This window comes from Arcicella lustrica (genome assembly GCF_034930985.1).
Lineage (GTDB): Bacteria > Bacteroidota > Bacteroidia > Cytophagales > Spirosomataceae > Arcicella > Arcicella lustrica.
In genome coordinates this window covers 230,686-278,065 of record NZ_JAYGIM010000011.1, presented here as the reverse complement: position 1 = coordinate 278,065, position 47,380 = coordinate 230,686, and the positions used below count along the sequence as shown (strand labels likewise).

Annotated in this window: 31 protein-coding genes (1 of these 31 cut by a window edge); 12 read left to right on the top strand and 19 right to left on the bottom strand. The window is 35.7% G+C overall.

The features are described 5' to 3' along the window. The first annotated feature begins 391 nt into the window (after positions 1-391). Positions 392-643 (top strand): helix-turn-helix domain-containing protein, encoded by a 252-nt coding sequence (locus tag VB798_RS15530; RefSeq protein WP_323259918.1) that lies wholly within the window; start codon positions 392-394, stop codon positions 641-643. Between the two features lie 702 nt (positions 644-1,345). Here the strand turns inward: VB798_RS15530 and VB798_RS15525 are convergent. The 8 genes from VB798_RS15525 to rbsK all read right to left on the bottom strand — a co-directional run bounded on the left by VB798_RS15525 (position 1,346) and on the right by rbsK (position 19,350). Further along, positions 1,346-3,301, bottom strand: coding sequence for a glycoside hydrolase family 97 protein (locus VB798_RS15525; protein WP_323259916.1), 1,956 nt, complete (start codon positions 3,299-3,301; stop codon positions 1,346-1,348). Between the two features lie 315 nt (positions 3,302-3,616). Next, positions 3,617-5,293 carry a glycoside hydrolase family 43 protein gene (locus VB798_RS15520; protein WP_323259915.1) on the bottom strand — a complete coding sequence of 559 codons (1,677 nt, stop codon included), beginning with the start codon at positions 5,291-5,293 and terminating at the stop codon, positions 3,617-3,619. A 519-nt stretch (positions 5,294-5,812) separates the two neighbouring features. After that, on the bottom strand, positions 5,813-7,624 hold the full coding sequence (locus VB798_RS15515) for a RagB/SusD family nutrient uptake outer membrane protein (RefSeq protein WP_323259913.1): 1,812 nt from the start codon (positions 7,622-7,624) through the stop codon (positions 5,813-5,815). Positions 7,625-7,638: 14 nt separating this feature from the next. Continuing rightward, a complete protein-coding gene (locus tag VB798_RS15510; protein ID WP_323259911.1) occupies positions 7,639-10,788 on the bottom strand; it encodes a SusC/RagA family TonB-linked outer membrane protein in 3,150 nt (1,049 codons plus the stop codon). A 475-nt stretch (positions 10,789-11,263) separates the two neighbouring features. Further along, positions 11,264-15,394 (bottom strand): hybrid sensor histidine kinase/response regulator transcription factor, encoded by a 4,131-nt coding sequence (locus VB798_RS15505; RefSeq protein WP_323259909.1) that lies wholly within the window; start codon positions 15,392-15,394, stop codon positions 11,264-11,266. A gap of 405 nt (positions 15,395-15,799) precedes the next feature. Further along, positions 15,800-16,792, bottom strand: a complete 993-nt coding sequence (locus tag VB798_RS15500) for a GRP family sugar transporter (protein WP_323259907.1) — start codon at positions 16,790-16,792, stop codon at positions 15,800-15,802. A 20-nt stretch (positions 16,793-16,812) separates the two neighbouring features. Further along, positions 16,813-18,378, bottom strand: coding sequence for an ADP-ribosylglycohydrolase family protein (locus VB798_RS15495; RefSeq protein WP_323259905.1), 1,566 nt, complete (start codon positions 18,376-18,378; stop codon positions 16,813-16,815). 66 nt (positions 18,379-18,444) lie between these two features. Then, positions 18,445-19,350: a ribokinase gene (gene rbsK / locus VB798_RS15490; protein WP_323259903.1), complete on the bottom strand. Its 906-nt coding sequence runs from the start codon at positions 19,348-19,350 to the stop codon at positions 18,445-18,447. 150 nt (positions 19,351-19,500) lie between these two features. Between rbsK and VB798_RS15485 the strand changes: the two genes are divergently transcribed. Continuing rightward, complete coding sequence (locus VB798_RS15485) at positions 19,501-20,985, top strand: hypothetical protein (RefSeq protein WP_323259901.1); 1,485 nt, start codon at positions 19,501-19,503, stop codon at positions 20,983-20,985. 12 nt (positions 20,986-20,997) lie between these two features. Here the strand turns inward: VB798_RS15485 and VB798_RS15480 are convergent, their stop codons facing one another. Genes VB798_RS15480 through VB798_RS15470 form a run of 3 tightly spaced genes read right to left on the bottom strand, consistent with a single transcriptional unit; the run spans position 20,998 to position 24,792 of the window. After that, on the bottom strand, positions 20,998-21,807 hold the full coding sequence (locus VB798_RS15480; RefSeq protein ID WP_323259899.1) for a sugar phosphate isomerase/epimerase family protein: 810 nt from the start codon (positions 21,805-21,807) through the stop codon (positions 20,998-21,000). 43 nt (positions 21,808-21,850) lie between these two features. Beyond that, entirely contained in the window at positions 21,851-22,687 is an 837-nt protein-coding gene (locus VB798_RS15475; protein WP_323259897.1) for a phytanoyl-CoA dioxygenase family protein, read from the bottom strand. Between the two features lie 23 nt (positions 22,688-22,710). Beyond that, a complete protein-coding gene (locus VB798_RS15470; RefSeq protein WP_323259895.1) occupies positions 22,711-24,792 on the bottom strand; it encodes a glycoside hydrolase family 36 protein in 2,082 nt (693 codons plus the stop codon). Between the two features lie 241 nt (positions 24,793-25,033). Here VB798_RS15470 and VB798_RS15465 point away from each other — a divergent pair, with 241 nt between their 5' ends. Next, the gene (locus VB798_RS15465) at positions 25,034-25,915 is read left to right on the top strand and encodes an AraC family transcriptional regulator (protein WP_323259894.1); all 882 of its coding nucleotides are present in this window, start codon (positions 25,034-25,036) and stop codon (positions 25,913-25,915) included. A gap of 7 nt (positions 25,916-25,922) precedes the next feature. Here VB798_RS15465 and VB798_RS15460 read toward each other — a convergent pair whose 3' ends face one another. Genes VB798_RS15460 through VB798_RS15450 form a run of 3 tightly spaced genes read right to left on the bottom strand, consistent with a single transcriptional unit; the run spans position 25,923 to position 29,486 of the window. Further along, positions 25,923-27,116 carry a Gfo/Idh/MocA family protein gene (locus VB798_RS15460; protein ID WP_323259892.1) on the bottom strand — a complete coding sequence of 398 codons (1,194 nt, stop codon included), beginning with the start codon at positions 27,114-27,116 and terminating at the stop codon, positions 25,923-25,925. Positions 27,117-27,131: 15 nt separating this feature from the next. Further along, positions 27,132-28,520, bottom strand: a complete 1,389-nt coding sequence (locus tag VB798_RS15455; RefSeq protein WP_323259890.1) for a Gfo/Idh/MocA family protein — start codon at positions 28,518-28,520, stop codon at positions 27,132-27,134. Between the two features lie 42 nt (positions 28,521-28,562). Further along, on the bottom strand, positions 28,563-29,486 hold the full coding sequence (locus tag VB798_RS15450) for a sugar phosphate isomerase/epimerase family protein (RefSeq protein ID WP_323259889.1): 924 nt from the start codon (positions 29,484-29,486) through the stop codon (positions 28,563-28,565). Positions 29,487-29,605: 119 nt separating this feature from the next. On the opposite strand from VB798_RS15450, the gene VB798_RS15445 reads away from it, so the two are divergent. Next, positions 29,606-30,481: an AraC family transcriptional regulator gene (locus tag VB798_RS15445; RefSeq protein ID WP_323259887.1), complete on the top strand. Its 876-nt coding sequence runs from the start codon at positions 29,606-29,608 to the stop codon at positions 30,479-30,481. Between the two features lie 38 nt (positions 30,482-30,519). Here VB798_RS15445 and VB798_RS15440 read toward each other — a convergent pair whose 3' ends face one another. Further along, positions 30,520-31,959: a GH39 family glycosyl hydrolase gene (locus VB798_RS15440; RefSeq protein ID WP_323259885.1), complete on the bottom strand. Its 1,440-nt coding sequence runs from the start codon at positions 31,957-31,959 to the stop codon at positions 30,520-30,522. A gap of 167 nt (positions 31,960-32,126) precedes the next feature. Next, entirely contained in the window at positions 32,127-33,425 is a 1,299-nt protein-coding gene (locus tag VB798_RS15435) for an acetylxylan esterase (RefSeq protein WP_323259883.1), read from the bottom strand. A 1,391-nt stretch (positions 33,426-34,816) separates the two neighbouring features. On the opposite strand from VB798_RS15435, the gene VB798_RS15430 reads away from it, so the two are divergent. Next, positions 34,817-34,984, top strand: coding sequence for a hypothetical protein (locus tag VB798_RS15430; RefSeq protein WP_323259881.1), 168 nt, complete (start codon positions 34,817-34,819; stop codon positions 34,982-34,984). Here VB798_RS15430 and VB798_RS15425 read toward each other — a convergent pair. Genes VB798_RS15425 through VB798_RS15415 form a run of 3 tightly spaced genes read right to left on the bottom strand, consistent with a single transcriptional unit; the run spans position 34,950 to position 40,933 of the window. Then, entirely contained in the window at positions 34,950-36,314 is a 1,365-nt protein-coding gene (locus VB798_RS15425; protein WP_323259879.1) for a RagB/SusD family nutrient uptake outer membrane protein, read from the bottom strand. The genes VB798_RS15430 and VB798_RS15425 overlap by 35 nt on opposite strands. A gap of 22 nt (positions 36,315-36,336) precedes the next feature. Then, on the bottom strand, positions 36,337-39,555 hold the full coding sequence (locus VB798_RS15420) for a SusC/RagA family TonB-linked outer membrane protein (protein ID WP_323259877.1): 3,219 nt from the start codon (positions 39,553-39,555) through the stop codon (positions 36,337-36,339). A gap of 13 nt (positions 39,556-39,568) precedes the next feature. Next, positions 39,569-40,933, bottom strand: coding sequence for a TlpA family protein disulfide reductase (locus VB798_RS15415; RefSeq protein WP_323259875.1), 1,365 nt, complete (start codon positions 40,931-40,933; stop codon positions 39,569-39,571). 503 nt (positions 40,934-41,436) lie between these two features. Here VB798_RS15415 and VB798_RS15410 point away from each other — a divergent pair. From VB798_RS15410 to VB798_RS15380, 7 genes are all read left to right on the top strand, one after another. Further along, positions 41,437-41,991 carry a helix-turn-helix transcriptional regulator gene (locus VB798_RS15410; protein WP_323259873.1) on the top strand — a complete coding sequence of 185 codons (555 nt, stop codon included), beginning with the start codon at positions 41,437-41,439 and terminating at the stop codon, positions 41,989-41,991. 165 nt (positions 41,992-42,156) lie between these two features. After that, positions 42,157-42,933 carry a DUF2321 domain-containing protein gene (locus VB798_RS15405; RefSeq protein ID WP_323259871.1) on the top strand — a complete coding sequence of 259 codons (777 nt, stop codon included), beginning with the start codon at positions 42,157-42,159 and terminating at the stop codon, positions 42,931-42,933. A 411-nt stretch (positions 42,934-43,344) separates the two neighbouring features. Next, a complete protein-coding gene (locus tag VB798_RS15400) occupies positions 43,345-44,028 on the top strand; it encodes a macro domain-containing protein (protein ID WP_323259869.1) in 684 nt (227 codons plus the stop codon). A 2-nt stretch (positions 44,029-44,030) separates the two neighbouring features. After that, positions 44,031-44,726: a hypothetical protein gene (locus VB798_RS15395; protein WP_323259868.1), complete on the top strand. Its 696-nt coding sequence runs from the start codon at positions 44,031-44,033 to the stop codon at positions 44,724-44,726. Continuing rightward, entirely contained in the window at positions 44,719-45,843 is a 1,125-nt protein-coding gene (locus tag VB798_RS15390) for a DUF4433 domain-containing protein (protein ID WP_323259866.1), read from the top strand. Before VB798_RS15395 ends, VB798_RS15390 begins: the two co-directional genes overlap by 8 nt. Before the next feature lie 431 nt (positions 45,844-46,274). Further along, positions 46,275-47,147, top strand: coding sequence for a helix-turn-helix domain-containing protein (locus VB798_RS15385; protein ID WP_323259864.1), 873 nt, complete (start codon positions 46,275-46,277; stop codon positions 47,145-47,147). Between the two features lie 85 nt (positions 47,148-47,232). Next, on the top strand, positions 47,233-47,380 hold the 5' end (the start) of the coding sequence (locus VB798_RS15380; protein ID WP_323259862.1) for a nuclear transport factor 2 family protein. The gene runs 617 nt beyond the window's last position; 148 of the gene's 765 nt are visible here — the first part of the coding sequence; the start codon lies at positions 47,233-47,235; the stop codon falls past the right edge of the window.

Sequence of the window (47,380 nt, the reverse complement as noted above, 5' to 3'; positions counted from 1 at the left end):
CCTTAACCTTTGATTGAGGCAAATGAAAAACAAAATGTGTAAAACAGACACAAATGTAAGAATACATATCAAAACACTCACAATATTGTTTAAAATAATATTATAAAAATATAATTTTTACTCCGATTTCTACAAAACTTGCTAAAGCTAATATTTAAGGAAGAAAAGGTAGTCGCAAGCGAGATATGACCAAAGAAGGAAAACACAAAGTAATATTAATTACAAAAAAGGCAAAATGGTGTGAACCAAATTGCCCTATAAATCGAGTATCAAAAAACGACGTATTGGAAGTTTAAGACATCAGTGTATTTCACCTAGCCAAAATAATTATTCCTAATCCTAAGTACTCGTTTAAAATTAGTTGATGTCATTTTAGTATTAACTTTGTTTTATGGGACGATTCAATACACCAATATTAAGTGAATCGGCTAAATTAGCCTTAGAACAAGACTTTAAAACAAGTCAAGTACATTGCTATCATATGCGATGTCAAGTAATTTTACTAAAATCAACAGGACGTAAATCCGAAGAAGTGGGTGAAATTACTGGTATGACTTATGTAAGTGTCAATGCTTGGGTCAAAAGATACAAAGACTTGGGTATTGAAGGTTTAATTAACAGATCTGTCAAGGATGTAATGTAAGCGAATTCTTAATAAAGAAACCGATAAGGAATCTATATTACAAAGTGTTAAAACTCACCGCCAGCGAATCCAAACCGCTAAAGCTGAATGGGAAGAAAAGTCTGGCAAATCCTTAAGTGTTAGCACGTTAAAACTTTTTTAAAAGCCTTGACGGACGATACAAACGAGTAAGACTTCGTTGTAAAGGTAAAGTCCGTCCCCAATTTTTATGCTCTCAAAATAGAGTTAATTGCTGACTTAGAGCAACTTGCCCAGCAAGGACGCATTGATTTATTTTACGGTGATGAGAGCCATGTGTGTAGTGAAGATTAAGGTTATGTGCCCTATGGTTGGCATTCCATGCTGGGCAATTTCCTGATGAAGATATTTCTATACCCGTTGAAAAAGGCTATAAAATTAATCTTGGGGACTCATTAGCCGATGTAATAAAAGTCATTGGGTTACCTCAGGAGGGTTGTATATTGGCTACCTTCCTCCATATTAACCACACTTAAATATTGCTGAAACACCTTGGCATAAAATTAAAAAAGAACAAATTGACCCAATAGATTACCTTAATAAGGAAACGCTTTTCTATGCGGTTAATCGTTGCTTAGCTAATTTAGGAAAATCTTGGAAAATTAATTTCTCCGTTTTTAATATAACCTAATATATAACGGGCACTTATTAAAAAAGCTTTTCCATAATGATAGTTTTTAAAGCTTATTTTACAATCAAAACTGCACCATTAAACGGCACTGTTAGTTCTACTTCCTGAGTTGTTGGCACTTTAATTTTGCTAAGTTTTCCGTTTAATTGCTCATCATCCGCATAAATCCTGTACTCGGAATTTGCATTCAACATCGGGAGTTTTATAGTCTTTTTTAACGTTTCTTTTTCGGCATTGATAGCCACCACATACCAATTTGCGCCATGACGACGAGCTAAAATCACGTATTTACCCGGGTAGCCATCAATAAATTTTACTTCGTCCCAAGTTGTCGGAACTTCTTTCATAAAGTTGATTGCCCAAGTAGGAGCATCAGTCAAATTATTAGGGGCTAAAGCAAAATGCTGTACGGGACTTTGGAACAAAACGGCCGTTGCTAACGCATAAACATCGGAGGTCATACGTTTGGAACCACGATTAGGCGTATTATTTCCGTTGTAAAATTTATTCAAGGCACTGCCGCCGTAGTCCATGCTTCCTACAGCGTTTCTGATAAACGGATGAAGGGTAGCGTTGAATGATTCTTTATTACAGAATTGCTGTGAAAATGCTAAGTTCTCACTGGCCAAAACAGCTTCACTCGAAGCAAAATTTGGGTACATTCGCTCCCAACCACGAGGCAAGGTTGCTCCATGAAAAATACAGAGGATTCCGAAGTCGTTAGCATCGTAAAGAATATCTTCGTAAAGTTTGAGCGTTACTTGTTTATCTCCACCAAAGAAATCGACCTTAATTCCTTTCACCCCGATTGATTTCAACCAAGCCATTTCTTTGCGTCGAGCAATTGTATTGTTCATAATTCCTTTTGGCCCTTGCGGAGCATCATTCCAATATCCATTTGAGTTATACCATAAATACAAACTCACACCTTTCTTCTTAGCATATTTACACAATTCTACAATTTTTTCACGCCCGATTTGTGTATCCCAGAGAGCATCAACCAAAACGGTTTTGTAACCCATAGCCGCACTAAAATCTATGTAATTGATCTGTTCTTCAAAAATGGTTCGGCTATCCATTTTTATAATCCAACTCCAGCTACCTTTGGTATATTCAAATTTTTGACTGGCTTCATATAAAGGTTTTACGACATCAAAAGCTACGGTAGTTTCCACAATTGGTGAGAGGGTTTCACCCACTGTGATTGTTCGCCACGGCGTTTCGCCTGGAAGCATGATGCCAGGTGTGGTGGTGCCGTTGCCATTATTTTCGCCCATCATTGGGTAACCAATCGTGTAAAGGCCCTCTTTTTGTCCCATGAGTCGGCTGCCGCAGTAGTTAGCTCCTACACCTGTTTCGGAAATCAGAACCCAGCCATTTTCATTGACCTTAAAAAGACATGGAAAGGTATAGCCGTTATTATCTCGACCGTTTTGACCCATTGCATCGTCCACTGTATAGGGGATTTCGTAGCTGGGCATAGTGCGAGCAAAACCTACCATTGACCTGCTTTGCGACGACAAAAAAGTAGTACTTCCCGTGGGAAAACTAAACCCTGTGGCTTCTTCATTCACTACGCACGACAGAGCTTTTTTATAGGGGTATAATTTGTATTTGAACGCCAAATCGTTATTACTTACTCTAAAAACTACATCGAAAACAGTGTTAGTGTCTTTTTTGAAAGTAAAAACAGCTTCATTGGCTACATAATGAACTTTCGATTTTTTTATGGTCGCTAAACTGTAATTTTCGTCGATTCTCGACTCCTTTACCTTAGCATTCATGCTTAATCCTTCCCTAAGGTCTGCCACATTGGTTTGCAATCCAAGTGGTGACTTTGTAAGAAATTGCTTCCCATCCAACCTTACTTCATAGCTTATTTTGCCATTTTCGGTCGTTACCAAAACCACTAATTTTCCATCAGGGCTACTTACCCTTGCACTATTTTGGGCATTCACACCAAAGTTTAGTACAAAAATTAGGCAAATAAGATTTTTTACTATTTTCATCGGATTTATTCTAGTTTTCTGAAATTGTATCTTCGATTCTGAAATAGTCAAAATCGACAAAAAACTTGGAGTTTTCATAGTTCTTTGATTTATTTGCTTGTGCTGAGATTCCAATTATTTAGCTTCAATAGGTTTATCGTTTTAAATAATGGGATGTGGGTTTGTTTCACTTGAGCTTGTATATTTTGACTATGTATAAGCAGGAATAAAAACTGCTGTACCATACCGTTTTGTTCACATTTTTAATCAGTTATTAAGTACGCAACATAAAATCAAATGTTTTGATTTTCACCAGTATCAATCGTTTTTAGTTGTTTACTTAAACGTTGGGTCATTGCCTTTGTATTTCAGGTATTTAAAAGAGGCTGAATTATTGCTACTCTCGCCTGATGAGGTTGCATACATTCCATAAATACACCCAATAAAGCCTCCTGCTGTTTTGGTACTCAAGAATTTTCCATCTACATTATCTTTGATGACTTGCCAATTCTCTTTGGCAGTAGCATAATAAAAATTGTACTTATCCCCTGCTGAACTAATACGCAATTTTACTTGATTTTGCGTTGAACTTACAGGTACTTCGGCCAATAAATTCATGGTTTTTTCTTTTGGATTACTTTGGAAAAGTTGCAATACAGGCTTACCTCCAGCAATTGATTTTCCTATGAAATAGAAATGTCTTTCATCTTGAAAAATCATCAAACCTGCTTTTTCATTTTCCTTTGTGGCAGTAAAATTTAGAGCGGTTTCGGTAGTGCTGTAAAGATGTTGCTGACGTTTCCCTATGAAAGAAGGATTTGCAAAATCCATGACAGTTTCCGATTTTAGTTTCAAGGTTAAGCCTTTTTTCGGTGAAAGGCTAAAAGAACTTGAATCAACCGTTCTCATAAATAAAAGCGATGGGTCAAGCTTTTTGTCGAAATTGAGGTTATAGGCAAAATTTCCCGATTGTGGTAAAGCTCCTTTTTGCTTTACTTCCTTAAAATCAGTCGCATAGCTATATTTAATTTCCTTGCTATATGGGTTAATAATTGGCCATTCATCTTTCCATTCTACAGGAGCAATAAATGTTTCACGTCCTGTATTATAATAATCACCTTCGTAAGGACGAACCGCAAGGAAAATAGCATAAGTTTTGCCATCAGGACCATCGACAAACTGAGCATGTCCAGCCGAAGTAACGGGATCTTTGCGGTTTGCTGGTAAATCTCTTTGTGTTAAAATCGGGTTATTTTCATAAGGAACGTAAGGTCCCCAAACAGATTTACTTCTAAGAATTACCTCTGAGTGATTGACAGAAGTACCTCCTTCCGCAGCATATAAGTAATACCAACCAAAACGTTTCATAATGTGTGGGCCTTCAATCCATACAGGTTTTTTACTGATGTCAACCCCACCATTTACCAATTGCTGTTCTTCACCTACAACTTTTAAGTTTTTGTAGTCGAATTCGTATATACGAATAGTACGGTGTCCAGAATAAAGCGGTTTATTGTTCGGTGCGTCACTATTGTAAATGATATAGGCTTTGTCAGTTTCTTCATCAAAGTAAAGCGAAGGGTCAATTCCTCTTACTTGTGGTAGCTTTATAGGGTTACTCCATGGGCCAGCAGGGTTTGTAGCAGTTACTACAAAGTTTCCATCGTGGTCAATGTCGGTACAGGTTACGTAGAAAATACCATTATAATAACTAATAGCAGGAGCAAAAAGCCCACGAGTCATACGCTCTCCCATAAAATCCATTTGAGATGGACGATCAATTACATTACCTATTTGTTTCCAATTTTTGAGGTCACGACTGTGCATAACTGGAATCCCTGGAAAATATGAAAAGGTAGAATTGATAAGGTAATAGTCTTTCCCTACTTGTACAATACTTGGGTCAGGATAAAAACCCGTCATAATGGGGTTTTTCAAAGTAGTATTTTGGGCATTTGTAATATTGACTGTAATCAAATATGTTAATATCAAAACGAAAGCTTTTATTTTCATAGTACTAAAATTTCAATTTAAAGACTTATTTTGTTGAAATGTATAGATTTTACTTTTTACTTATTAATACATCAAAAAGTACCATTTCTTTCGATTCAAGAAGTTTTATAGTCGATTTTCCTCGCACAAAACTGTAGCTTGTCATCAAGCGTAAAAGCACTATAAAATTTATAATTTTTGATTTTTTATAAACAACTTCTTATGTTCTATTATAAATATACGTACTATATGAGGATCGCATATTTATCGTTGTCAAACATATTCAAGAAGACTTTTGATGTTGCAAAGTAAGTGAATAGATAAAAAATTGAGTAGCACAAATAAGTAAATATGAGCACCTAATGTTCAATAAACATGAAATTGTCAAATAAATATAAATAATATTACAAAAACGAGTTCAAAATCTGGGAAGCATAATCATTATCCATAAAATTTTAAAGTTGTTTAGAAATGAATCTATCAAGTAAAAAGCTGCCCCAAATATAAAATTTGGAGCAGCTTTTTTTTATCTAATCAATATTAATAACCCGGATTTTGTGTAAATGCAGGGCCTTCAACAGTACGGTCTATCTCAGACTGTGGGATTGGTCTTAAAAGATGGAAGTCTTTTACATAAGGAGCGGCTTCATTGTTCCAAAGTTTAATACGTTTAACCAAAGTTTTGGTACGAACTAAGTCTTGGTATCTCATCCACTCTCCAAATAATTCACGACTTCTCTCATCGAGAATAAAGTCAACAGTTACATCTGCTTCTTTGATTAACATAGCTTCTGCAGCCGCAGTATTTTGTGCAGCAGTATTGGTCTTACGATAAGCCGCTCTTTGGCGTATTACATTCAACAATTCAGCAGCTTTTGCTTTATTCCCTGCCTGAAGGTAAGCTTCTGCACCTACAAGATATACTTCTGCAAAACGTGTAATTACTACTGGACGAGTTGAAGGGTCATTAAAATTACTTCCACGACTTGGGTCCATGTGTTTTTTGATGGCAGGGTAAACATCAGCTTTCCAAAGACTTGGTGGAACAACAATTCCTTTAAATGGTCTCGTTCCAATGAATTGTGGAGCTCCAGCAACTTCAAAATCAGGAAGCCAAACAGCAGTATCAACACCTATTTGGGTGGTATAACTAATTCCTCTTTTGTTATTAGCCGCCGTTGCAGTATTTGTAATTGATTGATTGGCGATATACACGGTATAAAATGTATTGGCAAATCTTGAATCAATATCTCTTTTTACAAAAGCTTGGTCAAGGAAATAGTTCATTCCTGCGGTTTCACCAGCAGTTTGCTTTACGCTATTTGGGCGAATACGTTGGTATGGACGACCATAATATGAATCACGAACCATTAATGAAGTACCTGAATTCACCAAAATGCCACTTGCATTTACCGTTGAGTTAACACCACTATTATTTGGGTAATTCCAGTTAGTAAACCAAGGCGTAAGATTTTGTGCGGCACCACCACTAGAACCACCACCCACAGAATAATATCCGAATTTTGCATCATTTGAGTGGTCGCTGACAAACATTGTTTCTTTACCATAATCATTGGCAGGTACGAAAGCATCACCGAAATCTTGCCATAAATCCAACCCATAAGTTGCCTTATTAGCAATGATGTCACTTGAAATTTTTGCAGCTTCGGCAAAGTCTGTTTGTGAATTAGTCAACCAACCACGTGTAAGGTAAGCTTTTGCCAAAAAGAACAAAGCAACAGGTTTAGTGGCAGCTTTTCCTAAAAATGGAGCCGTTGGTTTGTCTGGTAAATCGGCCGCTGCTTCAGTTAAATCCTTAATGATTAGTTTGTAAACTTCGGCTGCTGGGTCTCTTTTGGCTGCTTGAGACGGCACTGTTATAAACTCAGTATGCAAAGGCACATCTCCCCAAGTCTGAACCAAATAAAAATACCAATATGCTCTTAAAAACTTCGCTTGGGCTAAATATTGTTTTTTAGTTGCTTCTGGTAGGCTTATACTTTGTCCAAACTTCAATACACCATTTAATGTATTGATACTGGTAAATGATGTTCCCCATGCTGAACCAAAGTTAGTACTGTTAAGTCCATTAAAAGTATGAATAGGACCACCACCACTACTTGCTCCTTGAATAAATTCATCTGTTCCTGCTTGCATTTCAGAAGAAAAACCTTCGGTACCCCATTGGTTACGAATTTCGTTATATACCCCTGCAATACCTCCAAGTACTCCCGCTGGACTATTGAAATATGAAGGTACGATTTGAGATTGAGGGTGTTCTTCAAGTATTTTTTCACAACCTAAACTTAATAATAAAGTACAGGCAAGTATGGATATTTTTATTTTTTTCATGTCGTTATCAATCATTAAAATTTAAGATTTACACCTAAAGTAAACTGGCGCACAGGCGGATTATTTAGGTTTACACTAATTACACGGTTGAAATTACCGCCTTGGATTGTATTACCATATCCATTTCCTTCTGGGTCAATCGCAAGTTTATCTTTCACTAATGGCGAATAAAGGATGAATGGATTCGTAGTATTCACATAAATACGAGCAGAAGTAATGCCGAGTTTGCTCAGTACTTTTGTTGATACAGTATAACCGAAATTAATACTTCTTACTTTTATAAATGAGCCATCTTGGTATTGTGTTGTCGATGTAAAATCTCTTACACCACCACCAGCATTTGGTCTAGGGAAAGCATTTGTTGGATTTTCGGTTGTCCAATAATCCATCACTAATTGATTAGAACGACCTTGGTTAAGAAACCCAAATCCAGAGCCACCACCCGATGTTCCAGCCAAATAAGGAACTAACACTTTCATTCCCATACGGGCATAAGTAACGATAGATAAATCAAAACCTTTAAAAGTAATTCTATTGGTAAAACCACCTTCCCATTTTGGTTGGAAGTTTCCAATTACCTTGCGGTCGGCAGCATCAATTTTGCCATTACCATCTACGTCTTCAACTCTGATTTCCCCCGGTACTTGTACAGGCGAAGTTTGTTTTGCTAAAGTACCATCGTCTTTATCAGATTGTTGCCAAATTCCGATTTTATTGTAATCATAAATAACTGTTAGAGGCTGTCCTACAAACCAGAAATTTCCCTTATTATCTAATTCAGAAGGAGTAGTAAGTTGTGTGATTTTTTCACGATTAAAGAAATAAGTTAAGTCGGTACTCCAATTAAAACCGTTTTTATTTCTGACAATATCAAACGTTAAAGATGATTCAAAACCACTACCTTCTGTTTTTCCTAAGTTTTTCAAAGCAGAACCTGCTCCATTACTCTGAGGAAGATTTACAGAAAGTAAAATATCTTTCGTATTTTGTTTGTAAACATCAAATGAACCCGTGATTCTGTTATTGAATAGACCAATCTCCAAACCAAAATCAGATTGTGCTGTTGATTGCCATCCTAAATTACTGGCAGGTAAACTTGTTACTGTGTAAGCAAGTGCTTGCCCAGCAGTTGTCGTTCCGAAATTATAATATCCCGAAGATAATGCCCCTAAAGTTGCATAAGCACCTACGTTACGGTTACCCGAAATACCCCAACCACCTCTTAATTTTAAATTAGATAAGAAAGTAAGGTCTTTCATGAATGGTTCGTCAATAATATTCCAACTCAAACCAATGGCAGGATAGTTGAAATACTGATTTCCTGGCGATAATGTAGAAGATCCGTCTCTACGGAAAGTAGCAGTAAGCGTATATTTATCATTGAAGGTATAGTTCAAACGTGCCATGTACGATAATAAACCTGTTTCTCCGAAAGAATTACCAAAAGCAGTGTTAGCAGTCACTACTCCAGATGCCAAAGCAAAGTTTGCTGTTTGAATATAATCGGCTGGTACACCTTTTACATTAAAATTGCTTCCTAAATTATGGTTTTTGGTAATTTCATATAATGCCGTCAAACCTACTTTATGTTTTGCTGCAAATACTTTATCATAGTATAGTAAGTGTTGTAAGTTCAAATCCCAATATTCTGTATTTCTAATATCTGCACTTGATACACTTTGGTCAGTTCCTGTATTGACAAATGTATTTGGTGGACTATAACCATTGAAATGTACTTGGCTAAAGTTAAGACCAGCGTTGAAACGATATTTAAGACCATCCGCAATATTTACTTCTGCATACAAGCTATTGAAAGTTCTTATCGAACGCTCATTAGAAAGTATATCATCTCCACGAGAGATAAGTGTCAACGGACTGACAGCTTGAGCTTCAATTGTACCTTTTTTAGGATTCAAGTTTACTGTTCCATCAGCGTTATACGGCATTACCAATGGAGAAAGACGAACCAATTCTGTTGGGATACCCCCTCCCGCAGGGTCGTTTCTGTGTGTTAAAGTATTAATGGTGTTCAAGCCAATTTTTACACGTTTTCCGATTTTTTGGTCTAACGTTGCACGGATAGTCATACGGTCGAAATTTTGGTTTGGCAAAATCCCTGTTTCGTTGAAATAACCAATTCCCATACCATATTGCGTATTTTCTAAACCACCTTGTAAACCAAGTTGATGGCTTGTATTAAACCCTTGTTTGTACAATAAATCTTGCCAGTCAGTCGAAACTCCAGCAGCTAAATTTGCTTTTTCCTCTTCAGTTAAAGGATAAGCTGTTGTTCCTGCACCTTGAGTATTATAAGTCGCTGATAAATCTTTGAACTTAGCATATTGTTCTCCGTTCATTACGTTGTACTTGCCCATCATGTTTGTTATACCATGATAGCCGTCATAAGTAAATACAGGTTTGCCGATTTTTCCTCTTTTAGTCGTCACTAAAATAACCCCACCAGCACCACGAGAACCATAAATAGCCGTTGCTGAAGCATCTTTAAGAATTTCAATATTTGAAATATCATCTGGGTTGATGTCATTCAGCCCACCAAAAGGAATACCATCAACTACCACTAAAGGGCCATCAAGTCCGTCACCGTTTCCAGTTGTCAATGAACGATTACCACGAATACGAATAGACGCTTGACTACCCGGAGTAGAACCATTACTTACAATTGATACACCTGCTGCTCTACCTTTTAAAGTATTCAAAAGGTCTGGTGCTGGTACTTCTTTCAGGGTTGCCTCTGTAACCGATACAACCGAACCTGTTATATCTCTTTTCTTTTGAGTACCATAACCTACCACTATCACTTCGCCTAATTCTCTAGTATCAGTAAGTAAAGTAACGTCTATAACAGTTTTTGTACCAACGCTAATTTCTTGTTTGATATAACCGATACTTGTAATAACAATTGTTGCATTTTTAGGTAAATTGTTAAAACTATACTCTCCGCTACTATTAGCAACCGTACCGATATTTGTACCTTTAACTAAAATTGAAGCTCCGGGTATTTCTTTCCCTGCGTCCGTAGTAATACGACCTTTTAGTGTTTGGGCTCTTGCGGTAAAGCTGGAAATAGATAAAAATAGAATAAACCATACCAGAAAATATGGAATACTCTTCCGCTGAAAAATAAGATAGTCGAATTTTTTCATAAGAAATGTTAAATATGATTGTTTTGATAAATTATTTAATCTTCTTGAGATAGAAGACTTTTTTGACGTCGTAAAGTAAGTAGATGAGAAAAAAAATGTACGGCACATATTACCAAACTTGATTCACATATGTTCAAAATGACACGAAATTGTTAAATTATAACAATTAATATTACAAAAAATGGCTATTTATGCATCCAACCTCAATAAAATGGAGGCTTTTATCAATGAAGGCATCAAGAAGTAGCATCTAAACATTGATGCTATTTTAATAGGTAATTTATTTCTAATGTAAGGAATAGGAAGATAATTGGTAAGACGATGAATGATGGGGAAAATATAAATCGCTTAGGGTATTCAGTTCTTTACTACAAGTTTTGAATACCCTAAGCTGTTTAAAGTTGATAATTTAAGAAACCCAAAGTAAATACGCTTTACTAACGTTTAATTATATACTTTCTTTACGATGGCTAGGCTAAGAGTGCATGATTTCTTCTAAAGTGTACATTTTTTTGGTAACGTCTCTTTTCAGCAAAATGTATTGCGAAGGCGAAACATTATATTTTGCTTTGAAGGCTCTTGTAAAATAATTTGGATTAGAAAAACCTACTTCATAACCAATATGAGAAATTTTCATATCGCTTTTCTCTAAAAGCATTGCGGCTCTTTTAAGTTTGATAGAACGGATAAATTCAACAGGGGTTTCGCCTGTCAAACTCAGAATTCTATTATACAGCGTTCCTCTACTAGTATTCATTTTTTTACTCAATTCTGTAATTGATAAATCAGGATTGCTAATATGGTCTTCTACATATTGAGAGATTTTTAACAAGTATTTTTCATCTTCAGAAATAAACTCTTGGTCAGGTACTTCAAGATTGATGTGCTTGCCATAAATATCTTTGAAAGTACTTTTCAAATTCAAAAGGTTATTGATTTTCATGTTTAATACCTGAAAGCTAAATGGCTTGGTCAGATAATCATTTGCACCCGTTTCTAAACCTTTTAATTGATTAATTTCTTCAGACTGAACCGTCAATAATATTACTGGAATATGTTTTGTTCTATTATCTTTCTTTAATTTTTTCACCAAAGCAATACCATCCATATTGGGCATATTTACATCACTCACGATGATTTCAGGATGAGCTGAAAGTGCCTTTTGCCAGCCTTCATTACCGTCAGCAGCTTCAATTATTTTGTATTTTCCTCTCAGACTATCTCGGAGATACGTTCTAATATCTTCACTATCATCAACCAAAAGCAGTACAGGTTTATCAATTTCTGACAGCTCCGAAACTTCTTCATCTTTCGTTTCGTAAATGTCTATTGCTTCTTCAACAACAAATGGGATATTGCTACTTTCTGTCTGTTTTGTTTCAAACAAAGGTAAATAAACAGTAAAAACACTTCCTTTACCTTCTTCACTTTCAACTTTGATATTTCCACCGTGAAGTTTGACAAATTCTTGTGTAATCGAAAGCCCGATACCACTTCCTTGATTAAGGATATTGGCATTGTTGTTTACTTGGTAAAATCTATCAAATATTTTTTCTATGGTATCATCAGCCAAACCAATGCCATCATCTCCAATAATTATCTTAATCCCATTCCCAGCATCAGTTTCAATATGGAAATAAACGTTTCCATATTCATTGGTAAATTTTATTGCATTTGAAAGCAAGTTGAGGAAAATACGTTCCACCTTATCTTTATCAAAAATAGTATAATACGAACTGATGGCACTTTTAAAGTCGAGATGAATATTTTTGCGTTCGGAAATGTATTTAAAGGAATCAAAAATCTCTTTAGCTACCGTAATTAAATCACTTTCATTCGGATTTATCTTTAGTTCATTGTCTTCTATCTTACGGAAATCCATAAGTTGGTTCACAAGATTCAATAACCTTTTGGCATTTCTGTTAATCAGGTTTAAGGTATCAAGTTTTTCAAAACTTTTTTCCTTTAATAAGAGATTTTCAATAGGATTTAAAACAAGAGTTAGCGGTGTTTTTAATTCATGACTTAGATTAGTTAAAAACTTAATCTTCAACTGTTCCAATTCCATTTTTCGTTCGGCTTCGGTTCTTTCTTTTTCGATTAAATGTTTTACATCACGGCGTTCTTGTTCCAAAGCGAATTCATACCTCAATTTCTGAATAGCACTTCTTCTCAGCGTCCAAAAAGTAATTACCAAAATCAATAAATACGCAAAATAAGCATAATAAGTACGCCAAAAAGGTGGATTAACAATAATTTCAATCACTTTTTCGGGAGTATGCCAAGAGCCATCGTCACTTTTAGCTTTCAACCTAAATTTGTATTCCCCAGGGTCTAAGTTGGTGTAAACGGCTGTTGTGACAGATCCAACATGATTCCATTCTTTATCAAAACCCTCCAACATATAAGTGTATTGGCTTTCTTGAGGAGCAGTATAATTCAAGGCTACAAAATCTAGTGAGAAGTTCTGTTTGTAACTTAACTCAATTTTTTTAGCAGTGGTAATGGGTTCAGTAATTTCTGCATTTTCAATCGGTTTAACACTTTTATTCCCAATTTTTAAATCTGTGATGATGAGTGATGGAATATTCCGATTCTTATATAAGTATTTCGGGTTAAAAAAGTTAAATCCTTCATTTCCACCAAAATACATTTCTCCTGTACTCGTTTTTATCCCAGCGCCAATATTAAAATTACTTTGCTGAATACCGTTATGATAAGTATAGTTTTTGAATATCTTTTTTTGAGGGTCGAAAACGCTAATTCCTTTGTTGGTACTTACCCATAATTTTCCAAAATCATCTTCTAATATCTTGTATATCACATCATTGGCAAGTAATTGTTTTACACTGTATTGATGGAATTTTTTACTTTTTTCAACATACAGACATAATCCACCTCCCAAAACACCAACCCATATTTGTCCAAATTTATCGCAATGAACAGCCTGTACAATGTCTAATGGAAGGTTGCTATTATCATGTCTAAAAAAGTTAATTTTGTTTAATGTTGGATTGTACATCGCCAAGCCACTGCCTGTTGCTCCAATCCATATATTCCCCTTTTTATCTTCATCAATAGCAGTAATATAGCCATTCGTTGATATGTTTCGGACATTCTTTTGATTCAATATTTCATTAAAATGAAGTAAAACACCCGTTTGTGTATGATACTTATAAAACCCATTTCCATTAGTACCAATCCAAACATTTCCGAGTTTATCTACTTTCAAACAATTGATAGGAATATTGGCATTGTCTGTTTTACTTTTCGGAATATTAATATTCTTTATAGTGTTGTTTGATAGATTCATCACATAGATTCCATAAAGTGCAGTTCCTATCCATAATTTGTTAGCCGAATATGCCAGAGATAAAATAGCATCTTTTTTTCTCTCTTTTCCAAACAGTGGAATTTCTTTGATAAGCTTCGTATTTCTATTGAAAAGATTGAGTCCATTCTCATCTGTACCGATAAAAATATCTCCATCAGGGCCTTCTGCAAAGGACGAAACAGCGCCAGCACTAAAGCCATTTACATCCAGCGGATTAAACCTTAAATGGTTGAAAAATGCTAGGTTGGTATCATATTTGTTTACTCCACCCTGAATTGTACCAATCCAATAAATGCCTCTATCATCTAAGTAAATATCTTTTACTGAACGCCCAACGAAACTTCCTACGCCACTATACTTTTTTGACGTCAACTTATCTACTCGAAACGTTTTACCAGTGTTTGGGTTAAAAATGTTTAGTCCATCTTCTGTTCCTACCCATAATTTCCCATCTTTATCGAAAGCAATTTTATAAATGCTATTATTGCTGAGTGTTTGAACATCAGAATCAATACCTTTAAAATGTTTAAAAGTCTTGTTTGCTACATCCATTTTATTCAGCCCTTCACCTGTACCAACCCAAATATTCCCAACCTTGTCTTCTACCAAAGAACGTACAATATCATTTGAAATAGTTAATGGATTTTCTCTACTATGTACAAAACGAGTGAAATTCCCATTTTGGGGATTAAGCAAATGTAAACCAGCATTAGTACCAACCCAAATCCTATTTTTACTGTCTTCAAATACAGATAAAATTACATTAGAGTTTAACTGATCTTTTCTCTGCGGATTGGCTTTATAAGTAATTATTTTTTTTGTCTTGGGATTAAAATAATACAAACCAGCGTATGTACCAACCCAAATATTTCCGAGATCATCTGCTTGTAAACTTCTAATCCAGCCTAATTTACTAAAATCATAATTGATAAAATTGTTTAAACTTCTATTGTATAACGACAGCGTAATGTTCGTTCCAATCCATAGATTTCCCTCTTTGTCTTCTTGCATAGCCGTAACGACCCCTCTCCCAATAGTAGAGGAATCTGTTTCGCTATGGCGATACACTACAAAATTTTGCCCATCAAATTTATTTAAGCCATCATCGGTTCCAAACCACATAAACCCATACTTATCTTTTAAGATAGTATTTACAGTATTGGAAGAAAGCCCAGTTTTGCTATTGAGATTGATAAAATTATAGTTTTTTACTTGTCCAAAAGATTGTTCGAACAACAAAAGTAAAAATACTAGGAGGTATTTATTTGTCATGATTAATCAAGTTATTTACTTACACAATAGAAACAATATCTATTCGAAAAGCAAGTATTTAAAAGAGGCTATATAAAACAAAAATAATTATCACCCTTAACCTTTGATTGAGGCAAATGAAAAACAAAATGTGTAAAACAGACACAAATGTAAGAATACATATCAAAACACTCACAATATTGTTTAAAATAATATTATAAAAATATAATTTTTACTCCGATTTCTACAAAACTTGCTAAAGCTAATATTTAAGGAAGAAAAGGTAGTCGCAAGCGAGATATGACCAAAGAAGGAAAACACAAAGTAATATTAATTACAAAAAAAGGCAAAATGGTGTGAACCAAATTGCCTTATAAATCGAGTATCAAAAAACGACGTATTGGAAGTTTAAGACATCAGTGTATTTCACCTAGCCAAAATAATCATCCCTAATCCTAAAAGGTAGAAAAGTAACATTATATTCAATAGAACATTCGTGCTTTTACTAGCATTTTTGAATTCCTTCCAAACATAAATTCCCCAAATAGCTGCTACAATGGTCGCTCCTTGGCCAAGTCCATACGAAATGGCAGGCCCAGCTTTTCCACTAGCAATAATATTGAATGCCATACCCAAACACCAAATCGTTCCGCCCAAAATTCCCATACTATGACTTTTGAAACTTCCTTGCCAATATGCCTTATAATTGAGCGAATCGCCTACAAACGGACGATAAATCAATATAGTGTTGAATATAAAGTTGCTTAATAATATGCCGATGGCAAAAAAGAAAATAGCCGTATAGGGACTCAATTTACCAACTTCTGGTACTTCAAAATCTGGAAACATGGCATTGGCTACGTATTTATAAAACAAGCCCATCAACAAACCACTTATTACTGACAGTGCCAATCCCTTCGTTGAAACTTTATTACTTGCCGAAGAGGTACGATATACCTTTGCATTGAGTAAAATTGCCAGCGTGATAAGCCCAACTCCTATCGTCAAAAGTATTCCATTGCCTAGTGGATGGTCTAAATAATTAACAATTACCCCAATGACTAATGCTAAACCAATACCTACAGGAAATGCTACCGACATCCCTGCAATTGCCATTGCAGCAGTTAGTAAGATATTGGCAGCGTTGAAAATAATGCCACCAATAATGGCAGAACCCATATTCTCATTAGAAGCCTGCTGGAAATCACTAAAGAAATCCCTTCCTTTTTCACCATGACTCCCAAGTGTAATTGCCAAAATAAAAGCGGTTAGTAGGATACCTACTACATAATCCCAATAAAAAAGCTCGAAACGCCAGTTGTTTGCTGTGAGTTTTTGAGTATTTGCCCAAGACCCCCAGCAGAGCATCGTAATTAGACAGAAGAATACAGCCGTAGAGTAATTTTCAATGATAAACATATTTTCTACTATTGAGTGGTTTATTGTTTTGGTTTGATAGGCTGACCAAATCTAAATACATTTTCATTGGCTATACTATTGGGTTGGTCACTATAAATTAAAATATCTGTTATTCTACAATCGTGTTCAGCAGAAGGGTTCAATAATTTTAAGGATACAGTATGTTTTCCTTTTGGGAGCTTGTACTTCCATGTCAACTCATGTCTTCTGGTAGTAAATGAAGTGGGTAATTTTGCTGTTTCGAACAGTTTGCCGTCTATATATACTTCCATCTCAAAAACATAATTACTAGTTGATGCCCATTTTGCTGTTTCGCCTTTTACAACAAAGCCTGTTCCTTCAAAATCAAAGGAATATTCATCTTTCAAAGATTTGTACACATACTTTCTATCGATAGGATAAGTGTTGTCAAAACTTTTTTCAAAAGGTACTGCTACTGGTATTTGTATTGGAATCGTTACAGATTCTTTGAGAACCTTCCCTCCATTACGTTCTATATTTAAAAGAGCATGTTTGTAACCAACTTCATAAACCTTGTTCAAAGACGTAGAAGTATATTTAAAGTCGATGTCTTCCGCTTCTTTCAAGCCCATTTTCCAATAAGCTGGAATGGCATCATAGCCCAAGATTGTTCCTAAAATTCCTCCTGCCGAAGACGGATTGCAATCAGCGTCTTGTCCACAACGTGTAGTGATTTCCATCGTTTTGGTAAAATCACCATTGCCATACAATAGTCCTACTACAACATAGGCAGAATTAATAGTAGCATCAATATTAAAAGGGGCAAAAACGCCATCTGGACAACCTACATCTTGCGACCATTTATTTTGAATTTCATACCAAGTTCTTTTCCAGTCGTTCGGATACATTTTATGCCATTTAATCACATCCGCAATGCATTTATAATAATTGCTTTCTTTAGGAACAGTTTTTAACGCTTCCTGAACCACATAACGAACATCTTTTGAGACAAAAGCCAAAGCATAACAAGCCCCTAAATAAACACCGCCGTAATAGCCATCACCATAATTCATAATATGCCCGATTTTATCAGAAATTTTAGAAGCAGTATTTGGCATGGCAGGAGACATTAAACCTGCAAAATCGCATTCAATTTGATAATCAATACAGTCAGCATGTGGATTGTTTTCCCAATAACCTGATTGCGGGGGCATGATTCCGTTCAAAATATTACTTCGCCCTACTTGATTAGCATGCCAAAGCGCATAGCCTGCGTTGGCATAAGCCTTCGCATGAGAATTCACTGGGGCATCGAGTCCTTCTTTTTCAAAAACTTCTACAAAGGTCAAATCCATGTATAAATCATCGTAAAGTCCGGGATTTTCTAGCATCATTTTTTTGAGATAACCATCATACCAAGGTACAGGTTGGTATTCGTTGATGATTGTCCCATTGTATTTGAATTCCATCGGCCCTCCGAAGGTTACGCCAATGGTTTGTCCAGCCCAACCGCCCTTTATTTTATTTTTAAGGTCTTTCTGAGAAATGGTAATTGTTTTTGCCATCTGAGCAATGCTACAGCATGCTGTAGAAAGTAAAGCAATCAATAATAGTATTTTCTTCATGTGTATCAATCTGATTTTCAATAGTTTTTGTTTAAAATAATGACAAAAAAGTCAACAGTAATAACGTTAACTCACCATTAATTCCTTGCGATATGGAATAGAAGACTGTGCTCCCATCTTTTTGACCGAGGCTGCTGCTGCTTTGCAAGCAAACTGTACGGCTTCTTTCAACGACATTTTTTCAAATAAGCCTACTGCCAAAGCACCATTAAAACAATCTCCAGCGGCAGTTGTGTCAACAGCTTCTACTTTTACCGAAGCGACCATTCCTTCAAACTCATCAGATAAAATATATGCTCCTTTTGAGCCACGTGTAATCACTACATTCTTCACTCCTTTTTCTCTGAGAATATTAGCGGCTTTTCGGAGTCCATCCTCATTGACCACAGATATTCCCGTAAGGATTTCTGCCTCCGTTTCGTTGGGGGTAATTACTGTTAAGTATTTTAAAATCTCCTCTTTGAGCGGAGTTGCTGGAGCAGGGTTCAGAATGATAGTCGCTTCGGTTTGATGAAATTTATTAACCACATATTCCACCGTTTCAAGGGGTGTTTCTAGCTGCATCAATATTAAATCATCCTTTTCAAATATTGCACTGGCTTTGTCTATGTTGGCGGGTGATAGAAAAGCATTTGCCCCAGGAGCAACCGTAATGCAATTTTCTCCTTGCATATCTACGTTAATTAAGGCAACACCCGAAGGTTGTTCTGCATCTGTAAACACAAAATCTGTTTGAATCCCTTCTTTTTCAAATTGTTGTAAAGCCATTTTCCCAAAAACATCATTGCCAACTTTACAGATAAAAACCGTCGGACAGCCTAATCTAGCAGATGTAACGGCTTGATTTGCTCCTTTCCCTCCCGGGTTCATCAAAAATTTCCCACCCATTACTGTTTCACCGGGCAAGGGTAATTTTGGTGCTTTTATCACCATATCTGTATTTGAACTACCAATTATAATAATCTTACCCATTTGTATTCTTTTTTTTATACAAAAATACCTTTTATTAATTCAATTAAAAGTAGAATTTATATTATTTTTAGTTATGGCTAAAAATGATATTATTAACCTTTATTTGTATTTTTAGTGATTTAAATCGACTAATAATTATATAATATAAATATGGCTAAGTCTGAACTCTTACTTTTATATAAATTAATACAATCTTTATCAAAAGCAGAGAAAAGGTATTTCAGGTTAACGACGCAAATGCAAGAAGGGGCTAAAACTTTTATGCAACTTTATGATATTCTGGATAGTTGTTCAAATTTTGACGAAGAGGTAACTCAACGAGTAGCCAATGAACTCATGTCAAAATCTATAGAACCAGCAAGAAAGTATTTGTATGCCAATATTTTAAAAAGTCTACGATTATTTGAAGAGGAAAATTCGCTTGAAAGTCAGCTTTTGAATATGATTCAGGAATGTAAAATTCTATTCAACAAAGGACATATTGATTTGTATAACAAGCGATTAGCCAAAGCCATTCAGCTTGCTATTAAACATGATAAACATCTTTTTTACTTACTACTTAGCAAATTAGAACTACAAAACTTGGTGAGTTTACAGTTTTCAGACATCACGGAGACGGAACTTATACGTAAGCAAGAACAATTCAAAACCTTGTTAAAACAGGAAAATATCCATCATGAGCAAGCAATGCTTTATGAAATACTATGGTTTAGGTATCTTAAAAACGGGATGGTCAGAAGTTCGGCGGATATTGAAAAGCTCAATGATTTATTGTTGGAAGAAAGTCAGATTTTACAGCAATCAAGACAAAAAACATTTGAGTCAAAACGATTGCACTTACAGTTTCAATCTACTTACTTTTTGGCTGTAGGTAATTCAAAAGGAAGCATTGCTATTTTTTATGAGTTGATAGCTTTATTTGAGCAACATCAAACGCTTTGGATAGACAACCCAATGTATTATATCTATTGCATTGAAGGTATTTTAACCGATTTAAGAGCCATGGAAAAATGGGAAGAGATGGCTTTTTTCATAGCGAAACTCCAAAACATTCCTGCGCTTAACGAAAGTACCAGATACTATTTACATGTGCTTATTTTTTCATATCAAGTTAACCTTTATAACGATTTAGAGCAAACCCATCAAGCACTTGCATGGGTAAACAGCCAGCTAAACGAAATACAAAAAAGCATAGGGCAGGTACCCGCCAAGCTTCAAATAAAAGCTTATTATACCTTGGCGAGGCTTTATTATTTCACAAAAGATTATACAGTAGCACTGCAATATGTCAATGAGATTCTAGCTGTTTTTCAAGAAGACCTCGGTACATCATTATATGCTGAAATCAGGATATTGAATTTATTGATTCATCATCGTTTGGGTAATTTTGATTACTTGAGTTATGATTTGGTATCGCTAGAACGAAAATTGAAAATCGAAAAGAAATACCATGCCCTTGAAAAAGTAATCATTCAAGTATTCAGAAATGTATTTACATTGAATAGTCGTTCTCAAAAACTATGGAACACGTTTAATGACCTCTCACAAATGCCCTATCATCAACCCATTATCAAAAACCTAAAATTAGATAAATGGGTATATTGTCAATTGTTTGAGAAGCATCGAAATGAATAAATCTATCCTCAATTAAGCATTATATCTCTTTTTCAATAAATTCATCATAAATACATTAATCTCCCATTGGTTAGCTACAGGCATTTGAGTATAAGGCAATACGGGCATGTAAGTAGCTGGGCCAAATTCTGTAGTGACAGTCAGCTGTGTACCTTGTTGTCGATGCGTTGCTACAACTTTGTCCCACCAAGATAAATGTGTTTGTAGTACTTCTTCCCATTCTGGAGCACGTGGGTCATTTACCTGTGGCCCTTCTGGGTGGCCGACTCTACTATGAATATGATTAGCATGAGCAATTGCCTTAGTTACAGCGTCCTGCTGATCAGCTAATAATGACTCGTGAACGTTGCACCAATGAGAAATATCTAAACAAATCCGCAAAGCTGGGATTTGATTTAGATATTCCTGCGTAATGTGGGCAGCAAAAAGACTTTTGCCTCGATGAGTTTCATGAATAATTTTAATGCCTGTTTCCTCAGAAATCCTACTGGCTAGCTCAAATAACTGCTTGTTTTGTTCAAAAGTAAAGTAGTCTTTTCCAGTTTGACAATTAATGAAAATAGGCTTAGCCGAAATAAGGTTTCTCAAATACTTTTCATAGTTATCAGCATGTTCGCCTAAATCTTTTTCATGAGATTGCCAATATTGACCGATAAGCTCAAGATCAAAATCATTTAAGGTAGCCAGTATTTCAGCTTTTTCTTTTTCGTCAAAAGGTAAAGCCATTTCTACACCATCGTATCCTGCTGTCTTTACATTTTGACAAAAAGTTTCAAAAGGAAGCAAATTGCCCCACTGAGGAGCATAAAATTTAATATTCATGAGTTAGAGTTTACAAGTTACTGCCATTAATTTAGTATTATATTTACTTCAAAGCAACATCTGCTTCTTTTACTAAAAATTCAGCTTCGTCTTCTCTTAATCCTGAAGTTTTCCAAGTTAGCAATGCTTCATCTGGCACAATATCAATCGGTGTAATACTAGAATTAGAAGAAGCCGAATCGTTATAAGGAATATTAGAAGCACGATTGTAGCAAGAAATCATCGACCAACGAGGTTTATCAGAAAGGTTAGCTTCTGAGCGGTGTAAAAGATTGCTATGGAAAAGCAACACATCTCCTCCTTGTAACTCCACATAGATTAATTCCATCGTTTTTAGGGCTAAATCCACATATCTCTGTGATGCACCTACTTGCTCACCCGAAAAACCATGTTCTACTCTCCCCATTTTATGCGAGCCTTTGATAACTTGTAAACAACCATTTTCTTGATTTGCATCTGTAATAGCAACCATTACCGACATCATTTGGTCGGGCAATAAAAACTCATTTTTATACCAATAACCATAGTCTTGGTGCCATTCCCAAGCCCCGCCTACTCGTGGCTCTTTTTGCATCAACTTAGAATGAAAATGACAAACCGATGCGTCTCCATCAAGTAATTTATCTACTGTACTAACTAAACTTTGGCTTCTAGTTAGTAATCCATACACATCGTCGCCAGGCTTATACCACAACGAAAGCTTACTTCTTTTACCCGAGCTATCGTTTACATTAATAGCATTTTTACTCATGATACTATCGTCTATTGCAATTTGGTATAATTTTGAAACTTCCTCTTGGTTAAAGAAACCTTTTAGAATCAAGTATCCATCTTGATTGTATTGCTCTATCTGAGCAGCTGTTAATGATTGTTTTCCCATGTTCTTATTTTTTTAATGTTCCTTTATTGCTTAATTACTTCAAATAGTTCTCCGTTATATTTTTCATTGATTTTTACTTTAAATCCAATAGACGATAATTGGCTCCCTGTCATCTGAATGATTTTCTTGCCAGAAATTGCTTGTTTGACAAGGTAGGTTTTGTCAGGCTGTAAGGATGTGATGAATATTTGTCTTTCACTTTCCAAACTTCCATGCTTAAATATGCCTATTATTCCTCCAGATTTTGTTTCTGTATTAATGCGCTGAAATCCATCCCATTGTCCTTCTTTAGGCTCACCCAAACCTGCTAAATCTTGCCTGTAGCTCATGATTTGATGTTTGTTTTCCATTAATTGCAACCAATCTGCATAGGTTCTATACTTCTTAAAATCTGGAGCTGATAGTTTTCTTGGGTCACCCAACATGATAGGCAAAGCACCTGCAAGCGATTTTATGTGCATTTCCCAACCTGTATCTTGCATCTCAGGGTTTCCAATAACTAATGCTGTTGCTGGAATAGCAGGCGAACGCCACCATGCCATATTTCTTACTCTTAAATCGACATTTTCTTGAGGCGGACCGTAAAAATTAGATAGCCAATTTCCTTCTGCATGTTTCAGCATGGCATAATCTATCAATTGTAAACCACCCATGGTTTCAAAGGTACAGTCGATAAATAGGGTTGGCTTGGTCGCATGCAATTCGTCAAAAAGCTTCCATACACGTTCATAGTTTACATAAAATGACTCGTGTTGATCTTTATGATTAGCATGATTGGTAGCGTAACAGCCTGTATTTTTATGACCAAATCTGTAAGGACTTGTAACAACCGTAAAGTCGAGTTTTAAATATTCTAGTCCATATTCTAAAGACAATTTCATCAAAACATTTTTAATATAATCGTACCAACCTGTACTAAAGCAAGCCGTTCGCATTTTTAAATCATTCTCATGCAAATTGGCAGGCTGTTGATTTTCATCTAATACAAACCATTCTGGATGCTCTTGATACACTTTGCTATCTGGTGAAGCACTACCGACACTTACCCATAAACCGGGTTTCATCCCTAACGATTTGATATAATCGAACACAGGTTTTAAACCATTAGGAAATTTCTTCTTATCAATAATCCAATCTCCATAGTTATCATTCCAGCCATCGTCTATTACAAACTCTTTCATACTAGCATCTGCGGCCGCCTTTGCTAATTCCATGACCAATTTTTCATTAATATCTTTGCGAAAAGGTATCCATGTATTATACACAAAAGTTGGTTTTTGTGATAATTCAGAGAGACGTGTGCCTAAATGTTTTCGCACAAAGTCTGGTACAGCCGTATTAAGTATCTCGTCGGGGTCTTTATGATTATTATAAACCATCGTAAAAACTTGTGGTGACTCAAAGCTTTCGCCTTGCTGAAGGTATTTTCTGAAAGGAAACTGAGCATCTTTATGGGTTAAACCACTACAAATAGTAGGTTCTTGCCAAAAGACAGATGTATGTTTAATTACACCAGCAGCTTCATTACCAATGACCACCCCCTGTTGCCAATCGCTATTATGTACTGTCAGCAATGCATCTTGCATATTTCCATCATAAGGACCAATAGAACGTCTTCTTCCATAATCATGGCAAATCCAACTAAAGGTTGTGGCAAAATATCCTGTAATATTAAACTTCTCAACATCTACAGATTCTAAAGAAACGCTTTTGTTTGATAAATTCTTAATGACCAAATTTTTACGAATCACAGGTAAGTTAGGGTACAACAGATATTTAATGGTAAGTTCAATTTGTTTATCTTCACTTAATAACTTGACTGCCACTCCATCGCCTTGCTTAGTATCTGTAATTTTTTGGATACCTGTTAAAGTCCAATTATTTGTTCCTGCATAAACTTTGTCATTAACCTCAAATTGAAATTCTGGATTAACCTTTTCAAAGTACTTGAACTCTCCTACTACGGGTTTATAAGTAGTAGTCCCAAAACTGCCTGATAATACAGGTAATTTTATATTTCTCTGGACAAATCCATTGTTTAATACCAATTCATCAGTAGTCCACTTTGCATAAGATTGTTGTGCTTTTACAAAGCTTGTGCTCAAAACATTAAATAGTATAATTACTATCAAGATAGTATTTTTAAGTACGTCGTAATGAACACAATAAGTGTTTTTGATTCGCTGAAAGCTGTATTTACTTAAATCCATTTTGTATTTTTGTATGTAATATTTTTTATATTTTATTGATACAAAATTCGTTTTTTCAAAGAAATAATAACTAAACAATTTTATTAATTACATGGATTATTTTACTTTTATAAAAATTGAATAATACAATATATTTATGCAAAAAAGTAGAGGCTTTGAGGGAGAATTAATTATAGAAATTCCTACCCTAGCAATTAATAAAAGTAGAGCATTGCCCTTAATTCATTCCCTTTATATTACCCGTATGGGATTTTATCCCAAAGCGCTACACCATTACTACCAACGTCCGCTCGGTATTTCAAAAGTCATTTTGATTTACTGTACGCATGGAAAAGGACGGATTCAGATTCAGAACAAAATAATCAGTATTTCGGCTGGAGAAATATTTGTTATTCCTAAAAATGTACCTCATTCTTATGTGGCTGATGCTCAGAATCCTTGGACAATTTATTGGTTTCATCTCGACGGAAATAATGTCAATGATGTTGTAAAGGCTATTATGAATGATAGTGTCGAAAGCGTTCAAGTTGGTTTTTCCAATGAGCGTAATCAATTATTCAAACAGATTTCAAATACATTATTAAAAGGTTATAGTGCTAATAATTTGCTGTTTGCCAACCTTTCGCTATCTTATTATTTATCTACTTTTATTACGACAGAACATTTTCAGCGAGTAAATGACACTCACCCCGTAATTAGTTCTACCGATAAAGCCATCAAGTTTATGCAAGAAAATCTTGCTAATACGCTTACTCTTGAAGAGATTGCTCAATCGGCACATCTTTCTATCTCCTTTTTCTCTAAAAAATTCAAAGAAGATACTGGCTATGCACCCATTGAGTATTTCAATCATTTAAGGATTCAGAAAGCTTGTCAATTACTTCATTTCACTGCTTTGCGTATCAATGAAGTAGCCTCAGCAATTGGTATCGATGACCCTTTTTATTTTTCAAGATTATTCAAACAACAAATGGGTGTTTCGCCTGTTTTGTACCGCAAAGGCGAAACCAATAGTTGACTACCATTTAAACCAATGTTGATACTTCTACAATATCGCCCGTCGTTTTTTTCTTTAGAATCACTTTTTTATCTCCATTAGGAAGCAGTTCTTCTTTTACCAACCAATGGTCATTATCATATTCTTTGTAAACAGAAGGTTTCGTTTGTCCAGTCAATCCTCTCCAGATAGGTAGTTGCACAGTTTCCCATTGTTTGCTTTTTGCAGAGACAAAAGCCGCATCTAAAATGGCATTTACTACATATCCATCATAAAATGTTTCCTGAGGTTCTCGATGGTTTTCAATGGCATCAAACATATCGGTAAACATATTTGGGTATCCCAACTCGTGAGCTTCGTCACCTACAGGAAATAACCAACCATTATTTACTTCGGCTTTTTCAGCAACATAACCTGCTCCTTTGCCTGTACTAAAAACTTCAAAACCTGTGCGTAAAAAACTATTGAGCCAAATAGAACCTTCTGTACCGACTACCTCGTCTCGTAAATCCATGCCCCCTCTGAAAGTCCAGCTTACTTCAAACTGACCAATCGCTCCGTTTTCAAATTTCACTAACCCAATAGCATGGTCTTCCGCTTCAATTGGGTGTACCTGAGTATCAGCCCAACACATTACTTCAATGGGTTTTATATCTTTCCCAATAAAATTTCGACTGATTTCTACACAGTGACAAGCTAAATCGATGATAGCTCCGCCACCAGATTTTTCTTTGTCCCAGAACCAATCACTATGTGGACCAGGGTGTGCTTCCCTTGATTTTGTCCAGAGTACTCTACCAATACTACCTTGTTGTATGCTAGCTACTGATTTTAAGAATTTGGGCGTATAGCATAAATCTTCAAGATAACCTGCAAAAATACCTGCGTCTTCTACTAAATGTAACATTCGTTCAGCTTCGGCTGCTGTTCTGCCTAAAGGTTTGGTACATAATACATGTTTTTTAGCTTTAGCACAGGCACTTACCGCTATTTCATGCAAATGATTAGGCAATGAAATTAGCACAACATCTACTTCTGGATGGTTGATGGCTTCTTCCATATTATCAGTAAAATGCTGTAAATGATAATCTTCTGCAAAGCGTTTTGCTTTGTCGATATTACGAGAATACACCGTATAAATAAAGTCTTTTCTTCTTTGGGCATGCAGTGAAGTAGCATAAAAGCGAGCGATAAAACCCGACCCCAACATGGCAATTTTCATGAGCTAAATAGTTATTTAAGATAATTTCATTTTCTCGGCATCCCAATTCAATGCTTTGTTTTTTTCAGCACTAATATTACAAGCGATAGATGGCCCCGCTGTTCTTAGTCCAAAAGTGGCATCCTCCAAAACAGGTGTATTCGAGCGTATTCCATTAAAAAAGCAAATCATATGGTCTACTCTGTCATCATAATTAGCAGGTGCTGTAAATTCTATGGTTTTTCCCATGTCAAAACCTCCCATGGTATTGCCATATTTTTCTTTGTACCATTTTTTATAGTCTTCTTTTTGTTGAGCTGAAAAACTATCGAAAGAATCATACCCTCCGAAACCAGGGGCTGCACTTCTTTTCAATGTTCTAACTTTAAAGTCGTTCCAACCAACTTCTATTGAACCTTCTGTTCCAATGAGTTTTATGCCAAAACCATTTTTCCCTTCACCACTTGCCAAATTAATACGGGTGTATAATTGAAAAGAAGATAATGTGGGCGTTTGAGGATAAGCCATAAATGAGTTGATTAAATCATAGGCATCTCTTCCATCTTTCCAATAGTTTACTTCTCCTAATGCAAATATCTTATTTGGACCTATCGAACCTGTGATGGTGTGTAAGCCTGTCAGTAAATGAACCACTAAATCGCCAGCAGAGCCAGTACCATAATCTTTAAAATTTCGCCATCTGAAAAAACGCTCTGCACTGAAAGGAACCTTAGGGGCATTGCCTAGAAATTTATCAAAATCAATGGTTTCTGGCGAAGCATCTGTTGGTATAGAATATTGCCACGCTCCTTTGGCATCGGTTCTATCACAATAGGCCTCTACATAACTCAACTCGCCAATTACTCCTTTTTCAAAGTGTTTTTTGGCTTCTAGAACAGCTAAACTACTTGCTCGTTGACTCCCGACTAAAAAGACCTTCCCTGTTTTCTTTTGAGTTTCAATAATAGCATGCCCATCTTCTATTTTCTGAATCATTGGCTTTTCACAGTATACATGTTTACCTGCATTCATGGCATCAATCGCCATTTTTTGGTGCCAATGGTCTGGTGTACAAATCAATACGGCATCTATATCTTTTCTGGCTAATATTTCTCTGTAATCTTTGGTGGTGAAAATGCCATTACCCCATTTTTCCTTGGCTCTATCTAAACGACCAGTGTATAAATCACAAACAGCTAGTAATTCTACTCCATCAACTTTAAGAGCGGCATCCGTATCGTAATGTCCAATAATCCCCGCACCAATTAATCCAATTCTGATTTTATCATTAGCACTAATTTTAGTAGTAGGAATCTGTTTTCTGTGTAGCACTTCTTCATGAGCATTTACACCAGTAGTGCCAATGGATATTGCGGCTACTGAGCCACCCATGTTCTTTAAAAATTTTCTTCTTGAATTTTCCATTTTGTTAAATAAAAGGTTTTCTAAATTGAATAATGTTAAACCCTATCCTAAGAATGTTTCTTTAACAGCCGAAAGTCCTTTAATATGAGCACTGACGACATCCATAGTATTGGGCGAGTTGGGTTCTAAACATTGTTCTATCACAATGTGTGGATGGATATTCATTTTCGTGAGTTCTTTGGCTAATCTGGTATAATCTATATCACCTTGAGCGGTAAATGTTTCTGCCCATACACCCCCAATCGATTGCCGAACATGCAACTCAGCTATTCTTTTTCCATATAGCTTCAATACATCAAATACGGCTACTTCTGAGTTGTCGGAACCTCTGTAAACCCAGTGTACATCAAAACAAAAAGAAACATTTTGAGGAGTGGTATTTAGCAGTATATGATGAAATTCTCTTGCACCTGCTTTTAGCTCGACGTCATGGGTGTGATAAGCCAATGTTAAACCTCTTTGTCTCAGTTCTTTGCCCAATGTTTCCATCGCCTGTGCTTGAAGGTTCAACTGTGTATCATTTTTCAATTCGTTTGAACCCCATTTTATCGGACTTGGGTTGGTTACAATAATTTTTGTTCCATAGTTTTTAACTACATCTGCAATGGCTATTATCGCATTGATAGAGGTTTTGATTGCCTCTTTTTCATGTAAAACACTATTGACATAAATAGAAGGCAATGCGATACCATATTTATTAAGTACAGGAATTAATTGTTGAGCCATTGCTGGACTTTCAATATTTGGCTCATACGCTTTTATGCCTGTTTTGACAAACTCAGAAAAATTTTGTTCTAGAGTATCACCCCATTTTTTATGAGCTCTATTATAGAAAGTAATCCAATTATAGCTGTTACAGGAGATAGGTAAATGATGATAGCTACGCTTTGCCAAAGCCGTTGATGCTATGGAAATAGCGGGTATAAAAGCTAAAAAATTACGCCTATTTAATACATTTTTTTTCATACTTAATAAGTAGGATAATACCGTTTTAGGTTATTAACATAAATTAATACACAAAAAAACAATGAATAATATTATATTGCCACCATAAAATAACTTTTACCGATACTATTTTGACCCATTTGAAAATATCTAAGCATGCAGTCTTCCAAAAGCTTCCTTTAGCCACAGGAAGTTCGTTTATTATTGGCCGTTATGAGTCGCCAAACTTTGAAACGCCTTGGCATTTTCATAAAGAGTATGAACTGGTTTATTGCGAAAAAGGCTTTGGAAAGAAATTTATTGGAGATAATTTCTCTTCTTATCAAGAAGGAGAAGTGGCATTTATTGGTAAAAACGTACCTCATTTATTCAAGGCTGACGATTCTTTTTATCAGGAGGACAATCCTATAAAACCGTGCTCAATAGTAATTCAATTTTCAGAAGATTTTTTGGGAAGTGACTTTTTTAATAGTCCTGAAATGACAAACATGAAAAAGGTATTGCTATTATCAATGAATGGTTTGCTTGTGTTGGGAGGAGCTAAGGAAAAAATCAAGCAAATCATGATAGAGATGCTTAACCTAGGGAATGTCGGGCGACTTAGTAAGCTTATCGAAATCTTTGCTATCCTTTCAAATGGACAAGAATTACAGCCTATTTCGGTAAATACCATTAGTGGTATCAATATCAATGATAGCTTAAAAATGAATAAAGTATTGGAATATGCTTTGTTACATTTTAAAGATGACATCTCTATTACAGAAGTTGCTGGGATAAGTAATCTTTCAGAATCAGCTTTTTGTAGGTATTTTAAATCTCGTACACAAAAAACTTTTTTGAGTTTTGTCATCGAAATGCGCCTCGCTGAAAGTTGTACACTCTTGCAAGAAACCAATAAGTCTATCCTTGAAATTTGCTATGAATGTGGATTTAAAAATCTGTCTAATTTCAATCGCCTATTTCGAAAGCAATTCAAACAAAATCCGATGGAGTATAGAAGACAAACTGGAAGATGATTAGAATCTATCATTCATAAAAGGTTCTAATCAATAAACTATTTTTTAAGGCTAATCAAGGATTTATCGGCAATCAATATCGGAGCATCATACACTGGAATATCATTAAAAATGTATTTGGCTCCTACCTTTTTCCATTGATTATCAGGTATTTCATAAACCAATCCTGTAAGAATATCTACATAAACAGGTTTGTCAAAATTACCATTGAGGATAGTGAAATTTACATTTTTTGTCAAATTGGTATTAGTTGGAATAGCTTCATCCAACCAAATGGTAAATACTTGCTTTTTAGATTGCGTATGTTCGTAGCCATATACTGCCAAACTCCTGTCGGTTTCCTTATTATACTTTACTTCATCTGCTTTTAATGGAGTTTCGACATTATGAGTAGGTTCTATATTTTTAATTCGTTGGAGGGTATTATCAAAAACAGAAGCAACATTTTGCATCGCATAATAGGCTATTTTAGGACGAATAACCCTGTTTAGAGAATCTGCTTCTAAAATACCTTTCACATTCTTTTTATTAATAGGCCCGTTCATTACTCCGTAATTCATCTCGACAATACCAAGAATGCTCGATTCTATATCATGTCCTAAATCTCCTAACATTCTACGTACATTCCATTTGGCTTGTGAAACTTCAGTCCAATCATAGTCTCCCAATGCCCCACGTCCATATCCACTTGACGAAGGAGCGCCATTTTCGCCTTGACGCAATTTTATAGTTGGGGCATATTTATCTAAAATCTGTTTCAAGGCTGCTACATGAGCATAATTAGCGTCAGGATTATAGACATAATCATGGTAAGTCATATTATCAAAAAGACTCATCTTCCCTTTTTCATAGATTGTTTTGAAAAATAAATCAGCATATTTTAAATCAATATGCCCCATTGCCAAGCCTGATATTTTAGCCTTGGGCTGATGCTTTTTGATAATCTCTGCCGTTCTAATATTCAATTCGGCTACTTTCTCAGGAAGGTTGATTTCATTATCTCCAAAATTTGGCTCATTCCAAATTTCCCAGTCGCTTACTTTTCCTTTATAACGTATAACCAAGGCTTCAACCCATTTGTCCCATGCTTCTAGTGCTTCAGGCGAAGTAGGTATTCCTGCACTTAAATTAATGCCACCGCCACCTTGATATATTGGGTTACCATATGATGTCTCTAACCACGGTTGAAATCCCTGTTGGTGGGCATCGTCAATAATTTTATCTAGCCATTGCCAATCATATTTACCTTTTACTTTTTCGGTTTTCGCCCAACCAGCTTGCATTCTTAATCGTTTGATACCCAAAGGAGCGATATATGTCTTGTATTGATCATAGTCAGCCATATCTCGATCAAGGGTTTCACAGCCAATAATCCAATTTGAAGAGGCAATTTCCTGTGTACTCCTAGGTCTTAATACTCCCTTTTTTATGAATGATATTTTCAACTCAGGCATGATGTTATGCTTAGATGTCTCCATGTTCTGAGCATCTACAGCAACCACATTAAGCACCAAATAACATACTATCAGCAAACGATGAAGGTATTCATAAAAGTTTTTACTTTATTAAACATGAATGTATGGAAGTCAGTATTATGAGAGAATACTGACTTCATCACACTATTGAAAATCCTAGAAGTTATATTTTACTTTCCTTTTAGCTTTTCCTGTAACCAATTATTCATTTTTTCTCCCTGTTCTGGATAAGTCCAGTGACCAGTATCAAGGGCTAAGAATAACTCTTTGGGTGCAGTAATTACATTGTAGGCTGCATACATAGATGTAGGCGGACAGGTTTCATCATTAAATCCCCATGAATACATCCCAGGCACTTTTACCCTGCGTGCAAAATTCACTACATCATAATACCCGACTGTCGCTATCTTTTCTTTAGTTTCATTATAGGCTCTACTCCATTTATCAAAATAGTGTGGCCAGCCCCCAGCTCTGCCTTTTAAATAACCTGTTACATCTGCCAAGGCTGGATAAAATGCTCCTAGCCATTTTACTCTGCTATCTAATGCTGCCGTTACGATGGATAAAGCTCCCCCTTGACTACCGCCTGTAACTGCTAAGTTTGAACCATCATATTGTGGAAGACTCGTTAAAAAATCGTTGGCTCTTACACAACCCAAATAAACCCTTTTATAGAAAAAACGATTTTTGTCGTCAAGGTTATAATTAGGATAACCATTCAAAATACCAGCACCTAAATCGGTATAAACAGATGGATCCATCGTTACAGGAATACCATGAATCCCTATTTGAAAAGTAATGATTCCCTTTTCTGCATTATTAATATCACCTCCATAAGGACGGACACCTGCCCCAGGCACTTGCAACAAAGCAGGATATTTTCCTTCTTTTTTAGGAACACACAATATCCCGTAAAGTCTTGCCCCTATTTTGAAGTTTTGAAGATTAACATGATATACATTTACTTTTTCTGTACATCGTTCTGGTAACAATGTCATTTTAGCATCTATCGGAATTTTCGCTAGTTCATCTTTCGCTTCTCGCCAGAAAGTATCAAAATCAGCAGGATTTTCAACGGTTGGACTGATAGTCAAGGGTTCAAAAGCGGCTGTACTTAGATTTCTGTATTCTTTTCCATCAATTTCTGCAATAGCAACACAACGTAGAAAGCCTGAGGTTGTCATCGTTCCTCCATCGATAATTTGTGAGCCTGTGGCTAAACTAATGGCTTCTTTCTTAGAAGGTTCTTGCTTTTCGGGTCCTATTTCATACCTTACTTTTGCATCTTTTACCAAATTCCCGTTTTTAAAAACAGCAATGGTAAATTTTACTTTTTCTCCTAACTTATAGGTCCAATCGGCATGGTCGGCAGCCACTAAAACTTTTACAAACTTCTCTGTAGGTTGCGAGAAAGCTATGGGTAAACGCAAAGCCCAAATAAGGCCTAATAAAGCGAGTTTTTTGAACATAGGAATTGTTTCTTTTTTAGAGCTAAAGATATATTTCATTGAAATATACTTGTTATTTCAATGTATACCGATACAGCGCAAAGCTATTTATCTCAGGCAAGTTGAAAACAATATTTCCTTCTTCAAGCACCTGACTTTCAAATGATTTTCCTTGTCCTGCTAGCTATTGCGACCTAGACCTACTCTATCTCCTACTCCGAATTATCAGAAAACTAATGATTTCAGTGCATTTATTGACAGCCCCTTTATTTTTTAATCTCCCTTCAAATGATTTTCCTTTTCGCTGACTACTACTATCACGATTGTACTTATCTAAGATTTAATCAATACTTCCTAACTGTAGATTTACTTGTCTCTTCATTTTTTCTATCCATGAATATGAGTAAGTTTTAAGCGTTGATTAAGGTTATTAATAATACGAATCAATTGTTTTTGGGGAGGTTGCTCTTCTTTTGTAAACAGATTTTGAACCTTCCACTAGAGTATTATCTAACAAATGTAGGCTGCTCTTGATATTTTTAAGCCTTCTCTTTATGTTTAATCTCTTCAAATTATGTCTGGGAGAGTTTCGATGGAATAACACCTGCTAAGGCGTCTTCTAATCTAAATCGTCCTGATTGTTTTGGTTTCTTTACTTCCATAGGTTTTGATTTTCTAGCTTGATGTGTAAAATTATTTTTTCTGCAAAAGTGCTTGCACGGCAGTTTATGTATACATAATCTCCATCTTGCTTCACTACTCAAGTAGTGAAAAATTATTTAACCCTTTACTAAATCAATACTCCTATCTCAATTCCTTAATCTTACACTAATTTTATACTAATTGTTCATAAATTTTACATTAACTCCCTTGTTTACACTAATTTGATAATAGTCTTATACTAATCTTACACTATTTTGACATAAATTTTACATTATGAATCTTTTTGCTCGAATTCGTATAAATATCATACAATCATCTCAATTTTAGGGGATAAAGCACGTAAATTAGCTGTTAATAAAACAATTATCCAAGCCCTTTATTCTAGCTTAGTAGCTACAAGGTTTACACATACTACCAACTATATTCTCTAAGTATTTACGCTATTCTTATTTAATTAAAATAAAAAATCTTCCTCTCAATTACTGGTTGTTACTTCCAAGTATTTCTTTGATGCCTTAGGTATTTTCTGAGTAAGCATTCTTTCTTTTTATGTAGAATATATGTTCTAATTTTACAGTGATGATAAGCTTATACGGCTGTATATTAGTACATAATATTTTGTACTTTTCCGATACTGCTAAAAATTATTAAACCATATCAATAACCTTAAATATATCCATTATTCTACAAGGTAAAACAGTAGAGTCAGAACGATTAGCATTTTAAAAATTTGGAATCCAACTGCTATCATGCGAACTGTTGGAGCATTTGCTAATGATTTTGAAAATTTAGGAAGTGGATATATTATTGTAGGTGTTGAAGAAGATAAGGGTCGGTGCTTCTATATCGGTGCTTTTATAATTGAAGCACCGGGTATCATATTTATCTTACATTTTGAGCAATACCCCCCAGATTAATCACATTATCAGGGATTGGCCAAGTGTACAGTTTTTCATCCTCAGGCGCTAAGGCATATTTTTTAGTTCCTAGCGAACGAACAAGGGTATAACCTATTTCTTTTCGCAGTCGCCTCAAATCACTCCACCTTACCCCTCTGAATAGTAAGCTTTTTCTTCTTTGATTCAGGATTTCAGCTAGGATATTCTTGGTATTAGCCACCGTCATGGCTTGATAAGTACCTGTTTTGTATCTCTTGATTAAAAGCGTATTAAGCGCCTGCAAGGCATCCTCATGATTCCCCAGCCTCTCACTACATTCCGCCCTGATAAGCATTAGCTCATCAAGTGCAGGAAAAGGATTAAACGTATCATAACCATTATAAGAACCTTTAAAAGTATAGTCGTTGTTAGCTTTTAAAAAATACACCGGGAATCTTAAGTCATTAGCCTCGTAAGAAGCCAGCAAGGTTGGATTCACTTTCAAGTAGGAAAAGAAAACCTGAATTTCCAGCATGACATTAAACAGAGGCTGTTCAACATTCCCCAAAGAATAAAGAGGAAAAGGGAAACTTAACCTGCTGTCCACTTTATTATAATCTATTAATTCGTCAGCAATCGCTAGACACTGATCAGCATATTGCTTAGCAAGGCCATACTCCTTCATTTGTAAATAGATACGAGCTAAAAGCGCCAGCGTAGCCTGCTTAGAAGGACGAGTCTTTTCTTTGGGTAATACAGGAAGAAAAGTCAGAGCCTCAGTAAGGTCATTGACTATTTGTTGGTAAGTAGCCTCTATACTTACTCTAGCATTAGATTGATTAATGTCAGAAGACAGCCTAATCGGAATCCCCATTTTTTGACTAGCAGTCTCCTTTTCATAATCATCACAGAAAATCTGAGCCAGTTGAAAGAACTGCCATGCCCTCCAGAACAAGGCAGTCCCCCTAATCCTGTTGTACTGTTCCATATTCTTGTCGTTTGCTTGTATTTTGCCAAGCCCCTCCAGTACTATATTGCTGTACAAGACCTTCGTATAAGCATTATTCCACCCCGGACACTGCTGCCCTTCATAAATATCGACAGCCCATACATAGCCATTTTTTTGATAGGGGTTAGTCAGAGAATTCCATTCAGTCTCATTCAGGTAATAATCATCCGTGCCAATTTCCCCCATGATGAGCACAGATGTAGTATTCATGACAGTCATGTTATCCATTAAGGCATCCATATCCTTTAAGGAAGAAGGAACCGCCAGCCTGCTATCAGGTTTAAGCTCCAAAAAATCAGTATGGCAGGAAACCGATACCAAGCATAGTAAGCCAGCGATGATTGTATAAAGACTTTTCATATTTGTATGCGTTTTAGTATAGTTAAAGGTCAATTTTAAAGCCCAAAGAATAAGTTCTGATAGGAGGGTAGTCTGAGGTAGGGTAATCTGGATCCAACCCTTGTTTATTGGCACGCCACAGAATCCCTACATTATTTACATACATAAAAACCGAAACATTGCTGAGTCCTAGTTGAGGAGCAGACAACTTGTAACTAAGATTGATGTCTTTCAACCTAAGATGCGCTCCGTTTTCAATAAGCGTTTCATTATTAAGATAGATATTCTCTCTTGTGGTATTTGCTCGCATAGTGAGCGCTGGGACAATAGTATGTAATTCATCTCCTAGAGCCTTCCACCTTAACAAGTAATCCTTGTGCCCATTCCCATAGTTAATTAAGTTAGTATAATTGATACTGCTTCTTCTAAAATTGTATCCAGCCTTGTAAACAACATTGAAGCTAAGGCTTAGCCCCTTCCAAGTCAGCGTATTTCTAAAACTCCCAAAATGCTGAGGCACTGTTACCCCCATTTCTTGAAGACTAGCCGTTTGCAATGACGACCAGTACGCAGCATAATTCTCATTCAATTCGTTATTGGAATACACTAGCATTGCCCCTGTGGCAGGATTTAAGCCATACCAAGGCAAGGCATATAGCACATCAGCAGACTTACCTTCTCTGGCTGGAGCCCTTGCAGCATTCGACACAGGGAAAAAAGACTGAATAGCAGGTGATTCTGTACCACTATACTTGGTAATCCTGTTTTTAGTCCAGCTCGCCAGTAATACAGCAGACCATTTGAGCTTACCATTACTAATGAGCCCACTGATTTCCAAATCCATTCCCTTGGTAAGCATGTTGGCAGCATTAATCCGACTATCAATATTGGTGATTCCACCCAGCCCTATTGAAAAGATTCCAGTGGTCGGGTCTAGATAATCATAGCCAATCAGGTTACTACCCGCTTTTTGATAGTATTCCAAACTGCCCCGAATGCTGCCATTCAAGCAAGCAACGTCAAGGGCAGTATTCCAGACAGTTACCTTCTCCCACCTTAAAGAGGGATTCCCTGTGCTTAAGAGCTGGGCAGCGGGTAAGTTGGTCACCGTACCAATACTGCTAGTAATACTTGGCATGGAACTTACCTGCTTATTAACATTACCATTAACCCCGTAAGTCGCTCTAAGCTTTAGCACGTCAATCGTATTACTTGAGGCTGAGGCCAAGTACTCCTGCTTGAGGTTCCATAATCCACCCACAGACCAGAGCGGAACCCCTTTTTGATTCGTGGCTACCCCAAATATATTGGAAGCATCCCATCTGCTACTGAGTGTAAGAGTATACTTTTGATCAAAAGTATAGGCGGCATTAGCAAAATAAGAGATAAATCGGTCAGTGAAATGCTGGACATCCGCAATGGTATTAGGGATTCTGCTGGCAGACCTCGGTCGTAAAGGATAGCTGGTTTCATAATTGATATAAGGTGAACTAGTCAGTGTCTGATTGTCATAGCCGTATAATAAATAGCCAGGTCCCGCTGTTGATTGATCTTCCCTGATTTCAGCCCCTGCTAGGGCATCCAGTTGATGTTGTTGGAGCGATTTATGATAGTTAAGTTGCAGACGACCATAATGACTCTTGCCAGAAGACCTTGAACCCGATAAGATTCCCCCGAGAGGAATGACACTAACGCCATTAGGCTGAGTGAAGCGGTTAATAAGGTCTCTAACATAGTACGTTTCAGGCGCATAATAACTACGGACTTCCCCACTAGCACTTCTGAATTGGTATTTAAGGTCAAGGGCTAAATCAGGTAACAAGGAGTATTGCAAGCCAGTGTTGATTCTTATCTCGTTATTGTTGGAGGTATTATCAGCTAAGTTAATTTCCTCCAAGGGTTTAAAAGCCCAGTTTAACAAGCCAGTAGCGGTTGCCGCATCAATGTAGGTTTGACGGTATTTGTAGGGGATGGCTGCTGGCAATCCATTATCATCTATCAAAGAAGTATAAGATTGCAATGCCCCACCTTCTCTAGGAATAAGGGCTGATGGCTGGAGTCCATTGTTTTTGTAATCCTGAAGGGCATAGTACAAGCTACTAAATACCTCCAGTTTTTTACCCAATCTATAGTTTAGTTGATTATTGAGTGTTAGCCTTGAGGAATTAAACCCGACGTTTGCGGAAAGGTTTTTATCAAATCCAACCGATGTGACATATTTCAGGTCATTATTTCCCCCTGAAATATTCAGCGCATACTGTTGATTGAGAGAAGTCTGATACAAGTATTTGAGCATGTCTTTTCTGATATCTTTGGTGGCCAAAAGTTTCAGTTGTCGTTCCATCTCCACATTACTAATCCTTCCTTGCTGACCAGCAATTTGAAGTTCAACAGCAGGAGGGAGCAGCGTCCAGTTATTTTGTTGGAAGCCACCATTTTGAAAACGTAAGCGTTGAAAGTCAATCAGGTCTTGAGCATTCAAAAAGGCAGGATTGTAGAATAGGTCAGGTTTATCTGCTGAAGTAAAGTTAGACTGGAAACTGACCGCTGTTTTTTTATTGTACTTGCCTTGCTTAGTGGTAATGACGATTACGCCATTGCCAGCCCTAACACCCCAGATAGAAGTAGCGGCTGCATCTTTCAAGATGGTGATGTCTTCTACATCATTGGGATTGATGGTATTAATATCACCCTCATAAGGAAAGTTATCGATTACGATTAAAGGAGCACTTGAAGCATGAATGGTGCTAAGCCCCCTGACTCTTAAGTCTGAGGTATTTCCGTGAGGAGATATATTGGTTCTGTAAAATTGCAGACCAGCACTTACTCCCTCTAAACGGCTCAAAATATCCGTACTGACACTTCGGTTTATCAGGTCATTATTAAGATGGGTAAAAGACCCTGTGGCTCTTTCACTGCTGATTTTAGTGTATCCCGTAGAAACGATTACCTCCTGAAGTTCACTGTTTTGTATCTCCATGCTGAGAGAGGCAGGCAATGCTTTTAGGGAAACAGCAAGAGGTATTTTGAGGGACTTAAAACCAATACTGCTGATTACAAGCGTATCACTGGGAAGAGTAGAACTGATTTCAAAGAAACCATTCTTATCTGTAAGCGTCCCAGTCCCTTGTTTAATGAGTCTTACGGATGCACCGGGAAGCTCGATTCCCTCTGAGGCAGTAATCACCCTGCTTTTTAACAGCTGGGCATATAGTGGCGAACAGTATGCCATTAAGATACTTAAAAAATAGATCTTTCTCATGTTGTTTAGGGGTTTAAGGGTTTGAAGTATTAGCATATTTTACAACGATTACATCCATTTCCTGTGCTGTCAGGGTCAAATCAAAACCGATTTTATTGAGGGCTCTTTTAATCGTCGGAATGCTAAGATGCCTTTTGTCCAGCTGAATGGAGACCTTAGTATCCTCAAGAATCCTATCCAAGACAGGGTAAGGTTGGCTTGATAGTACCGCACTAACGTAGCTGGTTAAACGTCTGATGGATTGATTATTGAGGGTGAAGAAGTCAGCATTACCCAATTTAGTATTACTAGATTCAGTAGATTCAACATTAGCAGTATCAACATTCAAGGAAGGAAGGGTAGAGGTATGTTCCAGCCGAACAATAGCATAACAAGGTATTGTTCTTTTCTCAACGACGGCTTTCACGCCTTTTTCTAGTGTTAGATAGCGGTTAACATCATCACTCATAAACTTCCGAAGTGCTTTGCGGGAGATGTTCAGTGAAGTATCCAGACTTAACTCATAGCAATACATGTATTGGTTCTGCCATCGCTGGTAGTCTTTGTCTTGCTCGTAAATACCCGTTTCTTTTCTGTAGGTACCTAGCAACTCATGTTTAAGCGAGTCACCTACTTCCCAGACAAAGCGGTTGGTTCTACCGACAAAGGGGATGTAGGCACTGTACATCTCATAGATGAGGGTGATAAAATAAGCATTGTAAAGCATGATGCTGTTTTTACCTAGGCGGATTCCTCCCACATCAACATTAATGCGTTTAGAAAAGACAGACCTCATTCGGGGATGCTCCAAGGTACCTCCGTTGCCGTTATAGAACAGCGGAAGATTAAAATCAAAGCTAACGGGAGGAGTGGTATGAGAAAGGACGAAAACATCTCCTTTTAAAGCACGGTTAATGTTGGTGACATTGGCATAAGCAGAGGAAGCAGACTCCCCAAAAAATACCCCATTCCTAATCCATACTTGGTGAGGGAGACCGTAGTAAGGAAAGTATTGCCTTACCATGGTATCTTCCAGCACGCTGGGTAGCTGCCAGCCTCGCTTCTTGAATAAAGGAAGAACTTTACCAGCAGTTTCATTGGTGATTGGTATAACGACTATTGCTGAGCCAAACTTCCGCTGAAGGGTATCTAGCTTACTGAGTGATTTAATACAGGGTGCGCACCAAGTAGCCCAGAAGTCTAGGATGATTAGTTTATGCTTATAGTCACTGAGTGTCAAGGTTTGTTTGCCTTGTGGGTGGTTAGCCACTTTTAGGGACAAGTTCCAAAGCTCAGGTGGGATGTTGTCTCCCACCTTAAGTGCTTGGGCGGTTAGATAATATACAGATATGCTCAAGTAAAGGCATAGCAATGCCCTTACGCAGGTTTTTGCGTTCATAAGTTTTTTTTTAAGATGAATGTATTAAAACATTAAAACAAAAGAGTGAAAGCTACCTTATACAGGCGCTTTGATGATGTTTTTGTAGCGCTGTTTAGGGCATGCGCAGACATCAAGGCATAACACAGCCTTAACATGATTGGGATAAAAAAAGGAATGTTTCATAACTCGCACCTATTTTACGAGTCTCTTGCAGAAGGCTATAAAAGCAATGTAGCACAGGGAGCTACCCACCGCTTAGCAAGGTTCCGACGCCTTCAGGAACGGTTGAGGGTAGCAGCCCAGATGCTACAATGCCTACAAAAATAGACAAAATATCATTCTGGGCGTCAAATCTACCTCTCTCGTCCTAGTTCAAATTGTCGGAATTTGCTAACGAGACTTTTAGTTCGACACCTATTTTTCGTTGATTACGAGAAATAACGAATTAAATTTATAAAACAATTTCTAAAAAAGCAAATATTTGCACGTTTTGAAATCATTTACTTGTTCAAATTAGCCACATGGCTAATTACAGTAAAGAAATATTACAAAATAACGTCTTTAATCTTCTTCGTTATTCAGGTATTACATATGAACAATTTGCTAATATTCTTGAAATATCACTGCGAAAATTGAAATATGTAAAGAATGGGGAATCTGAATTTTCTATAGCGGATGTTAGTAAAATTGCTATATTCTTTGATAAGAGTTTTGCAGAAATTACAACAAAAAAAATTGAAGTTGATAGAAATTTCAGGAATGAACTTCTAAATATTCATCGCAAAAATGTTGAGTATCGTAAAATATTGGAAGACCGCCCTTCAATACCCTATGCTATTGAGTTCATACTTGTTTTTGACCCAGAATTTGAAAATTCAGAACTTGAGGTAAAACAGATTTTGCAAGTCTTTAGAAAATATGGTTGGGAATATAGAAGCCCTTCGGTTTCAAAAGAATTGAAAAAGATGAAAAGTTTAATCTTATCGAAACCTCACCATCAAAAGAAGGGTACAAATTTATACTCAAAAGCTATCTTACAACAGAATGTTTTAAATATTACAGCCAGTTCAAAGTAAAAATAGGTTTATTTGTAGCAATCATCTATTTTAGATTTAGAGAAAAAAAGTAAACATTCGTATATTTACGATTTGTACGCAATGCGTGGGACAAATTGTTAAAAACTTGCTTCAATACCATCATTACCAGAAATTTTAAACGACACTCAAAATGATAAATAAATTATGAAAGGAAGTTGGTACGAGAATCACTATGACACAATGCAAGTATGCTTGAATGGGCATTTAATTACAGACAACTACCACTCAAGTCCAGAATTTAGAAAAAGTTTTTGTACTGAATGTGGTGAAAAGACAATAATAAATTGCCCAAATCCACAATGTAATAATGAAATTAAGGGAGATTATCACGTTCCAGGTATTGTCGTCCTTTCAGGTGAATCGACTCCAGTTCCGGACATTTGCGAATATTGCGGTCAAGATTTTCCTTGGAAGAGTAAAAAGGCTAAACTGACAAAGACAATTAGTAGCATAAAACGAGATGATATATTTTTATTAAATCAAATTTGTGAAAGATTTCATTTAGTTGCAAAGCAAATAAGACAAAGGTATAATAATAGAGAAACTATTGATATAACAGATGAATATGATGTACAAGACCTTTTACATTCATTACTTGTAATTTATTTCGATGATATAAGACCAGAAGAATGGATACCTAGTTATGCAGGCTCAAGTAAAAGAACAGACTTTCTATTAAAGAATGAGGAAATTGTAATAGAAGTTAAGAAAACGAGAAAAACCTTGAAAGCAAAAGAACTTGGTGAACAGTTAATTATTGACATTGCTAATTACAAAAATCACCCAAATTGTAAGTCACTTTATTGTTTTGTCTATGACCCAGAAGGGTTTATTGCAAATCCAAGAGGTATAGAAAATGACTTAAACTCAAATGGTGAAAAAATGAAAGTAATTGTGAAAATAATACCAAAAGGACATTAAAAAACTTCTGCTAATAACTAAGCCTTCTTCGTGGCTGAAAGCTAAACGATGAAGGAATGAGGGACGCTTAGTCTTGAACTTAACCTGAGCTGTCGGCTTCGGAGGTTTCTTTTATGGAGTTTTCGTTCGATTTGAAGATTTTGGAAGAGCAGGTTTTGCCTGCTCTTTTTGTTTTTAAAGCTTGTTTGTCATTTATAGTTATACCCATGTTTTAAAGTAAGTCTTTCTAAAATTGTTAGCCCGTTTGACCAATTAAATTTAAAATAAGAGAATTATTTGGAATGACTAAGAAAACAACTACTTTAGGAATTACAAAAACTGGCAAAACAATATAAAAAGTATTACAAATACTTTCGCATCTTAGCGAGTTATGTGCCATTTTATGAAGCCCCTACCATTTTGACACAAAATATGAAACTAATCAAAGGAAACATCTTTCGGACAGACCATCAGACTATTGTGAATACAGTAAATTGCTTTGGAATAATGGGAGCTGGTCTTGCATTGGAATGTAAGTATAGATATCCTGATATGTTTAATCGTTACAAAGAAATATGTGATAAAAAATTGCTTGACATTGGGAAACTATACTTATATAAAACACATCAAAAATGGATATTGAATTTTCCGACAAAATATCATTGGAAGTACGAAACTAAACCTGAGTATTTAGAAAAAGGGCTTAAAAAATTTAGAGAAACTTATAAAGAAAAAGGAATTACGTCTATTGCTTTTCCCCTTTTGGGAGCCCAAAATGGGGGGCTTACCCAGGAACAATCCATCTCTTTACTTGAAAAATATCTAAAAGACATAGATATACCTGTTGAAATTTATCAGTACGAAGCAGACGCACCAGACGATTTATTTGATATATTTAGTAAAGCATTTTTAGCAAATGATAATCCTAAATTGAAAAAACTAACTCTTTTAAAGGACGAGAAGATTAATAAAATCAAAAATCTATTAAAAAATGACCACATTTCAAATATGGGACAATTAGCAACATTTGAGGGAATTGGAGAAGCTACAATTCAAAAATGCTTTGATTATGCTATGCGTTCAGATACTTTAAACATTCAAATCAACTTGTTGTAAATATGAATCTTCAGTTAGCCAAACAGACTTTGACTAAATCAATAACCAATCTTCAAAATCGGAGAGGACAAATAACTCTCAGCGATATAGAAACGGAAGTAATTAATAACGCTTGTCTTTACATACTAAAAAACCACAATGAACAAGTAAAAAAAGTTCACGATGTTTCCCAAATAGGTTTAGTATTTTCCGATAACCTCAGATTACACGAAAGTATTGCTACATTCTTCATTTATGCGGGTATTGAATTATTTCCCAATAACTATGGAAGTGAAGAAGCAAATCATGCCAAACCCTCAGTTATACAAAATATAAGTTGGTCTGGAATGTGGGATTTCTTACGAGATTATTTTCAAAAAAATCATGGAATACAAATTGATAATATTGAAACTTCACCATCAATCTTTTATTCTACAAAACACAAACGATACGAAAACGGTCATCTTGTATCAGAAAGCGAAGTAGGAAGAACAATAAATATCAGTTTCATTAAAGATAAAGAGGAAATTATAGTGAGTATTGAACCAGCACTATCACCTAAAAATGGATATATAATTTCAAAATCAACAAATCAGTTAAAGTTTAAGGGCTTTGACCCAGATTATTTATTTACTGTAAATTTTGACAGTTTTGACGAAGTAGAAATTTTTACTCTCGAAATGCCAAATAGAAATCTGAAGATTGTGTATTATGAGTAATAATCTTCAATACCTTGAAAAATACAATCAAAATATTTACATAAGTATTTTAAAACTTCTATTTTCCGAACTTTCAGATGTAGAACTTTTTTTGCAGTTGATTAGTGATAAAAATGATTTCAAAAATATTGACGATTTAGAAAAGAAATATAATTCTATTTTCACACATGACTTGATTACGAAACATATAAATTTCAAAATTGATAAAATTCATAAAGCACTTTATCTAAGAACCCCCGAAACTTTTGATAAAGGAAATTCGTATTTTCATCTGACACTTAAACTTAGTTCTGATGAAATCATTTGGCTTGACGATCTGTATAATTCAGTTTTGTCTAAATTAATTAAATTCTATAAACACCTTTTTTCAAAAATTGACAATTACTTTATTTCATTTAATTCTGAACAGCTTGTAAAATATCAATCCGTTCTAACGGAAATAAAAAAAGAAGTTGAAGTATTTCTTGAATTTTCTGAAAACCGTGAAATAGTAGATAAAAGGGAAAAACTTAATATACAACATTTGAGTAAAATACCTTTTGGCGGTTTATTTTATGTTTGCCATATAGACAATATCAGTAGCATCTTGAAGTTAGGTATTTTGTCCCATAATGTTGCACATAAAGAAGGGTTAGTAAAAAATGACATTTCAGACCAATCTGTAAATTCTTTACGAAATCGTTTTGAGAAATCATTGGGCGGAAATATACATGACTTTGCACCGCTTTTTTTACATTTAAGAAACTCAACATTTTTTAGATGGTGTAAAAGTGAAAACAAAAATAATTTAATTTTATTAAAGGTTAATCCACATATATTACTTGCCGACAATGTTGCTTTTTCGGACGGAAATGCCGCAGTTAGAACGACCAGATTTTATCAAAATATTGATGATTTCAATAAACTAAATTGGCAAGTAATTAAAGATGATTATTGGACTAATTACCCAGATGGTAAAAGAATTAAATGCTCAGAAGTTTTAGTTCAAGACAAAATACCACTATATTACGTAAATGAATTATTAGTATATAGCGAGGAAACACTTGCCAAAATTTTACCTCTTTTTCCTAACCATTTAGGTATTTTGACAAGCATAAACAAGCAAATTTACTTTTGACAAATAGGTAATAAAAATTAACGGGAGAAAAAAACTGCACACAATAACTAAGCCTTCATGGTGGCTGCAAGCCAAACCATGAAGGAATGAGGGACGCTTAGTCTTGAACTTACTTAACATAGGCTGACGGTTTCGGTGGTTTCTTTTATGGAGTTGTCGTTCGACTTGAAGATTTTGGAAGAGCAGGTTTTACCTGCTTTTTTGTTTTTAAGGCTTGTTTATCATTTATAGTAATATCCATGTTTTAAAGTAAGTCTTTTGAAAATTGTTAGTCTGTTTGACCAATTAAATTTAAAGTAAGAGAATTGTTTAGAATTACTAAGAAAACAACTACTTTAGGAATTACAAAAACTGGCAAAACAATACAAAAAGTCCTACAAAATCTTCGCATATTAGCGAGTTAGGGGTAATTGTAGAGCGACACCCTGCAAATGACAACAGACATTAAAAAATACGACTTCAAGACAGGACTTCCACAAGAATTTGAAATTGTGGACATCGCTGAACTGTACAAAGACTTTAAAGACACTTTAACCATAACTCACAGAACAGGGTTTTACAACATTATTTGGTTTGACCAAGGTAGCCCGATACATTTGGTTGACTTTAGTCCAATAAAAATAAAACCCAACACGTTGTTGTTTCTCAACAAAGACACCGTTCAGCGTTTTGACAACAAAACCAAATTTAGTGGCAAAGTAATTTTATTTACAGACAGCTTTTTCTGCAAGACAGAAACCGATACTAAGTTTTTACGGAACAGTATTTTGTTCAACGACTTATTTTCTGTTTCGCAAATTCAAATAGAAAGGCAATTAAAATTATTTACAGACTTGCTGTATCAAATGACAGATGAATTACGAAACACCAAAGACAATTCTCAATCCGACATTTTACGGAACTTGCTACATAATTTTTTGCTTTATTCGGAAAGAGAAAGACGTAAACAAAATTTTACCGAAATTAATAAAAGCGCTGACCTCGATTATGTAATGCTGTTCAAAGACCTATTAGAGAAGGACTATAAAAATAAAAAACAAGTAAATTACTACGCCAAAGAAATTATCATTACTGAAAAACGTTTAAACCAAGCAACTACAAAGGTTTTAGGCAAATCACCTAAAGAAATAATTGACGACAGAATAATGTTGGAGGCGAAAAGAATTTTAGCACACACTAACGAAAGCATTAAAGAAATTGGTTATAATTTAGGTTTTGAAGAACCAACTAATTTTATCAAATACTTCAAAAAACATTCGCAGTTTACCCCAACTGAATTTAGAGAGAAAAACACATTGGCATAAAAGTATCACGTTTAACCCCATTTGTGCCTTTTCCAGTTTTTATTGTAGTTGCATTTTTGTAACTCATTTTAAAACAATAAAAATAATGGAACTTAATAGAAAACAAAAGATAGTAAATCTTTTAAACAGTTTAGAGAGTGGAGATACAGCCCCTATTGCTTATTTCAATCAGGTAAAATATACACAACATAATTTGAGTATAGCTGACGGTTTTGCTGGTTTTGGCGAGTTAC

Coding starts and splice junctions, on each gene's coding strand:
- VB798_RS15530 (WP_323259918.1), top strand. CDS start 392: ATGGGACGATTCAATACACCAATATTAAGTGAATCGGCTAAATTAGCC.
- VB798_RS15525 (WP_323259916.1), bottom strand. CDS start 3,301: ATGAAAATAGTAAAAAATCTTATTTGCCTAATTTTTGTACTAAACTTT.
- VB798_RS15520 (WP_323259915.1), bottom strand. CDS start 5,293: ATGAAAATAAAAGCTTTCGTTTTGATATTAACATATTTGATTACAGTC.
- VB798_RS15515 (WP_323259913.1), bottom strand. CDS start 7,624: ATGAAAAAAATAAAAATATCCATACTTGCCTGTACTTTATTATTAAGT.
- VB798_RS15510 (WP_323259911.1), bottom strand. CDS start 10,788: ATGAAAAAATTCGACTATCTTATTTTTCAGCGGAAGAGTATTCCATAT.
- VB798_RS15505 (WP_323259909.1), bottom strand. CDS start 15,394: ATGACAAATAAATACCTCCTAGTATTTTTACTTTTGTTGTTCGAACAA.
- VB798_RS15500 (WP_323259907.1), bottom strand. CDS start 16,792: ATGTTTATCATTGAAAATTACTCTACGGCTGTATTCTTCTGTCTAATT.
- VB798_RS15495 (WP_323259905.1), bottom strand. CDS start 18,378: ATGAAGAAAATACTATTATTGATTGCTTTACTTTCTACAGCATGCTGT.
- rbsK (WP_323259903.1), bottom strand. CDS start 19,350: ATGGGTAAGATTATTATAATTGGTAGTTCAAATACAGATATGGTGATA.
- VB798_RS15485 (WP_323259901.1), top strand. CDS start 19,501: ATGGCTAAGTCTGAACTCTTACTTTTATATAAATTAATACAATCTTTA.
- VB798_RS15480 (WP_323259899.1), bottom strand. CDS start 21,807: ATGAATATTAAATTTTATGCTCCTCAGTGGGGCAATTTGCTTCCTTTT.
- VB798_RS15475 (WP_323259897.1), bottom strand. CDS start 22,687: ATGGGAAAACAATCATTAACAGCTGCTCAGATAGAGCAATACAATCAA.
- VB798_RS15465 (WP_323259894.1), top strand. CDS start 25,034: ATGCAAAAAAGTAGAGGCTTTGAGGGAGAATTAATTATAGAAATTCCT.
- VB798_RS15460 (WP_323259892.1), bottom strand. CDS start 27,116: ATGAAAATTGCCATGTTGGGGTCGGGTTTTATCGCTCGCTTTTATGCT.
- VB798_RS15455 (WP_323259890.1), bottom strand. CDS start 28,520: ATGGAAAATTCAAGAAGAAAATTTTTAAAGAACATGGGTGGCTCAGTA.
- VB798_RS15450 (WP_323259889.1), bottom strand. CDS start 29,486: ATGAAAAAAAATGTATTAAATAGGCGTAATTTTTTAGCTTTTATACCC.
- VB798_RS15440 (WP_323259885.1), bottom strand. CDS start 31,959: ATGGAGACATCTAAGCATAACATCATGCCTGAGTTGAAAATATCATTC.
- VB798_RS15435 (WP_323259883.1), bottom strand. CDS start 33,425: ATGTTCAAAAAACTCGCTTTATTAGGCCTTATTTGGGCTTTGCGTTTA.
- VB798_RS15430 (WP_323259881.1), top strand. CDS start 34,817: ATGCGAACTGTTGGAGCATTTGCTAATGATTTTGAAAATTTAGGAAGT.
- VB798_RS15425 (WP_323259879.1), bottom strand. CDS start 36,314: ATGAAAAGTCTTTATACAATCATCGCTGGCTTACTATGCTTGGTATCG.
- VB798_RS15420 (WP_323259877.1), bottom strand. CDS start 39,555: ATGAGAAAGATCTATTTTTTAAGTATCTTAATGGCATACTGTTCGCCA.
- VB798_RS15415 (WP_323259875.1), bottom strand. CDS start 40,933: ATGAACGCAAAAACCTGCGTAAGGGCATTGCTATGCCTTTACTTGAGC.
- VB798_RS15410 (WP_323259873.1), top strand. CDS start 41,437: ATGGCTAATTACAGTAAAGAAATATTACAAAATAACGTCTTTAATCTT.
- VB798_RS15405 (WP_323259871.1), top strand. CDS start 42,157: ATGAAAGGAAGTTGGTACGAGAATCACTATGACACAATGCAAGTATGC.
- VB798_RS15400 (WP_323259869.1), top strand. CDS start 43,345: ATGAAACTAATCAAAGGAAACATCTTTCGGACAGACCATCAGACTATT.
- VB798_RS15395 (WP_323259868.1), top strand. CDS start 44,031: ATGAATCTTCAGTTAGCCAAACAGACTTTGACTAAATCAATAACCAAT.
- VB798_RS15390 (WP_323259866.1), top strand. CDS start 44,719: ATGAGTAATAATCTTCAATACCTTGAAAAATACAATCAAAATATTTAC.
- VB798_RS15385 (WP_323259864.1), top strand. CDS start 46,275: ATGACAACAGACATTAAAAAATACGACTTCAAGACAGGACTTCCACAA.